The organism is Chitinophaga skermanii (assembly GCF_003259335.1).
Classification (GTDB): domain Bacteria; phylum Bacteroidota; class Bacteroidia; order Chitinophagales; family Chitinophagaceae; genus Chitinophaga; species Chitinophaga skermanii.
This window is the reverse complement of record NZ_QLLL01000001.1, coordinates 1-57,671: the sequence shown is the minus strand read 5'-3', so window position 1 is coordinate 57,671 and position 57,671 is coordinate 1. Positions and strand designations below refer to the sequence as shown.

Annotated in this window: 53 protein-coding genes and 1 tRNA gene (1 of these 54 running past the window's edge); 28 read left to right on the top strand and 26 right to left on the bottom strand. The window is 41.3% G+C overall.

All coding sequences use genetic code 11. The features are described from left to right. The 6 genes from LX64_RS00265 to LX64_RS00240 form a co-directional block, all read right to left on the bottom strand. A protein-coding gene (locus LX64_RS00265) for an ArnT family glycosyltransferase (RefSeq protein ID WP_158538482.1) crosses the window boundary here: on the bottom strand, positions 1–1,392 show its 5' portion. It extends 375 nt beyond the left edge of the window; 1,392 of the gene's 1,767 nt are visible here — the first part of the coding sequence; its start codon is at positions 1,390–1,392; its stop codon lies off the left edge, out of view. A gap of 35 nt (positions 1,393–1,427) precedes the next feature. Beyond that, positions 1,428–2,549: an N-acetylglucosamine-6-phosphate deacetylase gene (gene nagA / locus LX64_RS00260; RefSeq protein WP_111595604.1), complete on the bottom strand. Its 1,122-nt coding sequence runs from the start codon at positions 2,547–2,549 to the stop codon at positions 1,428–1,430. Positions 2,550–2,597: 48 nt separating this feature from the next. Then, positions 2,598–3,389, bottom strand: coding sequence for an amidohydrolase (locus tag LX64_RS00255; protein WP_111595603.1), 792 nt, complete (start codon positions 3,387–3,389; stop codon positions 2,598–2,600). 82 nt (positions 3,390–3,471) lie between these two features. Then, positions 3,472–3,933, bottom strand: coding sequence for a regulatory protein RecX (locus LX64_RS00250; protein WP_111595602.1), 462 nt, complete (start codon positions 3,931–3,933; stop codon positions 3,472–3,474). Between the two features lie 68 nt (positions 3,934–4,001). Next, on the bottom strand, positions 4,002–6,353 hold the full coding sequence (locus LX64_RS00245; protein WP_111595601.1) for an ATP-dependent helicase: 2,352 nt from the start codon (positions 6,351–6,353) through the stop codon (positions 4,002–4,004). Between the two features lie 319 nt (positions 6,354–6,672). Further along, positions 6,673–7,776 (bottom strand): tetratricopeptide repeat protein, encoded by a 1,104-nt coding sequence (locus LX64_RS00240; RefSeq protein ID WP_158538481.1) that lies wholly within the window; start codon positions 7,774–7,776, stop codon positions 6,673–6,675. Positions 7,777–8,184: 408 nt separating this feature from the next. On the opposite strand from LX64_RS00240, the gene LX64_RS00235 reads away from it, so the two are divergent. Next, a complete protein-coding gene (locus tag LX64_RS00235; RefSeq protein ID WP_111595599.1) occupies positions 8,185–8,472 on the top strand; it encodes a hypothetical protein in 288 nt (95 codons plus the stop codon). 60 nt (positions 8,473–8,532) lie between these two features. Here the strand turns inward: LX64_RS00235 and LX64_RS00230 are convergent, their stop codons facing one another. The 8 genes from LX64_RS00230 to LX64_RS00195 all read right to left on the bottom strand — a co-directional run bounded on the left by LX64_RS00230 (position 8,533) and on the right by LX64_RS00195 (position 17,037). Further along, entirely contained in the window at positions 8,533–9,078 is a 546-nt protein-coding gene (locus LX64_RS00230) for a DUF4136 domain-containing protein (RefSeq protein WP_158538480.1), read from the bottom strand. Positions 9,079–9,197: 119 nt separating this feature from the next. After that, positions 9,198–10,718, bottom strand: coding sequence for a M28 family peptidase (locus LX64_RS00225; protein ID WP_111595597.1), 1,521 nt, complete (start codon positions 10,716–10,718; stop codon positions 9,198–9,200). A gap of 139 nt (positions 10,719–10,857) precedes the next feature. Beyond that, positions 10,858–11,316 carry a ribose 5-phosphate isomerase B gene (rpiB, locus tag LX64_RS00220; protein WP_111595596.1) on the bottom strand — a complete coding sequence of 153 codons (459 nt, stop codon included), beginning with the start codon at positions 11,314–11,316 and terminating at the stop codon, positions 10,858–10,860. A 51-nt stretch (positions 11,317–11,367) separates the two neighbouring features. After that, positions 11,368–12,225, bottom strand: coding sequence for a twin-arginine translocase subunit TatC (gene tatC / locus LX64_RS00215; protein ID WP_111595595.1), 858 nt, complete (start codon positions 12,223–12,225; stop codon positions 11,368–11,370). A 745-nt stretch (positions 12,226–12,970) separates the two neighbouring features. After that, positions 12,971–14,239 (bottom strand): hemolysin family protein, encoded by a 1,269-nt coding sequence (locus LX64_RS00210; protein ID WP_111595594.1) that lies wholly within the window; start codon positions 14,237–14,239, stop codon positions 12,971–12,973. Between the two features lie 77 nt (positions 14,240–14,316). Beyond that, the gene (gene gmk / locus LX64_RS00205) at positions 14,317–14,895 is read right to left on the bottom strand and encodes a guanylate kinase (protein ID WP_111595593.1); all 579 of its coding nucleotides are present in this window, start codon (positions 14,893–14,895) and stop codon (positions 14,317–14,319) included. A 118-nt stretch (positions 14,896–15,013) separates the two neighbouring features. After that, positions 15,014–16,327: a UDP-N-acetylglucosamine 1-carboxyvinyltransferase gene (murA, locus tag LX64_RS00200; RefSeq protein ID WP_111595592.1), complete on the bottom strand. Its 1,314-nt coding sequence runs from the start codon at positions 16,325–16,327 to the stop codon at positions 15,014–15,016. Further along, positions 16,324–17,037, bottom strand: coding sequence for a DUF4290 domain-containing protein (locus LX64_RS00195; protein ID WP_111595591.1), 714 nt, complete (start codon positions 17,035–17,037; stop codon positions 16,324–16,326). The genes murA and LX64_RS00195 overlap by 4 nt, the downstream gene beginning before the upstream one ends. Positions 17,038–17,389: 352 nt before the next feature. On the opposite strand from LX64_RS00195, the gene LX64_RS00190 reads away from it, so the two are divergent. After that, positions 17,390–18,175: an SDR family oxidoreductase gene (locus LX64_RS00190; RefSeq protein WP_111596306.1), complete on the top strand. Its 786-nt coding sequence runs from the start codon at positions 17,390–17,392 to the stop codon at positions 18,173–18,175. Between the two features lie 69 nt (positions 18,176–18,244). Here LX64_RS00190 and LX64_RS00185 read toward each other — a convergent pair whose 3' ends face one another. Both LX64_RS00185 and LX64_RS00180 read right to left on the bottom strand, forming a co-directional pair. Next, entirely contained in the window at positions 18,245–19,168 is a 924-nt protein-coding gene (locus LX64_RS00185) for a tryptophan 2,3-dioxygenase family protein (RefSeq protein WP_111595590.1), read from the bottom strand. 121 nt (positions 19,169–19,289) lie between these two features. Further along, complete coding sequence (locus tag LX64_RS00180) at positions 19,290–19,757, bottom strand: Lrp/AsnC ligand binding domain-containing protein (RefSeq protein WP_111595589.1); 468 nt, start codon at positions 19,755–19,757, stop codon at positions 19,290–19,292. Between the two features lie 174 nt (positions 19,758–19,931). On the opposite strand from LX64_RS00180, the gene LX64_RS25710 reads away from it, so the two are divergent. From LX64_RS25710 to LX64_RS00145, 9 genes are all read left to right on the top strand, one after another. After that, positions 19,932–20,077 (top strand) — tRNA-Asp (locus tag LX64_RS25710). Between the two features lie 295 nt (positions 20,078–20,372). Then, positions 20,373–21,080, top strand: coding sequence for a tRNA (guanosine(46)-N7)-methyltransferase TrmB (gene trmB, locus LX64_RS00175; RefSeq protein ID WP_111595588.1), 708 nt, complete (start codon positions 20,373–20,375; stop codon positions 21,078–21,080). Beyond that, a complete protein-coding gene (locus tag LX64_RS00170; protein WP_111595587.1) occupies positions 21,052–21,282 on the top strand; it encodes a DUF5522 domain-containing protein in 231 nt (76 codons plus the stop codon). The genes trmB and LX64_RS00170 overlap by 29 nt, the downstream gene beginning before the upstream one ends. 102 nt (positions 21,283–21,384) lie before the next feature. Next, a complete protein-coding gene (locus tag LX64_RS25900) occupies positions 21,385–21,528 on the top strand; it encodes a hypothetical protein (protein WP_158538479.1) in 144 nt (47 codons plus the stop codon). Between the two features lie 5 nt (positions 21,529–21,533). Further along, positions 21,534–22,091 (top strand): IPExxxVDY family protein, encoded by a 558-nt coding sequence (locus LX64_RS00165; RefSeq protein WP_245952505.1) that lies wholly within the window; start codon positions 21,534–21,536, stop codon positions 22,089–22,091. Positions 22,092–22,199: 108 nt separating this feature from the next. Then, on the top strand, positions 22,200–22,430 hold the full coding sequence (locus tag LX64_RS00160; protein ID WP_111595586.1) for a 4a-hydroxytetrahydrobiopterin dehydratase: 231 nt from the start codon (positions 22,200–22,202) through the stop codon (positions 22,428–22,430). A gap of 19 nt (positions 22,431–22,449) precedes the next feature. Next, positions 22,450–24,525, top strand: a complete 2,076-nt coding sequence (locus LX64_RS00155; protein WP_111595585.1) for a histidine kinase — start codon at positions 22,450–22,452, stop codon at positions 24,523–24,525. A gap of 30 nt (positions 24,526–24,555) precedes the next feature. After that, positions 24,556–25,299 carry a LytR/AlgR family response regulator transcription factor gene (locus LX64_RS00150; RefSeq protein WP_111595584.1) on the top strand — a complete coding sequence of 248 codons (744 nt, stop codon included), beginning with the start codon at positions 24,556–24,558 and terminating at the stop codon, positions 25,297–25,299. A 104-nt stretch (positions 25,300–25,403) separates the two neighbouring features. Continuing rightward, positions 25,404–26,012, top strand: coding sequence for a TetR/AcrR family transcriptional regulator (locus LX64_RS00145; protein ID WP_111595583.1), 609 nt, complete (start codon positions 25,404–25,406; stop codon positions 26,010–26,012). 343 nt (positions 26,013–26,355) lie between these two features. Here the strand turns inward: LX64_RS00145 and rho are convergent, their stop codons facing one another. Beyond that, complete coding sequence (gene rho / locus LX64_RS00135) at positions 26,356–28,053, bottom strand: transcription termination factor Rho (RefSeq protein WP_111595581.1); 1,698 nt, start codon at positions 28,051–28,053, stop codon at positions 26,356–26,358. A 516-nt stretch (positions 28,054–28,569) separates the two neighbouring features. Between rho and asnS the strand changes: the two genes are divergently transcribed. The 4 genes from asnS to LX64_RS00115 all read left to right on the top strand — a co-directional run bounded on the left by asnS (position 28,570) and on the right by LX64_RS00115 (position 32,435). Further along, positions 28,570–30,006 carry an asparagine--tRNA ligase gene (gene asnS / locus LX64_RS00130; protein WP_111595580.1) on the top strand — a complete coding sequence of 479 codons (1,437 nt, stop codon included), beginning with the start codon at positions 28,570–28,572 and terminating at the stop codon, positions 30,004–30,006. Between the two features lie 119 nt (positions 30,007–30,125). After that, a complete protein-coding gene (locus tag LX64_RS00125; protein WP_111595579.1) occupies positions 30,126–30,569 on the top strand; it encodes a PepSY-like domain-containing protein in 444 nt (147 codons plus the stop codon). Between the two features lie 251 nt (positions 30,570–30,820). After that, positions 30,821–31,327 carry an ExbD/TolR family protein gene (locus LX64_RS00120; RefSeq protein ID WP_111595578.1) on the top strand — a complete coding sequence of 169 codons (507 nt, stop codon included), beginning with the start codon at positions 30,821–30,823 and terminating at the stop codon, positions 31,325–31,327. A gap of 151 nt (positions 31,328–31,478) precedes the next feature. Continuing rightward, a complete protein-coding gene (locus LX64_RS00115) occupies positions 31,479–32,435 on the top strand; it encodes an isopenicillin N synthase family dioxygenase (protein WP_111595577.1) in 957 nt (318 codons plus the stop codon). A 132-nt stretch (positions 32,436–32,567) separates the two neighbouring features. Here the strand turns inward: LX64_RS00115 and LX64_RS00110 are convergent, their stop codons facing one another. Continuing rightward, positions 32,568–33,614 (bottom strand): alpha/beta hydrolase, encoded by a 1,047-nt coding sequence (locus LX64_RS00110; protein WP_111595576.1) that lies wholly within the window; start codon positions 33,612–33,614, stop codon positions 32,568–32,570. Between the two features lie 370 nt (positions 33,615–33,984). Here LX64_RS00110 and LX64_RS00105 point away from each other — a divergent pair, with 370 nt between their 5' ends. Next, positions 33,985–35,094, top strand: a complete 1,110-nt coding sequence (locus LX64_RS00105) for a chromate transporter (protein WP_245952504.1) — start codon at positions 33,985–33,987, stop codon at positions 35,092–35,094. A gap of 18 nt (positions 35,095–35,112) precedes the next feature. On the opposite strand, the gene LX64_RS00100 is transcribed toward LX64_RS00105, so the two are convergent. From LX64_RS00100 to LX64_RS00090, 3 genes are all read right to left on the bottom strand, one after another. Continuing rightward, positions 35,113–36,282: an aldose epimerase family protein gene (locus tag LX64_RS00100; protein WP_111595574.1), complete on the bottom strand. Its 1,170-nt coding sequence runs from the start codon at positions 36,280–36,282 to the stop codon at positions 35,113–35,115. A 678-nt stretch (positions 36,283–36,960) separates the two neighbouring features. Beyond that, complete coding sequence (locus tag LX64_RS00095) at positions 36,961–37,935, bottom strand: deoxyhypusine synthase family protein (RefSeq protein WP_111595573.1); 975 nt, start codon at positions 37,933–37,935, stop codon at positions 36,961–36,963. Positions 37,936–38,112: 177 nt separating this feature from the next. Continuing rightward, positions 38,113–38,577 carry a PepSY-like domain-containing protein gene (locus LX64_RS00090; protein WP_111595572.1) on the bottom strand — a complete coding sequence of 155 codons (465 nt, stop codon included), beginning with the start codon at positions 38,575–38,577 and terminating at the stop codon, positions 38,113–38,115. Positions 38,578–38,906: 329 nt separating this feature from the next. Here LX64_RS00090 and LX64_RS00085 point away from each other — a divergent pair, with 329 nt between their 5' ends. From LX64_RS00085 to LX64_RS00060, 6 genes are all read left to right on the top strand, one after another. Continuing rightward, entirely contained in the window at positions 38,907–39,602 is a 696-nt protein-coding gene (locus LX64_RS00085; RefSeq protein ID WP_158538478.1) for an acyl carrier protein phosphodiesterase, read from the top strand. Positions 39,603–39,709: 107 nt separating this feature from the next. Next, positions 39,710–40,348 carry a DUF2911 domain-containing protein gene (locus LX64_RS00080; RefSeq protein WP_111595570.1) on the top strand — a complete coding sequence of 213 codons (639 nt, stop codon included), beginning with the start codon at positions 39,710–39,712 and terminating at the stop codon, positions 40,346–40,348. A 598-nt stretch (positions 40,349–40,946) separates the two neighbouring features. After that, positions 40,947–42,086, top strand: coding sequence for a cystathionine gamma-synthase (locus tag LX64_RS00075; protein WP_111595569.1), 1,140 nt, complete (start codon positions 40,947–40,949; stop codon positions 42,084–42,086). Positions 42,087–42,279: 193 nt separating this feature from the next. Next, positions 42,280–43,053 (top strand): TIGR02757 family protein, encoded by a 774-nt coding sequence (locus LX64_RS00070; RefSeq protein WP_111595568.1) that lies wholly within the window; start codon positions 42,280–42,282, stop codon positions 43,051–43,053. A 20-nt stretch (positions 43,054–43,073) separates the two neighbouring features. Next, positions 43,074–44,015: a DUF6263 family protein gene (locus tag LX64_RS00065; RefSeq protein WP_111595567.1), complete on the top strand. Its 942-nt coding sequence runs from the start codon at positions 43,074–43,076 to the stop codon at positions 44,013–44,015. 5 nt (positions 44,016–44,020) lie between these two features. Then, entirely contained in the window at positions 44,021–44,368 is a 348-nt protein-coding gene (locus LX64_RS00060) for a hypothetical protein (protein WP_111595566.1), read from the top strand. A gap of 81 nt (positions 44,369–44,449) precedes the next feature. Here the strand turns inward: LX64_RS00060 and LX64_RS00055 are convergent, their stop codons facing one another. After that, a complete protein-coding gene (locus LX64_RS00055) occupies positions 44,450–45,106 on the bottom strand; it encodes a sterol desaturase family protein (RefSeq protein ID WP_111595565.1) in 657 nt (218 codons plus the stop codon). Between the two features lie 341 nt (positions 45,107–45,447). Further along, on the bottom strand, positions 45,448–46,677 hold the full coding sequence (locus tag LX64_RS00050; protein ID WP_111595564.1) for a serine hydrolase: 1,230 nt from the start codon (positions 46,675–46,677) through the stop codon (positions 45,448–45,450). Between the two features lie 140 nt (positions 46,678–46,817). On the opposite strand from LX64_RS00050, the gene LX64_RS00045 reads away from it, so the two are divergent. Then, positions 46,818–47,828 (top strand): fumarylacetoacetate hydrolase family protein, encoded by a 1,011-nt coding sequence (locus LX64_RS00045; protein ID WP_111596304.1) that lies wholly within the window; start codon positions 46,818–46,820, stop codon positions 47,826–47,828. Positions 47,829–47,850: 22 nt separating this feature from the next. Beyond that, positions 47,851–48,735 carry a flavin reductase family protein gene (locus LX64_RS00040; protein WP_111595563.1) on the top strand — a complete coding sequence of 295 codons (885 nt, stop codon included), beginning with the start codon at positions 47,851–47,853 and terminating at the stop codon, positions 48,733–48,735. A 78-nt stretch (positions 48,736–48,813) separates the two neighbouring features. Here LX64_RS00040 and LX64_RS00035 read toward each other — a convergent pair whose 3' ends face one another. Together LX64_RS00035 and LX64_RS00030 are read right to left on the bottom strand one after the other, a co-directional pair. After that, positions 48,814–49,887: a DUF4197 domain-containing protein gene (locus LX64_RS00035; protein WP_111596303.1), complete on the bottom strand. Its 1,074-nt coding sequence runs from the start codon at positions 49,885–49,887 to the stop codon at positions 48,814–48,816. 69 nt (positions 49,888–49,956) lie between these two features. Continuing rightward, positions 49,957–50,790 (bottom strand): universal stress protein, encoded by an 834-nt coding sequence (locus LX64_RS00030; RefSeq protein WP_111595562.1) that lies wholly within the window; start codon positions 50,788–50,790, stop codon positions 49,957–49,959. Between the two features lie 289 nt (positions 50,791–51,079). Here LX64_RS00030 and lysS point away from each other — a divergent pair, with 289 nt between their 5' ends. The 3 genes from lysS (at position 51,080) to LX64_RS00015 (ending at position 55,557) form a co-directional block, all read left to right on the top strand. Continuing rightward, positions 51,080–52,627 (top strand): lysine--tRNA ligase, encoded by a 1,548-nt coding sequence (gene lysS, locus LX64_RS00025; protein ID WP_111595561.1) that lies wholly within the window; start codon positions 51,080–51,082, stop codon positions 52,625–52,627. 107 nt (positions 52,628–52,734) lie between these two features. After that, entirely contained in the window at positions 52,735–53,091 is a 357-nt protein-coding gene (locus LX64_RS00020; RefSeq protein WP_111596302.1) for a DoxX family protein, read from the top strand. A gap of 318 nt (positions 53,092–53,409) precedes the next feature. Beyond that, a complete protein-coding gene (locus LX64_RS00015) occupies positions 53,410–55,557 on the top strand; it encodes a S9 family peptidase (protein ID WP_111596301.1) in 2,148 nt (715 codons plus the stop codon). A gap of 658 nt (positions 55,558–56,215) precedes the next feature. Here LX64_RS00015 and LX64_RS00010 read toward each other — a convergent pair. Beyond that, entirely contained in the window at positions 56,216–56,554 is a 339-nt protein-coding gene (locus LX64_RS00010; RefSeq protein ID WP_111595560.1) for a tRNA-binding protein, read from the bottom strand. Between the two features lie 97 nt (positions 56,555–56,651). On the opposite strand from LX64_RS00010, the gene LX64_RS00005 reads away from it, so the two are divergent. Then, positions 56,652–57,122 carry a hypothetical protein gene (locus LX64_RS00005; RefSeq protein WP_148707141.1) on the top strand — a complete coding sequence of 157 codons (471 nt, stop codon included), beginning with the start codon at positions 56,652–56,654 and terminating at the stop codon, positions 57,120–57,122. Positions 57,123–57,671: the final 549 nt, after the last annotated feature.

The window sequence follows — 57,671 nt, the reverse complement described above, 5'->3', positions numbered from 1 at the left end:
ATACCAGTATTTACCTTTCTCTTGGGATGGAATAGAATCTGGTTTATGATCGATGGTTTTTAATACCACGGGCCGATCGAATATGGTTTCACCAGGTCCCATAATGGAATCCCTTACCATAAAGTCGTATATATTACGAGAAGCCATTAACACATCTTTCCCCCATAAATCATCTTCCTCCATATGCCAATAGTTATACTGGCTTCTCCTGCTGTATACCGAGTTTAAACTATAAGCTTTCTCGCCCGTATAGAACATGTATTTGGAAGGGGATTGGTAGGTATTGAAGAACACTACCGGTTTATCGCCCGCTACTTTTTTAATAGCGCTTGTCCACTCGTGGTTATGGTGCAATTCAGGACGTACACGTAAATTCGGTACAAAGTCCCACATCATATACACACGTACAATGATTACTAACAACAAGGTTACCGGCAGCGTGTATAACAATGGTTTCAATGAGTAATTCAAACGTACAATAGCTTGGTGCGCAAGCACAACAAGCGGCGTAAATACCATCACCGTCCAGTTAGCTTCAACACGACCTTTAAATGTGCTGATTAAGAAAAACACCAGCACCCCGATAAGCGAGAACTTCATTGCACGTTCGAATGCATTTTGGATCGGGCAGCGGAAGCCATAATACAATAGCAACCAACCCACTAAAGGACCGAACATCAACACTTGTCCTGCTATATAATCCAAGGAGAAGTTCAGCTTATATGCCGATGCATTTCTTTCTACGAGGTGATATTGTAATGAAGGGAAATGATGCGCGTATTGCCAGTAAATATGTGGCAAGAAGAGAAGTGTTGTAATCAGTACAGCCATGTAGTATTGGCGTACTTTCAACAACGAGAAGTTACTTACCAAGGTGAAGAATACAAGCAATACACCATGGTATTTGCTGTAGAACATCAGCGCCATGGTAATGGCGAGGAAAATGGTATGTTTCCAGTCTTGGGATGATAAGAACTTCTTATAAGCATAGAAATACAACGTAGCGAAGAAAATGAGCGGCAAATCCGGAACGGCTAACATACCGCCCAATTGCATGGCACCCATCGCGCCGAGTATTAAATAAAGTACTTTATTATTCTTTGTGGGAATGAGTTTATCCAGTAATACCAAGGTACCAACGTTCAACAATACCATCATTAAACGAACTCCTAGTTCATTATGGAATAGGGAATAGCCAATTTTGATGAGCACAGCAATCATGGGTGGATGATCGAAATAGCCCCAATCTAAATGCTGTGAATATACCCAGTAATAGGCCTCATCGTCCATCAGCTCGGTAAAACAGGCTTGTAATATGCCCAATACGGCCCATGCAAGGAAAAAAAGGTTCTTATATTGGTCCTTCTTGAAAAATCTTACAATATCATTCATAGTGTTGCGAAGGTAGCAAAACATTCCATGTTGTACTAGTCTTTCAACTCTCCTTCGATGATCATGCCTTGCGGCTGGAATTGCTCATCAAACAACACGAATGTTGCATCGGCTCCAATATGTAATGTGCCCAGTGAAGCTTCTTTTTGTGCCAACTTAGCAGGGTAGGTGCTGCCCATGCGTAAGGCTTCGTGCGCTGGGATGCCCACTTTCTCTACACAATTTTTTACCGCCTGTAACATCGTTAAGCAAGAACCGGCTAGTATACCTTTCTCTGTTACAAATCGATCTGCTTGCCTAAGATAAATATAGTCACCGCTTTCATTCACATCTACCGCATCGGTAATTAAGAATAGGCGAGGACCCATAATTTTCTTGGAAATCCTGATCGCATCAAAACTAACATGTACACCATCGGCCACCACGCTACTACAAATTGTATCGTGGTCGTAAATAGCCCCTACAATACCAGGTGCGCGGCTTTCTAAAGGACTCATCGCATTGAATAAATGCGTAGCCGCAGGAATACCGGCGTCGTTGAACATCTTGGTCGCTACATCGTAAGTGGCATTACTATGACCGGCCGATACTAATACCCCTGCCGCTTCTAGTGCCTGTACAATTTCTACAGTCACTTTCTCAGGCGCTACGGTCATCATTTTCACAGCACCATTGGCTTTTGCCAAAAGGGCTTGTACTTGTTCTAATGTAGGTAGGGTAATGTAATGAGCGAGGTGTGCACCTTTTTTCTCGGCGTTAATAAATGGGCCTTCTAGGTGTAAACCCAATAAGCCTTTACCACCTTGTTGCCAATAAGCATGCACCGCTTCAATTGCCCGATCGATAATGTCGAATCCAATGGTAGGCAGCGTAATCATAAAATGCGCTGCACCACCGGATAAACAATATTTATAAGTAGCTGCTATAGCTTCTACTGTAGGCTCTTTAAGAAATACTTTCCCACTACCACCATAAATTTGGAGGTCGATGAGCGCGGTCGACAAATACTTACCATTTACATCCACTTGTTCGTAGCCTCCTGGGATATCATGATGCTGCACTACGCCTGCAACTTTTCCGTTTTCACATAAAATGCTTAGGTCGTTGCGCCATCTATCTTGGTAAGAAAGCTGCATGTTTTTGTACGCCGTTTTCATGCTGGTAAGGTATTGTTTGGTGTGAAAAAGCCTATTCTATAAGAAAGATTAGAGGATCGTGAAGCGATCGGCATCTTTGAGGAATGGTATCTTGCTACGGATTTCTTCCAAAGGTGCTTTTGTTAAGGTATAGGTGAAAACGTCTTCATCGTGTGCTTTATGGTAGATAATTTCACCCAAAGCATCGATAATACTACTATCGCCGCTATGATAAATGTTGTTACCATCATTTCCCACGCGGTTAACTCCTACTACATAACATTGGTTCTCGATGGCACGTGCTTGTAATAAGGTTCTCCAAGCAGTATTTCTGCGTTCTGGCCAGTTGGCCACGTTGATGTACAAATCGTAAGCAGCTGTACCATCGGCCGCTACTTGGTTACGCGCCCACACAGGGAAACGGAGGTCGTAACAAACAGCTACGCATATTTTCCAGCCTTTTACTTGTGCAATTAGGCGTTGATCGCCTGGTTCGTAATGGTTATGTTCACCGGCGAAGCCGAAGAGGTGACGTTTATCATATTTACCGTACACACCGTTAGGTTGCATCCAGATGAAGCGGTTGTAGAAATGGCCATCTTCTTCGATAATAACGCTACCGGCAAGGATGATGTTTTTTTCGCGGCTCTTCTTCTTCATCCAATTAACCGTTTCGCCTTCCATTGTTTCGGCCAGCTTTTCGGGTTGCATACTGAAACCTGTGCTGAACATTTCTGGAAGAATCACTATCTCTGTACGACCTTGAATGGCGTCGATCTTTGCATCAAACATGGCCAAGTTGGCCGCCTTATCTTCCCAATGCAAATTGGCTTGGATAAGGGTAACGGTTAAATCACTCATATGGGCGAATTAAAAAAGCCTTTTTAAAAACTCTCTCAAAATTACAATCTACCGCTTTAGAAATTTTTCAATTATTCCTCGATTATTCGGCACTATTTGCGATTTCTTCAATAGCCATCTTGGAAAGGTCTTGTTCGAAACCTCGTTGCATGAGGTATTGCATGGTTTTGTAGGTTCGTTGGTAACCTTGGATTTTCTCTAAACTGTGGTATTTCTTACCGGCTTCTTTCAGTAAAGCTTTGTAATAGTCGTCGGCATCAATTTCTTTCATGGCCACTTTAATACAATAAGCCGAAATATCGCGCCGCTTCAGTTCCATGGTAATACGGTTTCGGCCCCAATGCTTCATTCTAAACTTGCCACCCGCAAAGGCTTTTGCAAAACGTTCTTCATTTAAATAATTCTCTTCTACCAATAACACGATCATTTGCTCGGCCTCGTCGCGGTGAACGCCCAGCTCGTAGCATTTATCGCGTACTTCTTTATGACATCTTTCCTGGTAAGCACAAAAGTGCTTGAGTTTATTGAAAGCTACTTCATTCATGGTTTTCCTTTCTTCGCGGGCATAAAAATGGCCATCATTGCTGTATAAGCTATGATGGCCAGTTGAATTTATTTGTTGATGATCATCAATTTCGCATAGTTCAACATGATCTTCTTGTCGCCACCTCCTTTCGGGAAGTTCACAGTTGCGATCCTGTTGTTAGCTGCTCCTTCCAATTGGGTAATGGTACCAAACCCGAACTTCTGGTGTTCTACTTGCATCCCTACTTCCATTGTATTCGGATCATCGGGTGTAAAGTTCGCCGAAGGCGTATGGTTCGACGATGCCGCAGCCGGTTTTGGCATAGGGCGCGCTGTAGAAGACGAACTAGGTGTTGGGCTGCCCGGGGTTTTCTTCTTCATGGTATCAAACATATTGTTACCTCCTCTTGCTGCACTGCCAATTCCGCCCCAGCTTGGCGAGCTGCTACCCATGTTCCTTACACCACCACCCGCATAGCTTCTGTCGACGTGCTTTTCAGGAATCTCATCGATAAAGCGACTGGGTTCATTTTGCACGAGGTTACCAAAGCGGTAGCGGCTGTTCGCGTACGTTACCCACAATTTACTCTTCGCACGCGTGATGGCTACGTAGAACAAACGGCGTTCTTCTTCCAATTCTTCTCGGGAATTGATGGCCATATTGTTCGGGAACAAGGTTTCTTCTAAACCAACGCTAAATACAACTGGGAATTCCAACCCTTTCGCTGCGTGGATAGTCATAAGTTTCACCACGTCGCTATTCTCATCTGTACCTTGATCGGCATCGGTGAGGAGGGTAATTTGTTGCAAGTAGCTACCTAAAGATTTCTCCAGTAATTCACCATCTTCCGTAGGCGTTTCGGTGAATTCTTTAATAGAGTTCAATAACTCTTGTACGTTTTCGTAGCGGGCTAAGCCTTCGGTAGTTTTATCGTTGAACAGTTCTTTTACGATGTTCGTTGATTTACCTACTTGTACGGCTACGTCGTACGCGTTACTTTTAGCGAGTTGGGATTGGAAACTTTGAATCATCGTTACAAACCCGTCAATCGCTTCTAAGGTACCGGATTTAAACCCAAAAGAAGCTGCACTTGTTAACACTTGCCAGAAGGTAATATCCTGTTCATTGGCAATGAGCGTAACTTTATCGAGGGTTGTTTTACCGATACCGCGGGCAGGGTAGTTGATGATTCTCTTTAACGCTTCTTCGTCGCGGGTATTGATGATTACGCGCAAGTATGCTACGAAATCCTTGATTTCTTTACGTTGGTAGAACGATAAACCACCGAAAATCCTGTAAGGGATATTCATTCTGCGTAAGCTTTCCTCGAAGGAACGGCTCTGCGCGTTGGTTCTGTATAGAATAACAAAGTCGCGATTTTCGTAGTGGTTACGAAGCTTTTGTTCAGCAATGGTATCTGCTACGAATTTACCTTCTTCGTTATCGGTGGTGGTACGTACAAGGCGAATTTTTTCTCCTTCATCGTTATCTGTCCACAATTCCTTTTCGATCTGGCCTTTGTTGTTTTTGATTACTTGGTTGGCCACATCCAGGATAGATTTAGTACAACGGTAGTTCTGTTCCAGCTTCACCACCTTCACACCATCATAATCCTTTTCGAATTGGAGAATGTTTTGAATAGTGGCACCGCGGAAGGAGTAGATACTTTGCGCATCGTCACCTACCACTGCTATGTTTTCATGAACAGCACCCAATAATTTAATGATTTCGTACTGGGCTGGGTTGGTATCCTGGTACTCATCAATCATGATGTAACGGAACTTGTGTTGGTATTTACTTAGCACTTCCGGCACATTCTTCAACAAGTGATAAAATACGTACAACAAATCATCGAAATCCATCGCGCCGTTTTTATAACAACGTTTAGCGTAGAGATCGTAGATTTTACCAATCATGGGCCTATTGGCACGCATATCTTCCTGCTGAATATAGTAATCGTGTTGATATTCACTAGGGCTCATCAAACTGTTTTTCGCCGCAGAAATACGGTTATAAACGAGATTGGGTTTATAGTGTTTATCGTCGAGATTTAATTCGTTAATTACGGTTTTCACTACACTCTTTGCATCATCGGCATCGTAAATAGTGAAGTCGTTGGGATACCCCACTTTGTGTGCTTCTGAACGTAAAATCCTAGCAAATACCGAGTGGAAAGTACCGATGTACAAATTCCTCGCCTCGTGACCGCCTAAAATTCGCTCTATACGTTCCTTCATTTCGCGTGCCGCTTTATTGGTAAACGTCAACGCTAGAATATTAAAAGCATCTACACCATTTCTCATCAAATGGGCAATGCGGGTAGTTAATACCTTTGTTTTACCTGACCCAGCACCGGCAACAATCATTAACGGACCGTTAATATGACTAACGGCTTCCCGTTGACGTTCATTCAGTTCGTTGAGGTAATTTGTATTCATGTAAGAAATAATAATTTTATTGATTGCTTTGGAGCAACAGGTGATTGCAAGCGACAAAATTACAACTTAAATAGCCTACAGAAAAATTGTAGCAGTAAAAACTCTGTCATCCTTACTGGTAGCTTGTTTACACAAATTATTTCATACATAAAAAGTATCGGAAAAATGTGTTGCCGCTAGGGTAGTGGGTTTGGGAGAAATGAGGGGTGAAATTATATATGTAGAAGAAGAAATATTCGAACTAAAGTGTTGCCCAGGTATTGGAAGCAAGTTCTCCCGGCTTTCATTTTACCGGGAGAACTTGCTATAACAACCCATATTATTCATATTTCGAGCGTGAGAAATAATGATCGGTATCTACTTTTAGCGGGTTCGCTTTGAACCATTCAATAAATTCGTTCCATTTACTTTTGTGGGCATCCACCCAGTTTTCTAGCTCATCATCTCCACCACCACTAAATAACCAATAATTATACGCTTCGAAGTGGCCTGCATTCAAAATCTTCCGTTGGTAGTCGAAGAGGACGTCGTTATATTTCTTATCATACCCTTTCTCGTAGTAAGTATTGAGCACATGCAAGCGGATTTCGTATAGTGTTGCTGCGTTGATCTGCTTGAAAGGAGTGGTACCAACGGCGAAAGTGGGTTCGTAGAAACCGGTGGCGAAGCGATCGAGTACACCTTTTAATTGGTTAGCCAGTGCATTGGGATCGAGTTCACCTTTTTTCGGAAGCGAAATGTTGATATTTACAGGAGCGCTATACAATTTAACATTGGCGGAGCTATCGGTAAACGTGATACGGTTTTTAAACGTGTATAGCAGGAGTTTGGAGATTTCTTCTGTACGTTTCGAACCACGTTCCAGGTTGCAAAACACTTCCCCGTATAACAAACCCCACAGCGGCACCTCTGTAGCATTACAAAATATCTTCGCTGCCCAGTAATAGTTGGAGGCATGGGTAGGTGTGGCGCGAATACCGTTTTCAAAAGCTTGTAAGGCTTCGTTGTATTTATTATCGGCCATTTTTACCACGCCCTTTTCTAGGTACAGGTATCCTGCTTTGCCAGGGAATTGCTCAATTCCTTTCTCGTATACCTCCAATGCCTTTTTAGGTTCGCCCAAGTAATCGTAGCTATTGCCCAAGAGCTTAAACATCGACATAGTAGCAATTCCTTTCTTATAAAACGGTTGTAAAAGTTGAAGGGCAGTTTTGTAATCCTTCTTCAAATAGTAGGCAAATGCCTTCTCGTAGGTATAAGTTGGATTTTTAGGGGAAAGTTGTAAAGCCTGGTCGAGCAATATAACAGCCGAATCACTGTTACCATTATCCATCAAAGTGATGGCAGCTTCCATGAGTTGATCGCCTGCTTGGGTGTTATTTTCTTGAACGGATTGAGCTGAAAGAGAAAAACTAGTTGCCATTAACCCGAAAAATATAACGAGGCATCGCTTTTTTTGCTGCATAAATAGGAGTTAGGTGGTAAAATGGTAATTTTTTAAATAGATGTTCTATCTCTTAAAATTCCATAAACAGCTACCAGGAATTTTATAGTCCATTTTTCACATATAAAGATTGGGCACTGTTAATAACCTCGAAGCAGGGTGGATAAGTATAGCGCCCATTCTAACAACAAAAGGCAGCTACCTATTGTAATTTTATTACTGGATAACTGGAACCCAAACAAACTGCAAAAAGATTAGATAAAACACCAGGTACTTCCCCTCCAAACTGGAAATACATAGTTTTTGCGTTATCCATGAACAATTTGGTAATTGGGCACGTTATAGCGTGAACCCATATTTTATTGAACCATTAAATCTAATCTCCTCATGGACACTGAAGCGGCATTATTCTCAGCGCCGGGCAATCAACCCGCCGGAAACACGTTTCTACAAAACTTCCTCAGCCAAGTGATTAAGCACTTACAACATCAATGTGATAAAAGTATCAGTCATGTTACCATTACCATCCATGGAGATAAGGAATATTTTTCCCCTTCAAAGGAGGTACGCAAATTGGAGATCAGCGATCCCGGTTTTAATAAAGTAGTGGAATTTCAAGAATTAACTATGCCGGATGTAACACTCCAGCACCTCGTAACCGTCATTGCAAAATAAAGAAGTCTTCTTCCGCACATATCCTGCGGAAAGTTGTAAAGTTTACCGGGAGAACCATGTTTATGGCACTTTTTCGAAAAGTGTAGTCATCGCGTCGTTCGCCTGTGCTTGCAGCTTGGCGGGTTTATTCGGTAGAATACCTGATACCACTCCTTTCCAAACCATTTTATTCTCTTGGCGGTTTACCAAGTGAAGGGTAACGGTTCCTTCTTTATAGCGACCGACTTCTACCTCGCTGCTTTTCCAAGAATAGCGTCGTTGGCCCATATACCGTGGTGCATCGGTACGGAAATCCGTTTCTCGGGTTTGTACTTTGTCTTTTACAACAATGCCGATGTTAACAAGTAAATCGGGGTTAGCTGTAGTTTGTGTAAGACCGCGGGCAATCAATTGTTTGGCTACGGCATTTTTGAGGGCTGTGGTCCCTTCTTTATAGGCTGCCATATCGCTTGTATCGCCACTGGCTTCAATATCGTAGAAATTGAAGGTTTGGTATTGCGACAAGCGGAACCCATCATTTGCATCATTTTCCAATACTTTGGTACTGCTACAACTTGCTAATACAATAGCGCAAAGCGCTAGGAAGGCTGTCATGATCTTATTCATAAGCTTGTATTTATAGCGTTCTTGGGTGCCCATCAACAATGAAATCCAACATGCATTAAAACAAGAAAGGAACAGCAAATGCCGTTCCTTTCTTTAAAAATATAGATCGTTCGCTATGATTATTTCTCGTGGCGATCAACTTTTAACTTTTCATTTCTGTTGGCGATTTCCCAAGCGGTGTAGAACACTAATTTCGCACGTTTCTCCATAAGGTTATACGTGATTTTTTCTACGGTATCGGTAGGCTTGTGGTAATCGGCATGCACACCGTTGAAGTAGAAAATAATGGGAATGTTGTGTTGTGCAAACATGTAGTGGTCGCTACGGTAGTAGAAGCGATTCGGATCGTTAGGATCGTTGTATTTATAGTCCAACTTTAAGTTGGTCATTTTATTAGCTGCTTCGCTGATTGGGCGCATTTCTGAGCTCAATTTATCATCACCGATGATGTATACATAGTTTGTATCCGCTTTGTGGTCATCATCAATACGACCAATCATATCAATGTTCAAATCGGCTACAGTATTAGCTAAAGGATAAATTGGATGATCGGTATAGTATTTCGAGCCCAATAAGCCTTTTTCTTCACCGGAAACGGTCATAAACACGATACTTCTACGAGGACCTTTACCTGCTTTTTTAGCAGCAGCAAAAGCTTCTGCTAATTCCAATACCGATACAGTACCAGAACCATCATCATCGGCACCATAGTGAATTTCACCATTTTCGATACCTAAGTGATCGTAGTGAGCAGTTACAAATAACACTTCGTCTTTCTTATCTGTACCTTCCAATAAACCTAAAACGTTGCTGGATTTGCTTTCGTTTGTACCTTTTGCAAGGTTCACATCTACACTTTTATTGAATGTTTCTACGGTTGTATTACCAGCTAAAGTAGCAGCAACAGCGGCGTTGTATTTATCAGCCCCCATGATACTTTCTGCCATTTCTTTTGAAATGTAGTAGTAGTTTGGAAGATATTCCATTGTTTGCACTTGGTCCATATAAATACCAGAGCGCATTACGCGTTGTTTAATCCTGCTTAAATCGAAGCCTGCCGGCATTACAATAAACACGGTATTAGCCCCTTTGCTAGCAGCAGCGCGCAATTGTTCCGTTGGGCGGCCAACGAATTGGCGGCGTGGTTGATTGGCTTGTTGCTTAGGAGGTTCTTGTAATAATAAAACAACTTGGCTGTTTTCGGATACGTTTTTGAAGTCGCCTTCTTTTCCGTAACCAGCGAAAACAATAGTACTAGCTTGCGTAGTTTGGTTTTTTAATTCCCTGATAGCACCATAGTAATCATCACCAAAAGCAAACGCTTTATCACCGATTTTAATAGAACCGTTGGTTAAGGTATCCATGTACAGGGAATAGAATTGTTCCCATTGACCATTTGCACCCGGTTTCAGTCCAATTTTCTTAAAGTGGTCGCTGATATATTTGGCAGCAATACGTTGCCCTTCAGTAGCTGTTTCGCGGCCTTGCATGGTAGGGCCGGCTACGATGTAGAGATGTTTCTTTAAGTCGGCAGCGGTAATCATGTTCCCAAATTTCTCGGGAGCATTATTTGACGCTCTTTGCGCGTAGGCAGATCCTGCCAATGCGAGCAAACCAACACAGAGGTTGAATGTTCTCATATATAAGTAAAGTGTTGATAAACTTGGATAACTACCGGGGGCTACAAATTCGTTGATCTTGGTCTAAAACCCTCTCTACAGCATGCGCGGTATTACGCATGCGTAGAGAAGAATAATTTTGTTGTATTGTATTACAGGATTAGTTACAAGCAATTTTGCCTACCCTGTTGGCATGTCTACCACCTTCGAAAGGTGTATCCATAAAAATTTCTGTCATTTTGATAGCCGCTACTTTGTCTACAAACCTTGCTGGTACGCAGAGGATATTGGCATCATTGTGTTGCCTAACGAGGCGAGCTATTTCTTCCCCCCAGCAAAGGCCGGCACGGATGCCTTGGTGTTTGTTAGCGGTGATGGCTACGCCGTTGGCACTACCGCAGATGAGGATTCCGAATGCTGCTTCACCATTTTCCACGGCATTTGCCACGGGGTGAGCATAATCTGGATAATCAACAGAGTCTGCAGAAAATGGTCCGAAATCGTTTACGTTGAGGCCTTTTGCTTCCAAGTAAGAAATGATTTCTTCTTTGTATTCGAAACCTGCGTGGTCGCTACCGATTGCCACCGGTAGCGCCAGGTTGAAAGTATTTTGTTCCATTAGTATTGAATTGCTGTTTGGTGTACAATTGTTAGCTACACGAACGATCTATTACGACCATTCTTCAATTTCTTCTTCGCTTTCTTTGTCTTCACGGCCTTTCATAGCACGTTGAGAAACGATGATCGAAATTTCATATAAAGCATACAAAGGTATGAATACAAGCAATTGGTCAACTACGTCTGGAGGCGTAATTACGGCTGCTAATACTAAGATTACAACGATGGCGTGTCTTCTATAAGTTCTCATGAACTTAGGCGACAGGAACCCGATTTTCGTTAAGAAGAATACGAGGATCGGTAATTCGAATAAAGCACCCATACCAATAACGATCTGCGTCATTAAAGAGAAATAATCATCTACGAAGAAGATGTTATCTACCTTATCAGTAACAGTATAGCTAGCTAAGAAGTTGATGGTAAATGGAGCGATGAGGAAATAGCTAAAAAGTATACCTAAGAAGAACTGAAGAGAAACCCAGAAGATGATACCTCTAGCGCCTCTTAATTCTCTTTCTTTTAATGCCGGCTTCACGAACTTCCAGAATTCCCAGAAAATGAATGGGAAAGCACCTACCACACCAATAATCACCGCCAATTTGAATTGGAGCATGATTTGTCCGGCCATCATATGGTTTTGGAAATTGATCTTAACAGGCGTGATACATAAGTTATCGCCTAAGCCAACCATTTGACCAAATTTGCACAACCAACCGTACGTTGGGAACCAAGCATTGGTAGGACCGAAGATTACATTATCCAAAATTTCTTTCGTGTAGATGAAACCAACGATACTTAAAATCACAATGGCAAAGGCCGATCTTACTAAGTGCCAACGTAACGATTCAAGGTGTTCGAAAAATGACATTTCAGCCTTGTCCGTATTATTAGCAAAAATTCTTTTAAACATACTGTAAATCGATAATCAAGAAACACAAATATAGCTGTTGAACTGCAAAAATTCTGAAAATGATGGCCTGGCGGGCGAAACGAATGTTCAATATTCATTCACATAGCATTACTGTGTGCGTGGAATCCCCAATAGGCAAGCATTCTCAAGGAAAAATTCCAGTATTAAAACTCGCTTAATTTTTAAATATACGATAAGCGCCCAAATAACAAGGCAGAAAATATGTAAACGGAAATAATTAGAAATGGAGAAGAGAAGCGTTGAGGTAGGTACAAAAAAAGAGCCAGCCCAAGAAGAATCAAGAGCCGGCCTTTCATCCATTGTTTGTTAACCCCAAAAAAGTTGAATTCGAGAATGTCTTATACTCTATTCGCTATAACTTAATCCTTTTGTTTGGCAAGCTATTCAGATAAAAGTTATAACTAATTAAGAGCTTTTGAATTTCTATAACAAAAATAGAAAGAATTATTGTATTATCAATGTTATAACAAAGTTTTTTACAACCTTTTAACAAAAATCAAATTATAGTGTTACGTACTACCCGCTAATTCCACGCTTTCCGTGTTAATTTACTACTACTTTAGTACAAAAACGATTTAGCCTCCAAAATAGTATATCCAACTTATTTATTTCGCATTTTAATTCCTAACCCACTGTTTCTCACATCACTTCTATCTTAACATACGAGTTTTCTTGCTATATCGTTTTTGCGGTAGGGGTGTAAAAATAGGACTTTCTCCCATTTTTAGTTGAAAATTTTCATTTTCACCATCTCAATCCTTGTATCCGTCACGCTCAAGATATCAAATTCATAATCATTTATAATAATACGCTCTTTGATTTTCGGGATAGTTTCGTGGTGAGCGATGATATATCCAGACAGTGTCTCACTTTCGTCCTCTGGGAACTCGAAATGATATTTTTCGTTCAAGTAATCTAGTTCCAGCCTACCAGAGAAAATGTACTCTTTTTCAGCGATTTGCTTCTCGACGAACTCCTCTACATCATGCTCATCTTTAATATCACCAAAAATCTCCTCTAACACGTCTTCAATGGTAACTATCCCCGCCGTTCCACCAAATTCATCCACTACCCAAGCAATACTCCTGCGTTCGCGGTTGAATTTATTTAGTAAATCAATGGCACTCATCGTTTCCGGTACCGCTATAATTTCGTGGATAACACTTTTGATATCCGACGGTTGTTTAAAAATGTCGAGCTGGTGTACGTAACCTAGGATATTATCGATGTTATTTTCGTAAATGATGATTTTAGAAAGCTTCGTTTCGATGAGTTTAGCGCGAACGGTAGCAATGTCGGTATTAATGTCTACTGCTTCAATCTCTTTACGGGGAATTAAGCAGCCGCGGATTTTCACGTGCATCAAGCCCAACGCATTTTCAAACAACTCGGTGTTTAGCTCCTGGTTTTCACCCACATGCTGGGAAGATTGGCGGATAAAATGCTCAACATCTACCCGCGCAAAGGAATGCTTGTTTTCCAATAGGCGCACATTGAATAAGTATTTCAATATCCACTCAGAAACAGACACAAACAAGTTACCTATTACGTACAACGGCTTCGCCAATATGGAAATAGGGAAGGCAAAGAAACTAAGCATTGCTTCGGGGCGTGAACGGAATACGCTACGCGGAATAAAAAACCCGAAAAATAACATCACAATCGTTGCAATTACTATCTCCGCGAAGATCAATGCCGGGCGAATACGATCTTGATACGCTTCATCCCAGAAATAACTCCACAGAGGGTCCAATAAACCGGCGACCAACATGCCATAAATAACGATGCTGATCGTAAGCCCAATTAAACTGGTAGCTAATATACGCGAAGGATTATCGTTAAAGCCTGCAAGTATTTTACCTGCGTAGCGGCCTTGCTTTTTCTTTAATTCAACACTCAATTTATTGATGTTGGCAAAAGCGGTTTCCATGCCGGCAAATAACCCGGCGAGCAATAACGTTAGTACTAGGAAAATAACAGTGGTAATGTCCATCTAAACAAAGATAATGAAAGAAAAAATGCAGCCCTCACCGTTCAAAATTCTATCAAAAGGATAACACATATCCTTTTTTACTTGTTCAAGAATTGTTCCACAAGTGTTTTTACTTCGTTATAAGCTGTTTCAAGATCTTCATTTACAACAATTTGATCAAATTCGTGCGCAAACGATAATTCGTAGCGTGCTTTCCCCAATCTTTCGTCTAACGACGCTTGGGTTTCCGTACCTCTTTCGCTTAACCTTTCGCGTAATGCATCGATTGATGGCGGTTGAATGAAGATGGTAAGTGCGTTTTCGTGGTATTTTTCTTTGATAGATAGGGCTCCTTTGACGTCGATATCGACCATGGGGAATTTAGCATCATCCCAAATACGCTGTAATTCACTTTTTAAAGTACCATAATACTTACCGGCATACACCATTTCGTATTCTGCGAACTCGTTTGCTTCGATTTTCTCCTGGAACGTTTCAGGCGTCATGAAGTAATAATCTTTCCCATCGATTTCATTTTCACGCCTATTGCGGGTAGCCGCGGAAATGGAAAAAGCCAAGTTTGGCATTGCGGCTAATAATTTCTTTACGATGGTAGTTTTACCTGCTCCAGAAGGAGCAGTAACGATAATTATTTTATGTAGGGATGATATAGCCATTTTTTACACTAGTATTTCTAATTTGTTGAACCTTTCTTATAACTCAAATCCCAAACCCCTATGCGTTGTTACCGCATAAAGGTTCGGGATCTTGACAGGCCAATGCCTTTTGAATATGTTAGAGACGCTTAATATCCGCACCCAAAGCGCGTAAGCGTTCGTCGATGTATTGGTAACCGCGATCGATTTGATCGATGTTGTGAATGGTGCTTTTACCTTCAGCACTTAATGCAGCAATTAACAAGCTCACACCCGCGCGAATGTCGGGGCTGGTCATTGTAATACCTTTCAATTTGTGCTGGCGGTTCAAACCAATTACAGCTGCCCTGTGTGGGTCGCAGAGGATGATTTGGGCACCCATATCGATTAATTTATCGACAAAGAACAAACGGCTTTCGAACATTTTTTGGTGGATCAATACGCTACCTTTTGCTTGCGTTGCTACAACGAGCACGATGCTGAGCAAATCGGGCGTAAAGCCTGGCCATGGATGATCGGAAATTGTTAGGATAGAGCCGTCGATAAATGTTTGGATTTCGTAAGAATCTTGTGCAGGAATGTAGATATCATCGCCACGGAATTCCATTTTAATTCCCAGTTGTTGGAACTTCTCTGGGATAATGCCGAGATGTTGAATACCGGCATTTTTAATGGTGATTTCGCTTTGCGTCATAGCTGCTAAACCGATGAAAGAACCGATTTCGATCATATCGGGCAACATGGTATGTTCGCAACCGCCGAGTTTTTCAACCCCTTGGATGGTCAACAAATTAGAGCCGATACCTTCGATTTTAGCACCCATGCGCACCATCATTTTACAAAGTTGTTGTAAATATGGTTCACAAGCGGCGTTATAGATCGTTGTAGTGCCTTCAGCCATCACAGCAGCCATAACGATATTAGCAGTACCCGTTACTGATGGTTCATCCAGCAACATATAAGTACCTTTCATACCACCGGCTGGTGCTTCCAAACGGAAGTAGTTGTCATCGGCTTCGTATACGAATTCGGCGCCTAATTTTTGAAACCCGATGATGTGTGTATCCAACCTACGGCGACCGATTTTATCACCGCCGGGCTTAGGGATATACGCTTTACCGAAACGCGCCAATAGAGGACCGGCGAACATCACGGAGCCGCGTAAACGACCAGATTTCTTTTTGAATTCAGGCGTATGCATGTAATCAAAGTCGATTGCATCGGCTTGGAATTCACATACAGCACGGGATACACGGTTTACCTTCACCCCGATATCGCCTAATAATTCGATTAATAAATTGACATCTAAAATGTCTGGAATATTGTTAATGGTTACTTTTTCGGGTGTTAGCAACACAGCACTGATGATCTGTAATGCCTCGTTTTTGGCACCCTGAGGTATAATTTCACCGGAGAGGCTCTTGCCTCCTCTTACTTCGAAAGCGCTACTCACTTGTTCCTATTTTTGAATTTGTGTTTATTGCCTTGTTTATTATTGCCTTTATTGAAATTACCTCCACCTTTATTATTTTGTTGGAAGTTCTTGCGTTTGCCGCCGTTGTTGCTACCACGGTTTTCGCCACCACCACGGTTTTCGCCGCTAGCGCGGTAGTTTTCCCCGCTACTGAAACTAGGCGCGTTGGCCCCCGTTTGGTACTGTAATTCGCCACCGGTGAGGGTCGACAATTCCGACTTAATAGCATCATCATGCACGCTTTCTTTGTGCCAGTTGCTGTAAGCGAGTTTCATGTAGTTACCGATACATTGGGTAAAACCTTCTTTCTTCTCCGGATTCTCTTCGTGCAACGCTTTCTCAATCACCATTTCCAAGTTTTTACCAATATGCCTAAAGTGAGGATACTTTTTCGGATATGGCAAAGGTTCTGGCTTGTTTCTAAGGGTTTCGCGTGTTGGGATGGGATAAGGCGATTCTACATCCAATTTAAAATCGGAAATTAAGAACAGGTGATCCCAAAGTTTATGACGAAAATCTTCTACGTTACGTAAATGTGGGTTCAACGTACCCATCAACTCAATCAAAGCAATGGCATTGCGTTGACGTTGATCTCTGTCCGTGATTGACAATAAATATTCAATCATTTTTTGAATATTTCTGCCATACTCACGCATGATTAAATGATTGCGTGTGGTATTATATTCCATTCTTTGTTTTTATGAAAACAACAATAAATTTTAATGCTAAAGAAGCTATTTGTTACGCACATGGTCAAAGTAAGCAGAGAAGGGATTTCTTTATTTGACCTTGGGTATAATAGCTGGAAAAGGTGCAGCTTAATACTTGAGCTGCAAACTTAACGAAAAATAGCTGAATATTTTCAAATTGTCAACCCAATGAGAAATTTCACAAAACTTTTTGTTTTAAGAGGGGTAGTGGGAGGCATGTAAATGACTTTGCATTTTTTTTCGTCGAAACTCACTGGTAAATTAGAGGTAATATTACAGCCCAAGGATTTGACGCTGTAAATTGACCTTCATCATAAAAGCACACCAGCATATGAACCTTTCTTTAACGGGCAAAACAGCCCTTGTTTGTGGGGGATCGCAAGGATTAGGACTAGCGTCTGCTCAAGAATTAGCCTTACTTGGCGCTTCTTGTATTCTTATATCCCGCAACGCCGATAAACTAGCACAAGCGTTGCAAACGCTTGATACGACTCAACAACAAACACACCGCTACTACGCTGTTGACTTCTCGAAAACGGCAGACGTTAAGGCTATCATCGATACTATTACTGCCAGCACCATTATTCATATCTTAATTAACAATACAGGCGGTCCAGCAGCAGGCCCCATTGCTACGGCCGAACCGGGTGCTTTTTTACAGGCTTTCGAGATGCACGTGGTTAACAATCAAATACTGTCCCAAGCTGTTATTCCGGGCATGAAAGCAGCCGGTTTTGGGCGTATCATTCAAATAATTTCAACTTCGGTTAAAACACCTATCAAGAACTTAGGCGTTTCAAATACTATACGTGCCGCGGTAGCCAGTTGGGCTAAAACATTAGCCACCGAGTTGGCACCTTTTAATATTACGGTGAACAATGTTTTGCCAGGGTCAACCACTACGGAACGCTTATCCAGCCTATTCGAAACACAGGCAAAAGCTAGGAATGTAAGTACAGAAGTGATTGCAGAAGAGTGGAAGAATGAAATACCTATGCAACGATTTGGGGAACCACGTGAATTTGGGGCAGCAGTTGCTTTTTTGGCAAGTCCAGCGGCGAGCTATATTACGGGTATTAATTTACCAGTGGATGGTGGCAAAACACCTTCATTATAACAATACTTCAACTTCATTAAACTGAAACACCTCTCAAAGCTAGGCTAGGAGAGGTGTTTTTTGTTTTTCTTAGAAAGCGTTTTTGCCCCAATCTTCGAGTTCTTGATCGGTCCATACATCTTTAAAGAAAATAATGCGTTTGTTTTTAGGCGGTAAGTATTGTTGCCAGTTCGTTCCACCAGTTGCAGCGATATCTTCCGGCTTTTTGTGCAGGTAACGCACGGCCGATTTGTAGTGCATGAGCGGCCACCGTACGTTGATGTTTAAATCGTACTCCATTAACAATGGTTTAATGCGCTCTTGTGCATCTGCAGGTAATTTCGAGAAAGTAGCAGCCATGTTGCAATCTCTATATTGCTCGGCAAGGCGTAAAAACTCGTGCTTGTACTTGGCTTCGAATTGGCGAAGGGTAAGTGTTTTCTTACCGGTTGCTAATTCTGAGGCTCCTTTCAACCAATATATATGATCCAATGCAGATTGCAAATCGTTTGGAACGACTTCCGGTCTTTGGTTTTCATATACGAGGTTGATGAGGTTGGTTGAGCAGATTTCTATTTTGCGGAACTGGCCACTTTGGAAGCCACTAGCGGGCAAAAGCGCCATTCTGAACTGTAGGAATTGATCTTTATCCATACCATCTACCATGATCTCGAAAGAGTTGATAAGGTTACGGAAGTAGTTATTCACACGTTTAATTTGCGTGGTAAAGATTTCTTCGGTTGGTTCTTTGGCGAGGCAAATTTGCTCGATGGCTTGAAGGGCTAGTTTGAAATAGAGCTCTGTAATTTGGTGATAGATGATGAAAATATTTTCATCAGGGATGGGCGTACGAGGGTGTTGCAGGTTTAGCAACACATCGAGCTGGATATAATCCCAATAAGTGAGGTAATCTGCATATAGGAGACCATCCAGGTAAGATGATAGATCTTGGCCCATAGCGGCATATTTTTCTTCTAGCCGCTTGATTTTTTCAGCGATTTCAGTTGTAACCATGAAACAAGATTAAGTAAATAACCTGTAATAACCAATGATTACAATACCGTTAGCCTGGCACAATTCGAGCCTCCTGAGTAAACTGCCGGCAGGCTAACGGTGGTTGGGCATTTCGAGCGTATTATTCTACTACGTTGATAGTGCGAGTGAAGCTTTCTTCTAGGGAGATGAAAGTTTCGGTACGTTCGATACCTTTAATTTTTTGAAGCTCGTCGTGTAATACACGGCGAAGCTGGGTAATATCTTTACATATGATTTCTGCCCACATACTATAACTACCAGTAGTGTAGTTTAAACGTACAATTTCAGGGATTTTGCGGAGTTCGCGGGCAACACCGTCATACAATGAACTTTTCTCGAGGTAGATACCGATAAACGCAATTACATCGTAGCCGATCATTTTCAAATCAACATGCAATTTCGTACCTTTAACTATACCCAATTCCTGCAATTTCTTCATCCTTACGTGGATGGTGCCCCCGGATACGAACAATTTCTTACCCAAATCGGCATATGAAATCTCAGCATTTGTCATCATCTCACTGATGATCTGCAAATCAAGTTTGTCAATATTCAAATTGTGGCTCATTTTTACAATTTGTTTTTGAATGTTTTAAACCGTTATGCAAATATTTGAAAATTTTCGAAAATTCAAAAATTTTTCTTGAAAAATTTGCAAGGAATACCCATTCTTTTTAGATTTGCATCAGATTCTTTGATAAAAACAATACGATTTCAAAAAACACCGAACGAATCTAAAAATTGTGGGGTGATGAAATTGGCAGACATGCCCTCTTGTCTCGAGGGTGTGGATCACAGGATAAACCTAAGCATAATGGGTTGACCACTAATCTTACTTGTGCTTTGGCTAACTGCCACGTGGAGGTTCGACTCCTCCCCCTACAGCCAACAAATTTTATTGTATAAAAGCCCAAGAACTTTGTTCATTGGGCTTTTTAATTTTCGCTAATGTAGGAAGAAGATTTGTAACTACACGTTTTAGCAAGAAATCCATCCAGTACATACCCCATTCCTTACCATTTTATCAACCAAGTAGATACGCCACCAGTAAGCATTACGAGCTGTAAAAGCTTGTGGCAGAGTTTTTATTTATATTTTAATTCCCCCATATCAAGCACTATATCCTATAAAAATCTCATTTCCGCTCTTCCCGGCTGCATTTTTTAAAGTAATTTTGCGGCCCATGGGACAAAAAAAATTACAACGATTCGCAGATATTGAAACGTTCCCAAACGTTTTGATTTACCCTGAAAACATGAAGGGTAAATGGAAAGAACACTTCAATAATAACCACCCACTTACGCTAGAACTTGCGTGCGGTAAGGGCGATTACACGCTTGGCCTCGCTCGTATGTTCGCCGATCGTAATTTTATGGGGGTCGATTTAAAAGGAAACAGGATCTGGAGAGGTGCTAAAACGGCCCTCGAAAACGATTTAAAAAACGTGGCTTTCCTTCGTACTCAGATCGATCACCTCGAAAATTACTTCGAGCCGGGTGAAGTAGCGGAAATTTGGATCACTTTCCCAGATCCATTCCTTCGCAATTCTAAAGCGAAAAAAAGATTAACACACCCAAAATTCCTCGCTTTATACCAAAAAGTACTCATTCCGGGCGCTACAGTCAATCTTAAAACCGATTCTGCCGAATTATATGCTTTCACACAGGAAGTAATTGGCGCTGCCAACTGTACACTCATCCAAGATATCCCGGATGTTTATGCACAAAGCGAAATCGATCCATTGTTAAAAATTCAAACTTTTTACGAAGGAATGCATTTAGCCGATGGCAGAACCATTCGTTTTCTTAAATTTATGTTGCCATCCGATCCCATCGATTGGAGAAGCATTAAATTAAGCACCGATGAGAAAGAAGCTGGAGGAGGGGATTGATTTCTATTATAACGAAGACGGCTTCGTTGTGCTAACGGAAAAGTTTCACCTAGGAAGAGGCTACTGTTGCGGAAATGGCTGCAAACACTGCCCTTTCGATTACGAAAATGTACCCGATCAAGCAAAACGTGAAAGGTTACGCGCACAAAAACGCGATGCCAACGAACAAAAGCCGAACAACGAACAAACACAAGCTTCTTAGAAGCTATATAATATTAGTAATGCGCAAGTCCCATGATGCAAAGTAACCGGGTTGCGCATTACCCCCCGAAAGGCAAGCCGGCCCCATTGCGGCCCGGCCCATGTGAAACCGCTGTTTCAAGATCAACAGCAGGAACGGTCACTTCGAACCCCAACGCGCACGCAAGTATTGCCCAGCAGCGAAGGCATCAAGGTGAAAGACGATAACATCGAGAACGTTAAAAGTATTTACTGGAGCCCGAAATAGTTTCAATGAAAGACAAAGGAATTGCAGGTGAACATCAATTAAAGGTAGTTAAGTATACATCGACAAGCGGTAACCAGTACACTCAGCAGTACGATAGTATTTATCCTCAATCTCCGTATATGTCGGTATTAAAGCTGAAACTCGACCAGGATCAACTGGTAGAAGATTTTTTCGATGCTACTTATTTAGTGGGATTAGTTTCCAGCGCGCGCGATTTCCAACTAGTGTGGCAAATTAACCGCGAATTGGGATATAATTTCAGGGTCAATAATTCGTTAGAGGTGAACTTGGCGAAAAATAACCGCCAATTCTTCTTCACCGTGTACGAATTCCAGGAGCATACGAAGTCGGTATCGCATTACTTTTATAATAATCATTGCCAGGCAGAGTTTTTGCTACCTGATTTGAAGAATATCGATTACCTCTGGTTGGTAAAAGGCAACTATTACCAAAAATCAGATATTATTAAACTGGTGGACCAACTTCGAAAATTAGGGTTGATTCAACTAGTGACCATCGTGGAAACGAAAGAGTTAAAGCATAAAATGAATTTAATATTTTAACCATAAAGGATCTAAAAGGCGTTTGAGCATAAGACACAGTCAACCAACATTATTTACACAGTAGCAGCCTTCGATATCCATTTTTTTCATCCCAAAAACTTTCTACCCATGTGGCAAGAAGTCAATAATCAGCTCCATCGCTCATTCAAGTTTAAAGACTTCAATGAAGCCTTTGGGTTCATGTGCCGAGTAGCACTAGTAGCAGAAAAAATGGACCATCATCCCAATTGGACAAACATTTATAATACAGTTGAAATAAACCTTTCCACGCACGATGCGGGTGATGTGATTACGAGTAAAGACCGGGCGTTGGCTAAGGAGATCGACAATTTGTTGTAATTATCCTTAACACCGATTTGTGAATCGTACTTTAGTATTCTTTCTATTTATTCTTACTTGCATTCCCTATGCCAGGCCCTTGTATGCACAAGACACTTTGCATATCAACCTTGCTGCGCCCCTTGCCGAAACAGATATTCGTTCACATATCGGGGTATTAGTAGATGCAAGTTATAATATCGAACCTCAATTCATCCTTAACCACCCTTTCAAGCAACAAGCTAACATATTCCATACCCACAAGAAACAAATCCATCAACGTAAATATTACTGGTTCAAAATTATTATTCACAATACTAGCCACAGTAATGGCCCTTTGCTGTTCTTCACCGGTTGGCACGATAAAATGAACTGGTACCAACAATTACCTAACCAGCAAATACAATTACTAGGAAAAGCTGGTATGATGGTCGATAAAGGCGGCGTGGATAGATGGGACAGGTTTGCTTTCCCCATTTATTTAAAGGCAGGTGAAACAAAAACCTATTACCTGCAAATTCAAAATACTTTCTACCGCGAAAACCCCATGATGCCGGTACTTTACGACAGGCTACATTACGAACAATACCGCAATGTGGTAAGTGCAGAATACGCCTGCGATGCTGTTGTTTTCAATTTTATGCTGGGAATGTTGTTCGTTTTGCTTTGCATTACCGTGATTAATTACACACAACTACCAGACAATTCGAGCTTGTACTATGCCGTATTCTTACTCGGTTTAGTGGTGTTATTCGCATTCCGGATTGAATTTAAGCCTTACCAACTTTCGTTCTTCCATCGTTGGCCGATGTTGAAGTACTATGGAGATGTACCGGCTTTACTCTTCTGTTTTTACTTGATGTACTTACTTTTTGGGATGAAATTTCTCGGTCTCCGCGAACGATGGCCAGCTATGGAAAAGACTTTCAAGTATTTCTCTTACCTCATTGGGGCACTTGTAGTAGTTTCTATCTGTGCTATTTATTTCGAACAATTTGAAGTGGTAGCAAAGATTTTTACCTATACATATTTTGGTGTGCTATTCCCGCTTACCATTGTGTTAATAGCGTTGGCCAAACGTGTGAAGCATCATCCATTAGTTCGCTTCTTCCTGTATGGTTCTATTTGGCCTTACTTGGTATCTTTAATTTGCTTTTTTAAGAGCTTTAGTGAAGTAGGCGTGGTTGCTTTGCCTGAATTAGCACCGCAACCATTATTCCTCACTGTTGGGGTATTATTGCAAATGTTGTTCTTTGCGGCAGGATTGAGTTACCGCCATAAAGTAATTCACCTCGAGAAAACGAAGACCCAAGAAATGCTGATTCGCCAATTGAATAAGAATAAGGCCCTGCAACGCAAGCTGAATGAACAATTAGAAGAACTGGTTAAAGAACAAACAACCGAAATCCTTCGTCGTAAACAAGAACTCGAGGAACAACGCAAGCTACAATTGGACATAGAATATGGTAAAAAAGTGTCGGAAATTGAGCTAAAGGCAATCAGGGCGCAAATCAACCCGCATTTCATATTCAACTGCTTAAATAGTATCCAGTTGTTTGTTATGCAACGCGACTATGAATATGCACAAAAGTACCTGTCCGACTTTTCATACTTGATTCGTAAAACACTCGATTTTTCTCGTCGTAACTTCATCACTTTATCAGATGAAATTACCTATCTCAATACGTATTTGGGTTTAGAGAAGATGCGTTTTGAAAACAAAATGGATTTCAGCATCATTATCGACCAACAAATTAATGCGGCTGAGTTGGAAGTACCCGCAATGTTATTACAACCTTATGTGGAAAACGCTGTAAAACATGGCATGACCAACGAGTATCATCAACCCGGCCAGCTCAATATCCATTTCAACATGGTAGCTCCCGATATGTTGGAGTGTATTATAGAAGATAATGGTATTGGCATTCAACGTACAAAGGCATTACGCACGATGCATACAGGCCACCAGTCGAGTGGTATGGAGATTAGTTTGAACAGGGCGGAATTGCTGAATAAAATGTACAATACAGACATACAGATCGAAATCATTGATAAAAGTGCTCAATCTCATCCAATGAGCGGCACAGTTGTTAGGATTTTGATTCCACAATTATAATTTTACATTCGAACGGTTTAGTTAGATCCCATGATAAAAGCGATTATCATCGACGATGAGAGAAATAGTAGGGACATTATCTCTTTGATGTTAGAAAAATATTGTCCCGGTGTTACAGCAGTGGCCGTTGCGGCTAACTGCAAGGAGGGTATTGCACAAATAAAAGCGCATCAGCCACAACTTGTATTCCTCGATTTAGAAATGCCTGACGGTACGGGATTCGACGTTCTTGCCGGTGCGTATGATGGTTCTTTCGAAGCAGTATTTGTTACGGCATTTGAAAAAAGGTTTTTGCATGCTATTCGTTTTAGTGAAGTGGAGCTGATTTTGAAACCCATTGATAAAGAAAGTCTTTTGCAAGCTGTAGATACCATTGTGCAAAGAATAGACCGGGGTGTATCCAAAACCCGTTACGATATACTACTAAAAAACTTCGACCCAAATGATCATTTTGCTAAGTTACTCGTTATACCACAAGACTCCGGCACTGAAACAAGCATCCGAATTAACGAAATAGACTATTTTGAAAGTCAATCGGATCGTACAGTGTTTCATTTAAGCAATGGTACCCAGGTACCTGCAGCTCGGAGTTTCCGTTATTATGCCGAGTTATTTGCACCTTTACGCTTTTACCAGGTAAATAACGTGCAAATGGTACAATTGGCACATATTGAAAAGCTCGACCAAGTGAGCAACCAAGTACAATTAAGAGGAGGCAGCAAATTGGAAGTAACAGAACGTCGAAAAAAAGAGTTGATAGCCATTTGGAAGTAGTACTTTTAAACACCGTTTATAAATCTCATATTTGCGGATAAATCAATTGATCACGTTTGATCTTTTTAGATCAACACAAACGCTACACAAACTTTATACACTGTATGGCTGAGCAAGACCAGAAAAGGCAACTCATCTTAGAGGCAGCACTCAAACGTTTTAAACGTTACGGCATGGCCAAAACTACGATGGAAGAAATCGCGAAAGACCTCGAGATTTCTAAAGGCTCATTATATTATTATTTCCCCGACAAAGATCATATTTACGTAGCTGCTATTAAAGGTATTGTGAATAAGAGTTTTGAAGATGTGATACGCATTGCGGCTGTATCAGAATCGATGGAAGAAATTATGGAAGCCTATATTTCTTCCAAAGAAAAAGTACTCTTCGATTATCATTTCTTATTTGGCATCCACGAATGGATACATGAAAAGCCTTCTGCTATTATGCGCCAGGTGAGTGATATGGTAGAAAAAGCTGAAGTATGCTTCTTAAGTACCTGGATTAAACGTGGCGTAGAACTGGGCACTATTTCTAAAACCCAAGATCCTGAAAGATGCGCCCAATTACTGGCGAACGTAATGTTTGGCTTTTGGGTGGTTTGGTGCAAACGCCAAACGCCGGGATTCGACCTACAAGACCGCGAATTATTACACACCTATATGGAGATGGAACGCGATGTAATGACTATCTTTTTCAGAGGATTGGCATAACATTCGCTTTATATGATGTGAACCAATCCTTCAACTCAATGAAAAAGCTACTCCTTGCTATATTAGCCATATCGTTTACAACATTTACATTAAGTAGTTGTGTACACACATACGAAACGCGGGGCAATAGTGGGAAGGTACCTCCCGGCCAAATGAAGAAAAGAACCGGCTCTAAATCAGCCAAACCATATGCCCCCGGGCAACAGAAAAAACACTATTAAAACATATCGAAAGAGGACGATTCAAACCGTCCTCTTTTTTATTTTATCATCTCATATCTTGAAAGCAAAAAAGCCTTCCCCGCATGGGAAAGGCTTTTTGTTTGATATATCAATTAATTCGATTATCGATTCATTGTAGTCAAGAACTCTTCGTTAGAACGCGTGCCACGCATGTGTTGTAACATAAAGTTCATTGATTCTTCTGTATTCATATCTGCTAAGTGATTGCGTAAGATATGTAAGCGAGCTAACACTTCTTTATCCAACAACAAATCATCTCTACGGGTAGAAGAAGCCGTAACATCGATAGCAGGGAAGATACGACGGTTCGCTAAGCGGCGATCCAATTGAAGTTCCATGTTACCTGTACCTTTAAATTCTTCGAAGATCACCTCGTCCATTTTAGAACCAGTATCGATCAATGCTGTAGCGAGGATGGTTAATGAACCACCGTTTTCGATTTTACGCGCAGCACCGAAGAATTGCTTAGGTTTTTGCATAGCGTTTGCTTCCACACCACCACTTAATACTTTACCAGATGCAGGCGCAACAGTATTGTGCGCGCGTGCTAAACGGGTGATAGAATCGAGGAGGATCACTACATCGTGTCCACACTCTACTAAGCGTTTAGCTTTTTGTAAAGCAATAGCAGAAACTTTTACGTGTTTTTCAGCTGGTTCGTCGAAAGTAGAAGCAATGACTTCTGCTTTTACAGAACGTTCCATATCTGTTACCTCTTCTGGACGTTCATCGATCAATACAACCATCAAGTAAACTTCTGGGTGATTGGTAGCAATAGCGTTAGCTACTTCTTTCAACAACATTGTTTTACCTACTTTCGGTTGTGCCACGATCAAACCACGTTGGCCTTTACCAATCGGCGTAAACATATCCATGATACGCGTAGAGTAGTTATTAGAGGTAGTGGTAAGTGTGAATTTCTCGAATGGGAAAAGAGGAGTTAAGTAGTCGAAAGGAACGCGATCGCGTACTTCTTCCGGTTTTTTGCCGTTGATGGTTTCAACCTTCAACAATGCGAAATATTTTTCACCTTCTTTTGGTGGGCGTACAGCGCCTTTCACTGTATCACCGGTTTTTAAACCGAAGAGTTTAATTTGAGAAGGAGATACATAAATATCGTCGGGGGAACTTAAGTAATTGTAGTCGGAAGAACGTAAGAAACCATAGCCATCAGGCATCATTTCTAATACGCCTTCACTTACGATAACACCATCGAATTCGATATTGAATAGTGGTTCTTTTTTACCGAATTTTTGGCGTTGCGGTTGCGGTGCTGCAGCCGGTTCGTCGATCGTTACAAAATCATCATCGTCATCCTCTTCTTCCTCTTCTTCTAAAGTAACGATTGGTTCATCTTCTTCTTCGATCACTTCTTCTTCTTCGCCTGTTAATGCTGGAAGAATAATATCGTCGTCGTCATCGAATGTAAGAGATGGAATATCTAAATCAAGATCGAGTATACGTTTTTTAGGCGCTTCCGGTGTTGGTTTTCCTGTTTCTTCGTCTTTAGTAGTGGGCTTACTTGATGCGGCAGGTTTGCGTCCTCTTTTTGCGGTGGGCTTATCTTCAGATTCTTCTACAGTAGTGGTTTCTTCTTTTTTAAGGGCGGGTTTACGTTTCCTTGTTTTTTTCTCTTCTCCGTCTGGGTGGTCTTCGGATGCCATTACAGCTTGTTTATCAAGAATCTTATAGATTAGAGCCTGCTTATCGAGTTTTTTCGCGTTTGGAATGTCGAGTTTTTCTGCAATATCGTGCAGTTCAGGAACGAGCATGTCGTTCAGTTGTAAGATGTCGTACATCATCTGAGTTGTCAAATTTTAGAAGTATTGTGAGGCGGGTACCACTGCATACCAACATCCACCAATTATGAATAATTGTTTTTCTTCAGTAATAAAAGTTTGGTCATTAAATTAAGTAGGGATCACTTGAGTTAAGGACTGCTGATGAAGATGGCAAAAGAAACATTACTTGATCAGGCAGATTGAAGCACAAGATTAAAACAAGTTTTGAATTTATCCAAATAAATGTTCACCCTGGGGGCGTGCTGGTGTCTAATTTAACATTTTTTTGGAATGTTTTGTTCGCGGCCTGTTAACTTATCTTGTCGCCGTAAATCCCAACAGCGCGGGGTTTTCCAAGGAATGGCCATTTCCCTACCCTATCTATACCCCAAAAAGAGGGCCAAAACTTACAGTACAAACACCCAAGCTGCCCATTTCCCCCTTATATTTGTTAAAATACCATGCAAGTAGCATTATCACAATATTCTTTAGTTTGCTATTTTTGCAGTCCTTATTAAAAATAAAATATCATTTATGAGCCAAAGAGTGAAGATTAAGCAAGTTTTGCACGACGATGCTGTGCAATACACAGCAACAGTAAAAGGTTGGGTGCGCACTTTTCGTAGCAACCGATTTATAGCTTTAAACGATGGCTCTACTAATAATAATTTGCAAGTTGTTGTAGATTTCGAAAATACCGACCCGGCTATCTTAAAACGTATTACTACTGGTGCTGCTATTAGTGCTACTGGTACGATTGTAGCTTCACAAGGTTCTGGTCAGAAAGTAGAGCTACAGGCCACTTCCATCGAAATCCTAGGTGATAGCGATCCGGAAAAGTACCCCTTACAACCCAAAAAGCATAGCCTCGAATTTTTACGAGAAATCGCCCACTTACGTTTCCGTACAAATACATTCGGCGCTGTATTCCGTGTACGTCACACATTAGCTTATGCCGTTCACAAGTTCTTTAACGACAAAGGTTTCGTGTACTTACATACACCTATCATTACTGCTTCAGATGCAGAAGGTGCAGGTGAGATGTTCCGTGTAACCACCTTCGATCCACAAAAACCGCCGGTTACAGAAGAAGGGAAGGTAGATTGGAAAGAAGATTTCTTCGGTAGAGCCACTAACTTAACCGTTTCTGGCCAGCTTGAAGGAGAAACCGGCGCAATGGCTTTCGGTGAAATCTATACTTTCGGCCCTACTTTCCGCGCTGAAAATTCCAACACGGCTCGCCACTTGGCCGAGTTCTGGATGATTGAACCGGAAATGGCATTCTATAACCTAGAAGATAACATGAATCTTGCGGAAGAATTCATTAAGTATGTAATCCGTTACGCACTGGAACATAACCGCGAAGATTTGGAATTCCTCGGTGCTCGCTTAGCTGAAGAAGAAAAATCAAAACCACAAGCAGAACGCAGCGAAATGGGATTGATCGAGAAATTAGAGTTCGTATTGAACAACGATTTCATGCGTATTACATACACTGAAGCTATCGATATCTTAAAGAACAGCAAGCCTAACAAAAACAAGAAGTTCCAATACATGGTAGAGGAGTGGGGTACCGATCTTCAATCTGAGCACGAACGTTACCTTGTAGAAAAACATTTCAAAAAACCGGTGATCTTAACCGATTATCCAGCTGCTATTAAATCGTTCTATATGAAACAGAACGAAGACGGTAAAACCGTACGTGCAATGGACATCTTATTCCCTGGTATCGGCGAAATTGTAGGTGGTTCTCAAAGGGAAGAAAACCTCGATAAACTCGTTCACAAAATGGAGGAATTAGGCTTACCTGTAGAAGAAATGTACTGGTACTTAGATACCCGCCGTTTCGGTTCTGCAGAACATAGCGGCTTCGGTTTAGGTTTCGAAAGATTGGTATTGTTCGTAACGGGCATGACCAACATCCGCGACGTAATTCCTTTCCCACGTACGCCTAAGAACGCAGAATTCTAGTAGTAACTTATTACTACCAAACAATACATAAAATTTACCCTGCACAGGATTTAACCTTGCAGGGTATTTTTTTTGGCGTATATTCATAGTACAACCTACATCATTTAAACCCTAACAGTATGAAACACATTCTATGTACCATTTTACTGTGTGGTTTTGTCCTTTTCAACGCACAAGCGCAGCAATCTAAAGCTCCAGAAACGGTAACCACAGCCTTCGAAACAAAATATCCCGGTATTAAAGCAAGCAAGTGGGAAAAACTAGCCAATACAACCTGGCAAGCTGTTTTCAGAAATGATAATAAACGTATCCTAGCCCGTTTTAAAGAAAACGGTAAATGGTTGGAAGAAGAATATGCTGTTAATATGCGAGAACTACCTCAAGATGTACTCGTAGCGATCGACCGTCAACATACAGGGCATACTTTTAAAAGCGCCATCAAAGTAAACTCTGCATTGCATGATGTATATTATAGAGTATCGTTTGTAAATGGCAGGAAGGATATTGAAGATCTATACACGCCAGAAGGAACACGATTTACGCTGTCGTTTATTTATCAATAGTTGATATATCATACAATATGTATTGATAGCATCCCATTAGGCAAAATTGCCTAATGGGATTTTTTTCTTCCATCACGCTTAAAATTATTTAACAATTACGTATGGAATTAATTGGAAGCCTGCATCTTAATGGTACTTGAGCAACCAATGGATGACGAAATAGTATACGCAAAATGCGTGTGTAATTTCTATAGCGATGGGTTTCGTACCCATCGCTTCCTCCAATTCCTCCTTAACCTAAATTATATGCAATGGCCGACATGAACATGCAACAAAGCAGCAACAGAAAAGGAACAAGTAGTAAGAAGTTATCAACCCGCGTTGATATGACTTCCATGGTAGATCTCGGTTTCTTACTAATTACCTTTTTCATGCTAACCACCACTTTATCAAAACCCAATACGCTCGATCTTATTATGCCAGCAGACGGCCCATCAATGCCAGTATCGGCTAGTAAGTCGCTAACAATACTATTGGGTGGCGATAATAAACTGATGTATTACGAAGGCGATAACCCGCAAACAGCTAAGCTTAGCAGCTATGCAAACACGCTCGGAATCGGCGATGTAATACGGGCTAAAAAAGAAGCGGTAGCCGCTGTACATGGCAGCGACACACAATTAATGGTCATGATTAAAGCAAGCAAAGACGCGAATTATAAGAATTATGTTGACATCATGGACGAGCTCCTCATTAACAAAGTAGCGCGTTATGCAACTGTAGATATAACGAACGAAGAAACAACATTGCTTCATTAATACGCATGCCCCATTTAACCTAACAAACAGTTCAATTTCCCCAATTTTCAAACACAATGCAGCAGCGGCCCCAAGGCTTGCTGCTGTTCTTTTTACATAAACGCTTGGCGCTGTAAAAACACGTATCTTTGAGCTCTCCAAAATAATTATTATGGTTAATGTTAATACAATCCCATCCGTGGATTTAGCAGATTTCATTTCTGGCGATGCAAGCCGTAAAGCAGCCTTTGTGCAGCAACTGGGTAAAGCATATGAAGATGTTGGTTTTGTGGCGGTGAAAAACCATGGTATACCCGACGAGCTTATTGCCGACCTTTACAAGTACGTGCAACAATTCTTTGCGCTTCCTTTCGAAACTAAACACGACTATGAAAAACCGGAATTAGCCGGTCAACGTGGTTACACTTCTTTCGGTAAAGAACATGCGAAAGGTTACGATGCACCCGATTTGAAAGAGTTCTTCCAATTTGGTCAAACCGTTACCGATAACGATCCTATTAAAGCAGAATATCCCGATAATATCGCCGTTGCGGAAGTACCGGCATTTACTCCTACGTTCTTCGATGCTTACAGAAGCTTCGAGCGCTCTGGTAAATACTTGTTGCAAGCAATTGCTTTGTACTTGGGCTTAGATGAACATTATTTCGATAGCAAAATTCATAATGGTAACTCCATTTTGCGTGCTATCCATTATCCTCCTATCACCCAAGAACCTAAGTCGGCGATCCGTGCAGAACAACATGAAGACATCAATCTAATCACCCTCTTAGTTGGTGCTTCTGCCGATGGCTTACAAATCTTAGATAAGCAAGATAACTGGGTACCGGTTACTTCCTTACCCGAACAAATTGTTGTGAACGTGGGCGATATGTTACAACGTTTAACTAATAACCGTTTGAAAAGCACCACGCACCGCGTAGTAAATCCTCCACGTGAAAAATGGAGCACTAGCCGTTATAGCATCCCGTTCTTCTTACACCCTAAGTCGAACATGGACTTAACCTGCTTGCCAAGCTGCGTAACTGCTGAAAATCCTTTACAATACGAACCTATTACCGCCGGGGAATACCTCGATGAACGCTTGCGCGAAATTGGTTTGAAGAAATAATTGCTCCTGGCAATCTATTCAAAAGCTGCTCATTCCTTGGCGCAGCTTTTTTTTATTCCTTTACTTAAAAAAGGAGGTGCCTCCAAAAAACAGGAAACACCTCCGGGTCGTGGTTCTATAAACATTTTCTCCCTATAAATCTGTCTTTGTTTTCCCTGACGCAAATAAGTTAATTACTTCTGTTGCCGCTAAACTATCGCCGCCGAAAAGCTTTGCAAAATACCCGTGCATGCTGGGCGACAATTTGAATTTCTCGTGGGGAAAGTTCATGAAATACGTGTGTTTCCAATTGGCTAAAGGCCGGAAGTTAACGTACGTAGCATTATTGGCAAGATGGCTAAATAAGTTTTCGCCTAACAATCTTCGCCGCATAAGAAGGTGTGCGCCTTTCAACTGTATATCGCGCGGGTTGTAGTGTACAATCACGTGCTTTGCAAAATCAATTTTCTCCACCCATTTCGCATGTTTCTTTTGTGGTACACAAGCTGCATTAATTACCAGGTTATCGATGAAAGGTTGCTGGTTCAACAATTCAATTCCTTTCGTTTGCATCATATTTTTGAGGATGATATTGCCCATGCTGTGGTAAAACAACGTGATATTGGCATGGCCTAACCAACTTGCTTGCTGGGCACGACCTTCTTGCAGCATGTGCAACAACTGCAAATATTGCTTCGCACTCATACGCGCATTTTCTTGTGCGAAAGCAAAGTTTCTTTTCGGTTTATAAGTGGAATTAATACTCGAATAATCAAACATGATCACGTTTACACTATACTGGGAAGTGAGCAGGTAAGCACGATCAACATTACTGGTGAATATTTTGCCCATACCTTCAGCATAAACAACAATATCCTTCTGGTGAGGCATTAATAACATGGCATCGTTTAAAGAAGGGGTACGGTATACGAGCCAGTTAGTATCTTGTTTTTGGAGGAAGAAATAGTTGAGGTGAAGGGTATCGACGAATTCGTCGAGGAAACGGGCGGAATCGGGCTGAAAATGGCGATTACTTACAAACACCATGCAAGTATCTGAAATAATTTTTGGCTTGGCGTTTTCGGGTTGTAATTGAAACTTCGACCAATACGCGCGGCTATTATAGTCGGGGGGCTGCTGCGCATGAGCGAGATGGGTAAGCCAAAAACAGCACAAGCATAAAACAACGAATTGCCTCATATGAATGATTTAATCTATACTATCCAAAACGCCTATACGAACTATTTTGTTCTCGTTCCCATCAATTAAATAAGCAACAATATTTATGCCCAAGCCCGTAACTCCTTGTTTATGAAGCAAAACGCAAGATAGACAAAGGTCTACATCTAAACCAGTATAACCGTATTGCATATACGTAATTGCAAGTTGGGGAAATTTTCATGTCTATTTCCACGATTTATAATTTCCATTATGCCAACAATTTAAAGTTTTCACTATTTTCGACAGGTTTATTACTATTTCGCCCGTGTTTATACGTCACCTTTCATTCCTAAAGGCTGTTTTGTTGCATAGCGTTACCGCGTTCGGTGGACCGCAAGGGCACCTTGCGATGATGCTAAAAACATTTGTGCAACAGCGCAAAGACGTTACGGAGAAAGAGTTGATGGAATACAATGCCTTCTGCCAGTTACTCCCGGGCGCCTCTTCTTCCCAAACACTTACTTTAATTGGTTACAAACGTGGAGGCATACCATTGGCGGTACTTACCTTGCTAATTTGGATATCGCCGGCTTGTTTACTGATGGGCTCGCTGAGTTTCCTGTTACAGTACTTCGACAAACAAGCGTTGCATGTCGATATATTCAAGTTCGTACAACCTATGGCCGTGGGCTTCCTCTGTTTTGGCGGCATCAAAGCCTATAAAATATCTGTACAAAATACAGCCACTTTCCTTATTGCGTTAGTATCACTCGTAGTAGCGTACTATTTTAAATCGCCTTGGACCTTTCCTGCATTGATTATCGTGGGGGGAATTATCTCGAACTTTTCCAACAAACGGATTCCCGACTTAGAAGAGAAGCCCAAGAAAATTCAATGGACGAACCTATGGCTATTCGCATTGATTTTCATCCTGGCGGGTATTATGTCGGAGGTAGCACGTACAAACGATTGGATCACCCGTCGTCCTTTTAACTTATTCGAGAACTTCTACCGTTTCGGCAGCTTGGTATTCGGTGGGGGAGACGTGTTAATAGCCATGATGCTAGAACAATACGTTTTCCGCGCCAAAACTCAGTTTATGGACTCGGAAGAGCTATTAACCGGGGTAGGTATCATGCGGGCTATTCCAGGACCTACATTTAGCGTAACGGCATATGTAGGAGGGATGGTGATGAGGAATCTTGGAACGGGTTACCAGTTATTGGGTTGTATGATTGCACCGATCGCGATTTTCTTGCCCAGTATGCTACTTGTACTCTTCTTTTTCCCTATCTGGCAGAACTTGAAAAAGCATGTGATTATTTACCGGGCATTAGAAGGTATCAACGCCGTGGTGGTAGGTATTATGTGGGCAGCGACTTTGATTTTAATGTCGACCATTCAATACAACTGGTATAATGTTGCTATAATGATCAGCACTTTGCTGATTTTGTTATACAGCAAAGTGCCGTCACCTTTTATAGTACTAACTTTTATACTGCTCGGCTGGTTGTTCTAACCGGCCTTTTACTAACACTTATTTTGTAGAAAACCTGTATTCACAAGATTGACTATACGTTTTACCTGGCAATAATAGCGTTGATGGGAAATTCGGTTGATTGGGTGAGTTGGGGAAGTGTTGGGTTTCCAAGCAAAATGCTTCCCGGAATTTGTACGGTTTGTTGAATTTGCCTGTATCGGCACCACCTAAGAAATTACCTGAATAAAATTGAATACCTGGCTCTGTTGTCCACACTTCCATATAACGACCACTTTTCGGTTCCAGTATACTCGCTGCCAGCGCTAGGTTTCCTTTATTGTTATTCAGCACCCAGTTATGATCGTACCCTTTTCCTTTCCTGATTTGGTCGTTCGTTGTATCTAAGTGCTCCCCAATTGCTCTAGGCGTGGTAAAATCTAAGGGCGTATTTGCTACAGGTGCAATTTCGCCGGTTGGGATAAGATCTTCCTTAATAGGTGTATAAGCGTTGGCATTAATCATTAGAATATGATCTGTAATAGGGCCATTGCCGGCACCTTTTAGGTTGAAAAAGGAGTGATGGGAAAGATTGACATGCGTGGCTTTATCCGTTGTAGCAGTATAGTGAATGCGGAATGTATTGTTTTCTGTGAGGGTGTATACCATGTTTACGTCGAGGTTGCCGGGGAAACCTTCTTCGCCATCGTAAGAGCGGTAGTGGAATACAAGGTTTTGCGAATCGGGTTGCGATACTTCCCATACTACAGCATTAAACCCACTTTTACCACCATGCAAGTTATTGAGGCCATTGTTAGCGTAAAGGGGAAAGATGGTATCGTTGATCTTGAATTTACTATCACCAATACGATTTGCATACCTACCAACAACGCCACCATAGTACTTTTCGTGGGGTTCGAAATATTTATCTATGTTACTGAAGCCGAGTACAATATCTTCAAATTTGCCGTTACGATCCGGCACAGATAATGCAACTACCTTTGCGCCATAGTTTGTAACGGCCATGCGTGTTCCATGGGAGTTTTGAAGGTAAAACAAGGATACTTTATTGGTACCAATAGTGGTATCAAAATCTCGTTCAACGAGAAACAATTTAGCCGAATCGGATGCCCTTGCACTGTCGGCTTGAGTTTGTTTGTTTTTACCCGTTTCGCAGCTCATGAATACGACGGACATGAGTACTAAGCAGTAGGCAGCTGATTTTAGCATAATGTTGGAGGATGTTTTTCGCTATTGTTGAATTTCTTTACGGTTTGTGCGATGTTGAATCGTGTTGAAAAGTGTCTTTAGTCTCTTTTAGAATCGCTCTCAAATAAAACTACAAAAAAATTGATGCTAGGCTAGAAAATTTTAACCTCGTTGGGTAGGGTAGGAATGTAATTGAAGATCAAGGGGTTGATTATATGCGGGAAAGATGCAAATAGATCTCCAATATACCTGGCATATTGGGATAATATTGGAAGAACATTAGAAGAACATTGAAAGAACATTAAAGTATATTGTATTTACCACTGCGAGGAATAGCCCAATATTCAATTTAGCCCACTAATTCATACAAATAACACCCCAAAGTTACCATTTGCGACTAACAAGGGCAACAACCGCCAACTTCGTTTAAAGGCAGGTCAAAGTCTTTCAAAGGCAAGTTGAAGTCTTTTAAAGGGTCGTCAAAGGCATTTCAAAGGCATTTCAAAGGGTTTTCAAAGGCTCGTCAAAGGGAAGTCAAAGGGAAGTCAAAGGCTCGGCATATTGTGCGTAGCTACTTTTAGGCTAACAACAATTCGCATTTAACCCCTTTAAAGTATAAATACGACACAAAACCTACATAAAGGGGCATAAAAAAGAGGCTACCCAAGGGTAGCCTCCTTTCAAAAGTAATAATATGTATTACATACCTAAAATGTAAGCGAAGATCAAAGGAGCAACGATAGTTGCATCTGATTCAACGATGAATTTAGGTGTATTGATATCTAATTTACCCCAAGTGATTTTTTCATTTGGAACGGCGCCAGAGTAAGAACCGTAAGATGTAGTAGAATCAGAGATTTGGCAGAAGTAGCTCCAGAAAGGAACATCATGCCATTCAAGATCTTGGTACATCATAGGTACTACGCAGATTGGGAAATCGCCCGCGATACCACCACCGATTTGGAAGAAACCAACACCTTTACCGCTAGAGTTAGCGCGGTACCAGTCGGTTAAGAACATCATGTACTCGATACCGCTTTTCATAGTGCTTGTTTTCAAGTTGCCTTTGATGCAGTAAGAAGCGAAAATATTACCCATAGTGCTATCTTCCCAACCTGGTACGATGATAGGAATATTTTTTTCAGCGGCTGCAAGCATCCAGCTGTTTTTTGGATCGATTTCGTAATGTTCTTGCATCACACCGCTCAACAACAATTTGTACATGAACTCGTGCGGGAAGTAACGTTCGCCGGCTGTATCGGCATCTTTCCAAATTTTATAGATGTGTTTTTGAATACGGCGGAAAGCTTCTTCTTCAGGGATGCAAGTATCAGTAACGCGGTTGAAACCCTGTTCTAACAAATCCCATTCTTCTTGCGGACTTAAATCGCGGTAGTTAGGTACGCGTTTGTAATGCGTGTGTGCAACAAGGTTCATGATATCTTCTTCCAAGTTAGCACCTGTACAAGAAATGATATCAACTTTACCTTGGCGGATCATTTCTGCGAAAGAAATACCAAGCTCGGCAGTACTCATAGCACCTGCGAGTGTAACCATCATTTTACCACCTTCCAACAAATGGGTTTCGTAGCCTTTGGCTGCGTCTACCAATGCCGCCGCGTTGAAGTGACGGTAATGATGCGTGATAAATTGAGAAATAGGTCCCTTATTCATGTTCGTATCTATATTTAACTATTGCTAAAGAAGCTGCAAAGTTAAGGTAATGAATCGATATTGCAGAGAAAGGTTAACCGGGGTTACATTATTTAACAAATGTAAAAAACCTCTCTACATGAAAGATAGAGAGGCTTTTCTTGGAATCAGTTTAATTTTCGTTTCAACCAAATAAGCTTACGCTTTACGGAGTTTGCGAACTGTTGACAAACCACCATCAGCACCGGCTTTAATGATCTTCCATTGGGTATCATTTTCCAAGGTGATCATGTAAGTTAATGAACCGTTGGCTGTGTATTCCACAACGTTTCTAATGTTTTCATTAGGGTAACGGTGCATTAAACGGCTAATTACCGGTAAAGGTAGGTCGCTGTCGCTAATGACGCGAGAAGTCGCTAATAAGTTACCTTCATCATCGAAATGAGCGGTTACTCTCGACTCTTTAATGTCGAACTTGGCAACGTAGCTTTTTTCATCTTCGTTTGCATACCAAGTTACTTTTGCAGCTCCTGCAAACTCTTGATTAAAAGAGTTAAGTACTTTCTGGTTACTAATGATTGCTTTACCGTATTTATCAGCTGCAAATGAAGTTGCACTGAACAATAGGGCGGCAACACTTAGAATGGCGATTAGTTTTTTCATGGCGGAAAAATTTTTAGGGTCGCGTTAATTGTGTTTGCTGATACAAAAGTAGTATGCTGGATAAGCGGTATCAAGCGAATAGGTAAGAGTGGTGGAACTAGATTAACTGGGTGTTAAGCGTGTTATAACACCCATGAAAATTACCACATTTAAACAACCTGTAACATGCTATGGTAAAGGAGTTGCGCGGATCGAAAGAATGTTGCAAAGTGCATAGTTAAGCTTTTGTTAAACTCAAAATCCGGTATCACTGGTAAATGGAAAAATCGTTGTTACAAAAGCGGACACTTTCCTCTAAAAGCGAACAGCTGCGCCAAATTATCTTATATTTGAATAACAGATTTAAAACTATTCCATTAGCATCAGTAAGGCCCAAACAACCTACAGCAAAGGATTACAAAGCAATCACGGACAAAATGAACTACCTCGCGCATGCATATCTTTCTTTTCATGATCAAGACATCATGCGGGGAAATTTTATCGCCGACTTTGTAAAAGGTAGGCAGATAGAACAATTTGCACCACGCGTACAGCAAGGCATAAGATTACATAGAGCCATCGATACCTTCACCGACGAACACCCCCTTACGAAGGAAGCAAAGCAGTTGTTCAAACCTGCCGTAGGCTTGTACAGCGGCGTTTTCACAGATATCATTTTCGATCATTACTTAGCCAATGACCCCTTACACTTTAGCGATAAACAACTGTACGACTTTTCACAAGAGGCTTACCAAGTTTTGAATACAGACTTTGAACACTTACCGTCGGTATTCAAACAAGTATTACAGTATATGCAGCGAGACAATTGGCTATACAGTTATAAAAACCGGGAGGGTATATTCCAATCGATGAGAGGAGTAAGTAGGCGAGCAAAGTACTTAGAAACACCAGCCGAGGTAACATTCCAAGTGTTCGAGGACCATTACCAAACTTTAGCAAAAATTTACGAGGCCTTCTTCCCTAAATTGGAAGAATATGTAAAAGGCTATATAGCCGAGCATTTGGGCGGCGTCATGCCGGGGTAAAAACCACGGTAAGCCAGCAAAACAAGTGGGAGAGCAGTTGCCCGGAATGACTTATAGTTGTAGTTTTGAGAACAGATTTTAATTATATCAATTAAACCGTTAATGCCATGAAAAGGAACGTTTTTGCAGCAGGCTTGGCGATCGCGCTAGCCTTCGCAAGTTTGTCGACATTTGCCCAAGAGAAAAAATTGCCACCTGTAGATCCGAGCCCGATGGACATGGCGTACTACCCAGCTATGTATCCATATGTTGTAAAGGTAAAAGGTGAACCCGGCGCATTAGTAGCCCGCGTGATCTATAGCCGCCCTCAAAAGAAAGGCCGCGCGATCTTCGGTGATTTACTAGAATATGATAAATTATGGCGTTTAGGCGCGAATGAAGCGAGCGAGATCGAATTCTTCCGTACAGTAACCATTGGTGGTAAAACCGTACCAAAAGGTCGTTATACGATCTATGCGATTCCACACCAATCGAAATGGACAGTGATCTTGAATAAAGACACGGACATTTGGGGTGCCTATAAATACAACCAAACATTGGATGTAGTTAGAACAGACGTACCAACAGAAGCAACACCCGATGAAGTAGAAGCATTTACAATGGCATTTGAGAAAGCAAATGGTGGTGCTGATTTAGTAATGGCATGGGACAAAACCCAAGTAAGCCTACCCATCAAGTTTTCCGACAGCAAACCGGTGGCCACTACAAAACCGGCAACAAAACCTAAAACTGCTACGAAAAAATAATCTTACCTATTGGTAATCAATACGCCGGTTCTTTCAGAGCCGGCTTTTTTTGTGCCCATACATAAAAAAAGAGGCCCGTCTTACGACCAGCCTCCAAAATATTCCTATACCGCAGCGCTAAAGGTTACTGTAAATAAAAGTACCAATGGTACTTCGCGCTTATGGGTCTAAATTTCAAAATAAAAAAGCGGCAAGAATACCGCCTTCAGAAATTTTAACCATATCCTATGAAAAACCTGGATTGAAATTAATTTATTTCATCATACAAGTTCATGCATTCTCGTGAACGCTTAAAAAATCCTCGTGAGTGATAAAATTTGCCCGGATTACGTAAAACCTTGAAATCGATATTTTATGAGCCTATTTAAAAATATAATATAACAAGCTGATTTATACATTATATACATATATTAAACAAGGGAATACCTAAAGCGCAGAGTTTCTAGTATATATGTTTTTTACTATATAATTAATTTTTCATGTTACTGGTTTTCGAGTTCAATTTCCCCAATCGTTCGCGTTTCCTTTTTCAGTACCTTTAGAAACGCCATTTTTTAGGCATCAAATAGTTAATAACCAAGGCTAAAATATAGTTCACATGAAGCTAGGCACTAAATTCATTCACGCCGGCGTGGCCCCCGATCCGTCTACCGGCGCAATTATGACTCCCATTTTTCAAACATCTACTTACGTACAAGAGGCGCCCGGTGTGCATAAAGGCTATGAATATGCCCGTACACAAAACCCAACCCGCGCAGCTTTACAAGATGCACTCGCAGCCGCCGAAAACGGTAATTATGGCCTTTGCTTTGGCAGTGGCCTTGCTGCTACAGATGCCATCCTCAAATTGTTGAACCCTGGCGATGAGGTTATTGCATCAAACGATTTATACGGTGGTACTTACCGCATTTTTACGAAGGTATTTGAGCGTTACGGTATTAAATTCCACTTCACTGCCATGCAAGACGCCAATAGCATTACACCGCTCATCACGGATCGTACGCGTTTAGTATGGGTGGAAACTCCTACCAACCCGCTTCTTAATATTATTGATATTGCTGCCGTATCGAGGATTTCTCAAAACCACAATTTGCTTTTATGTGTCGATAATACATTTGCTTCTCCTTATCTACAGAACCCTTTAGATTTGGGGGCAGATATAGTGGTACACTCTGCTACTAAGTATTTAGGCGGCCATAGCGACGTGGTACATGGTGCTATTATTGTAAAGGAGGAGGCAATTGCACAGCAATTGGCTTTTATCCAAAATAGTTGCGGGGCTGTGCCGGGTCCGCAAGATTGCTTTTTAGTATTGCGGGGATTGAAAACTTTGCACGTTAGGATGCAACGTCATTGCGAGAACGGGGAGAAGATTGCTCATTTCTTACGTAACCACAACAAAGTGGATAAAGTATATTGGGCCGGTTTTACCGATCACCCCAACCACCACGTTGCGAAGGAACAAATGAGGGGTTTTGGTGGTATGATGTCGTTTACTTTAAAAGATGATAGCATTGAAGCTGCTCATAAGGTATTGAGTGGTACCCATTATTTTAGCTTGGCAGAGTCGTTGGGCGGTGTAGAAAGCTTGATTGGTCACCCAGCAAGCATGACCCATGCTTCGATTCCCCGGGAGGAACGTGTAAAAAACGGCTTAGTGGATTCTTTGATTCGCTTGAGTGTAGGGATTGAGGATGTGGAAGATTTGATCGACGATTTAACCCAGGCTATAGGCTAATTGGGGGTAAAATACTACTTGCACGGTTGATTATCATGATTTGTTAACAACCGTGCATGGATATTTAGGCCATTTTTTATTGAAAACAACTTAAATTTAGCTACCGTAACCTTATATTACGGAAAACCGAATACACAACCGATAGTACCTGGCCAACTTCCGTAATGGAATGCGGCAGGTAATTTAGACTTATATGGAACTCCAGCAATTGAAATCATATCTCGATGCCAAGGTGGATCATTACAACCAGCTTGGTTTCATTGCAAGTGACCCAGTCTGTATCCCGCATCGTTTCAGCAAGCTTCAGGATATAGAAATTTCCGGGTTATTTGCAGCCATATTAGCGTGGGGTAACAGAACGACGATTATTAACAAATGCACGGAATTGATGCGGTTGTTTGATAATGCGCCTTACGATTTTATCTTGAACCACCAGCCACGTGAGCGTATGAAACTGATGCAGTTTAAGCATCGTACGTTTAACGGGTTGGATTTGATGTACTTTGTAGAGTTTCTACAGCATTACTACCAGAATGTTACTTCCTTGGAATTTGCTTTTAGTGGGCATCTTTCGGAAGATGATGATAACGTTGAAAATGCACTGAAAGGTTTCAGAACCATGTTCTTTGCACTGGAACACCCGGAGCGTACCAGGAAACATATTTCTACGCCCGCAGCCAACGCGGCTTGTAAAAGGTTGAATATGTTCTTACGTTGGATGGTTAGAAAAGACGATCGTGGCGTAGATTTTGGGATATGGGAGAATATACTGCCTTCGCAACTTGTGATCCCCATGGATGTGCATGTAGCCCGCGTAGCCACTAGACTTGGTTTAATTGAAAAACCGGATGCCTCTTGGAAAAATGCATTGGCACTCACCAACGAACTGAAACAGCTCGATCCTTGGGACCCAGTGAAGTACGACTTCGCATTGTTTGGCTTAGGCGTGATTGAAAAATATGTATAGATTAATTTTTTAGATTGAAGATGAAGCGTTTTTTAAGTTTACTTTTATTAAGCATCAGCGTAACAATTACTTCCCAAGCACAAGAATATGTTGAATTGGGATATAAATTTGATAAGGGATCTGTATTCGAACTACAACAAGAAAGCAGAACAGAAACATACATTACTGTAAATGATGTTGTGCAACGCACGACCCGCGATTATAACAACAAAATCGCCATCAATGTAGTAGATGTTTTACCTGGCAAGTTCCTGCTCTCATTTCAATACAAAGAACTCAAATTCATCTACAACGCTAATAATAGGAATATCCTAGTAGACGCTAATATCAAAAACGAAAAAGAACCCCTGCAAGCCGCTCTCAAAAACTTACTCGATCAAACGTTCACGGTAGATATTCAAACCACAGGTATCATCAATAGTGTTGATGGGCTGGATAATATTCTCGAAAAAGCCGGTGTTGCGTTCAAAGATCTGAAAGAAGATGAAATCGCTGCTTATAAAAAACTATTGAGCGATCAGTTCGGTACCAATGCATTCCGTTCTTGGCTAGAACAATTGCTCGTTATTTATCCATCACATGGTATTAAAACCGGAACCCAATGGGAAGAAAGCGTTCCGCTGAGAACAGGCTTAGTAGGCCGTGTTGACCTATATTGGAACCTGCAACATTGGGATGCCCAAACCGCTAAAATTAACGGTACCGGTAATGTTAACACAGATAAATTGCAAACACTCACAGTAGAAGACGACATCCAAGCAACTGCCGAAATCGGCGGGCAAATTCAAAGCAATTATTTAATCGATCGCGAAAATGGATTCCCCCGCATATGCGTACAGAACACAGAAATGAAAGGTCAATACACGTATAAAGCCAATAAGAAAAAGAAGATTAAACAAGACATCAAAGTACCTGTTCGCATTGTTACCAACGCATCGTATAAGTTCAAACGATTCAAATAACAACTATGCAACCACTGCTTCCTCAATATATTTCCGCCGCAGGCGAATGGCTGACAACAACGCTGGATATCAGCGTTCCCAATGATAACATTACAGAGTCATCACTGGTGAAAGCATTGGCCCAAAAGCTGGAAGCACTTATTAACAACGACTTCGAACAATTCGTATACCTCTTATACAGAGTAGATGTTTCTGAAAATAAAGTAAAAGAACTACTCGCTACCGGCGAATACCCAGAAGTCTATTATCACATTGCACGACTCATCATCGATCGCCAAATTCAAAAATGGAAATCACGCGAAGCACATAAAAACAGCAATTCCGTGCCAGGCGATGATGAAGAAAAATGGTAATCTCATCCAAAAAATATTACAAAATAAAAGGTTGACATAATTGACATGTCAACCTTTTATTTTTCTACTATGAAAACTGGACTAAAACATTAGTTCCTTCACTTTCTCTTTGTCATCTTTCTCCTTATCTAAATCGAAGAAAGTACCGAATACACGGTCCCAAAAAGCAGTGCTTACCCCGAAGCCTTTATCATCGCTTTTGTAGTGATGTAAATGATGGTTACGCCATAGTGGCTTCATCGATTTAAAAGGCGGGTTCCACGCGTGTATAGCGTAATGCATACTTCCATAGCAGAGGTACCCAAATATAAACCCGGGAAAAAACATATACGCTACACTACCCATTGCCAAATAGAACAAGGCAAATAATACCGACGAAATAATTAAGCTCGGCACGGGCGGCATAAATAAACGTTGTTTATCGCGGGGATATTCATGGTGATTACCATGCATTACGTAAATGATTTTACGGAGCCGCGGTTTTTCCGTGGCAAAGTGAAAAATAAACCGGTGCATGATATACTCAAATAATGTCCACACAAATACCCCGCTTAAGAATACGAGCGCAATTCTGCCTACGCTGTTCAAATAAGCATCGTAACTATGGTATAATAAGTAACCAATTATAGGAATATACATGCCCCAAATAACCAAGGGGTGTGTTTTGGTAAGCATTTCCAGGTACTGACTTTCGAATAACCTTGCCTGGCCTTTGTTCTTAATCTTTTCGAATTTCATGAGTTCCTATGTTTAATGAGTATTTCCAAAAAAACAATTGGTAACAGCTATAGGTTCACAAAATCACGAAACAGCCAACCGAATATTTAAGATTAACAATAAAACGGTGGTAGTCCGTGTAAAGATTTGATATTGCAAATATCGTATCAAATCAGACACGATACGTCAAATTCCGTGCAAGTTTTTTATGAAGAATGATGAATGGCAGCAAATACTACACAATGACTCATGGCTTATTCTATGAGAAATAAAAGAAGATAGACAACATTTATATGTTGTAATTAATAATATAAAATTCACTCAAGAGAAACGCTTAAGAATTATACATTGCGTGCGACGGGCTAATTATACGATAATCGAAACTTGTTGAGATTGGGTTTATACGCCCGGTTTCGCTGCAATTCGTAGTTGTAGATAATTTCTCCTATTTCGCGGAAGAATGGGTATCCCAATTCCTCGTATTCATACTTGTTATCGTTCAATATCCCATCGCGGTTCACATATATCGTACCGCTGAGCATAAAATCCACTTCGTGTTCGAAATCTACGATATAGGCCACATCGGTTAAATACCCGTACGACCAGCCCGTTTTGTTGAACACCCGAATATTGCTGGGTATCTTCTGCCTGCCATCTTTAAAAAAGAAGAACTTGGTATAGCTATCGAAAAACTCCGTGGTATCGTATATGGGCGAGCGCGATTCGCGTGGCAATTCGCTCATAGCCGTTAATAGTAGCTTGGTATCGCTACCTGTGAGTTGGAAACGTTGTGATAATGGTACTGATTGTGGGAAAATAATGGATGTGAGTATTTGTTGTAAATCAAGTAAAGGCACTGTATTATGCCGTGTAAAATCCATCGGTTCATTAATCAAGCTATCTTGGCTGTTCCATCGACCTTTGCCGACAAATACTTTAGGTAATTTGTCGTAATTATAGGTAGAGATGGTAGCTTGCTTTTCTACCACTAATTTGCCTTTTTTGTTGTAAAACTGAATGTTACGTGTTACTAGGTTCTCACTTTCAGGAATGGGGGCAAATCTGCGGAGGATGCGGCTATTGGGGTAGCCTTTTGCGTGCAACATTTTATTGGCATTGTGTAAGCCTACGAATTCGAATAATTGGTTATAAGCATCATTATCACTCACAAGAAATACTTTCCGAATATACTGTGCAATCGATGGAATGCTGCTATCGTATGATGCTGCATGCGTTCTTGCGTTCTGTACTTCCATACGGGTGTACTTATTTAAACCTTTTACCCTTTCTTGGTTCATCAATTCCAAAGCCATTAATGCCATGGGCATTTTAACAGTAGAGGCAGGATTGAAATATTTATCCTTGTTAACAGCATAACAATAGTTGTGTAGGGTAGGAGTATTATATCGATTATAATCGATTTTAGTGTAAATGATTTGGTACTGAAACGAATCGGGATGCTGTAAGATATGCTTCAACTTTGGCGATCCTTTCTCCATTAACAACTTCACTAAAAAAGAATCCGTTTGCTCCTGCGCAGTTGCAGCAGCAGCATTTATTATCATACAGGTTAAAAGCAAGATTCGCTTCATATTCAATACGCTATTTTTCTTATCATAAATATATAAAACAAGCGCTTTCCTTTACCCACGTGGGCTTGCCACTTATAATTTTTATTTGTTCGGCCACAGGCTTATATTTGGGTAATTCATACGCGCCAAAATACAACAACATGAAACTGGTTACTTATTTAAGAGAAGGAGTCGACCAACTCGCTATCCTCGTAGACGGGCTCCTCTACAACACCAACGAGTTACACCCCGAGCTGCCATCGAGCATGAATATGTTCTTAATGATGTGGGACGATGTGATTGGAATTGCTAAAACTGTAGACCATAGTTTAAAGCAAGGTACGAAGCCTTCCCGCGTGATCGGTATTCCTGTAGAATCTGTTCAAATTATGGCTCCAGTACCTTTCCCTACGTCTTGTAGAGATGGTTACGCCTTCCGTCAACACGTAGCTGCTGCACGCCGCAACCGTAGGGTAGATATGATTCCAGAGTTCGACCAATATCCAATTTTCTACTTCACCAACCACAACGCTATTCAAGGCCCGGGCGAAATACCCTGTATGCCTGATCATTTCAATAAATTGGATTTTGAACTGGAAGCTGCTATCGTTATTTGTAAACATGGTAGAAATATCCCCGCTGCTGAGGCTGACGAGTACATTGGTGGCTACATGATTATGAACGACATGAGCGCCCGTACTTTACAAATGGAAGAAATGTTGCTCAACCTTGGTCCTGCTAAAGGCAAGGATTTCAGTACAGTAATTGGTCCTATGTTCGTTACGCCCGACGAATTAGAGGAATTCTTAGTGCCTGCCAAAGAAGGCCATGTAGGCAATGCGTACAACTTGAAAATGAAGTGCTGGGTGAATGGGGTGCAAGTTAGTGAAGGTAATTTGGCCGATATGGATTGGACATTTGCGGAAATCGTGGAAAGATGTTCATATGGTGCCAATATTTTACCAGGCGATGTAATAGGCTCTGGCACAGTTGGAACCGGTTGCTTCTTGGAGTTGAATGGTACCGGTAAACTAAATGATCCTAATTACCAAGAACAATGGTTACAAGCCGGCGACGTGGTAGAAATGGAGATCGAAGGTTTAGGTAAACTACATAACACCATCATCGCAGAAGAAAGCGATTTCTCCATCCTCGCTTTGAAAAAGAAATAATCACGCTAACGCAAACACGACAATGAAAACAATCATCCCAGGTGAAGTAAAAACAAGTGACCTGCACGCCATTTTACTAGGTGCTGTTTCGCCACGACCAATTTGCTTTGCCAGTACGATCGACGAAAACGGGCAACCGAATTTATCGCCGTTCAGCTTTTTCAACGTGTTCGGGTCAAACCCCGCTACGCTGATATTTTCACCCGCTCGCCGCGTTCGCGACAATACCACCAAGCATACGCTTTCGAATGTATATGCTAATAAGGAAGTGGTGATCAACGTTGTGTCGTACAACATGGTACAACAAGCATCCTTATCCAGTTGCGAATACCCAGTAGGTGTAAACGAGTTCGAGAAAGCGGGCTTTACTGCTATTCCTTCGGAAAAAATAAAGCCTTTCCGTGTAAAGGAAAGTCCCGTTCAAATTGAGTGTATTGTAAAACAAATTATAGAAACCGGTACCAATGGCGGTGCAGGTAACCTCGTAATTTGCGAACCAGTGGCAATCCATGTGAACGAAGATGTATTAACAGAACAAGGCAAAATCGACCCGCATAAAATTGACCTAGTAGCTAGGATGGGAGGCGATTATTATTGCCGTGCCAGTGGTGATGCAGTATTTGAAGTAGCGAAACCCAATACGCAATTAGGCATTGGCGTGGATGCATTACCAGCTTCTATCAAAACCAGCCACATCCTAACCGGCAACAACCTCGGGCAACTCGGCAATGTACACGAAATGCCGAGCATAGATCCTACTTTCCACGACGATCACCTGAAAAATATTGTGCAATACTTCAGCGTGAATCCGACAGATATGGAACGCGAATTACATCTCTACGCAAAAACGTTGCTCGATGATAATAAAGTAGATGCTGCATGGCAAGTTTTATTATCAAACGCATAACAATATTTGATGTATCATATAAAAAAAGTCCTTCTACATGTAGAAGGACTTTTTTTATATAGTAGTTTGTATACTAACTTATTTATTGCCACCGAATACTTTTTGTAATAACTCGGTTACACGCGCACCTGGATTAGCACGGATGTTGGCTTCTTCTTTACCAATTTGGTCGAACAATGCCTTCACCGCCATGTCCGTTACATAGTTCTGCAAGTTCGGATCTACTTTTGTAAATGAAGTAGGGAGCTTGTTATATGTAGTAACAATTTGCGAGTAATAAGCAGTAGCACTTGTTTTATTCAAAGCGTTTTCTACTACTGGCATAAATGCTCTTTTCAACGTATCGGTTGCTTTTCCGCGGAAATAATCCGTTGCAGAAGTATTGCCACCTGTTACGAGTTTAATTGCATCGGTGATCGTCATTTGTTTGATAGCATCTACGAAGATAGGTTTTGCATAGCCTACTGCATCTTCCGCGGCGCGGTTGATTTGTAAGATCGCTTTATCTACTTCATTACCTAAGCCAATTTTACGCAAAGTGGATTCTAACTTCACGGCATCGGCAGGCAACAATACTTTATAAATATCACTCCCAAAGAAACCATCCTTCTTGTTCAACAGGGAAATACCGTTCGCAATACCTTGCGCCAATGCTTCTTTAATACCTGCACCTGCTTCTTTTTCTGATACACTGCTGCTACCGCCACTTAAAATAGAGCCTAAGATGCTGCTAGTTGAAGTTTTCGTGTTGCTAGTATTTGTATTAGTGTTAGTAGGTGTGGTTGTGGTGGTAGTAGAAGTATTGGTATTCGTGTTGGTAGTAGACCCGTTGTTCGTCGTTGAACTGTTGTTATTGTTATTATTACCACCCAATGCTACATCTAACACAGCACCGAGTATGTTTGTAACAGTATTATTGTTAGAAGCATTGTTTGCTGTGGTGGTAGTAGTAGCCGGGGTAGTAGTAGTGGTTACAGCCGTTGTAACAACTGTATCTGCTTTTGCAGCAGTGGTAGTTGTTGATGTTTTTGCTGTGGTGGTTTTTGTGGTTTTAGCTTTCGCCTTTGTGGTTGTTTTTTTCTTCGTTTGTGCTTCCACGGCAGAAGAAAGAATGCATACGCCGGCTGCTAATAAAAGTGATTTTTTAAACATATTGTTGTTGATTCGGTATATGAGACGCATAGGTTGTAACAAGGTTTAACCCTTGCAAAGTTAAATTTATTATTGATGTAAGCTCAACAACGGGATACTTGTTTTGAAAGCCAAGCGGGAAGTGTTGCTGCGCTTGAAGATGCTATCAAAAAACCCATGTTTGCGAGGTACTACTAGTATTAAATCGGCATTTTCGCTGGTAGCAAAGTCGATAATTCCGTTTACCACGTTGCTATTCTCCACGAAGCGGTAATCTGGGTTATACGGCGCTAAGAAAGTATCTAGCACCAAGCCCTCCATTGGTTGAGCACCGGAAATCTCTTTCCCTTCTGGGTGAACATTCGCTACAATCAGTTCTGGCTTTAATAAATCCAAGATCGCTGTTAATTTCTTCATCGGCGTAGTTTCTACAACGCGTTTAAGATCGCAAGCGAAAACAACTTTCTTGATCGGTTTGAAGCTGGCCTCGATGGGCACTACGAATACTGGGTACTGGGTGTTTTTCACCACATCCACGGTATTGGAGCCTACGAGGATTTCTTCCAAGTTACTGCCGCCAATAATACCCATCACGATAAAATCTGTATGCTCAGCAGCGGCTACCTCGTTGATGTTGGCAGCCAATAAGTGGTTATCGGCGCGGGAAACGAGTTCACAGCCGGCCGGGATATACGGGGCCAACTCGGTTTCCATCTTCTGCAAACCATCTAAACTCGACAAGCGCAATTCATCTACATCTACCATAGGCACAGCCGTAGGCAAATCCGGGATAGGTACAATCAACTCGTACGCGTGGTATAACACTACGCGGGTAGCCGATATTTGCCCCGCTAATTGCAAAGCATATTGCGCCGCATTGTAGGCTGCATCTGAAAAATCGGTGGGTACTAAAATCGTTTTCATGAATCTTCTGATTTAAAAATTAAAACCTGGTTTATCTATTACTCAACTAGCGGTTCTTTTGTTTAGTCATTTTACTTATACAATAATCTTACCATCCTTCTGAACACCCTTATTATATCATTAAATATAACCATACCTGGCCAGTTTTGGCCTGATTTAGAGCATGTTTTGCCTTGATTTTACCCCAAACCATATGATCTTGCCCCAATAACCGCGAAATAAATTATTTTTGCACTCCAAAAACAAGCAATTTCATTAAAAGGGCTTTTGCCCGAATTTAGATACAACCATGAGCGTAAGTAGTACTCAACATTTATCAGAACAAGAAATCATTAGGCGCGAAAAATTGCAGGAGCTGCAAAATTTAGGCATTGATCCTTATCCTGCGCCAGAATACCCGGTAAATGCTACGGCAATCCAGATAAAGCAACGCTACTCGGAAGAAACGAAGTCTGAATTCGAAAACGTATGCATCGCCGGTCGTGTTATGAGTGTTAACGACATGGGTAAGGCTAACTTTGCTAAAATTCAAGATCATACGGGTGTTATCCAGGCGTATATCCGTCGCGATGATATCTGCCCCGGTGATGATAAAACAATGTTCAACACGGTTTGGAAGAAATTAGTCGATAATGGCGATATCGTAGGTATTAAAGGCTACGCTTTCACCACTAAAACTGGCGAAATTTCAGTACACGCAAGAGAATTCACCTTATTATCAAAGGCTTTACGCCCTTTACCTACCGTTAAGGAAAAAGACGGTGAAGTATTTGATGCCGTAACTGATCCAGAGTTTAAATACCGCCAACGTTATGCAGATTTGATCATCAACCCGCAAGTGAAGGATACCTTCATCAAGCGTACGAAGATCATGCAAACGATCCGCGAGTTCTATAATAATTTGGGTTACTTGGAAGTAGAAACGCCTATTCTCCAACCTATCCCAGGTGGTGCTACCGCCCGCCCATTCATTACCCACCACAATACGCTCGATATGCCATTATACTTGCGTATTGCTAACGAGCTGTATCTCAAACGTTTAATCGTAGGCGGCTTCGAAGGTGTGTTCGAATTTGCGAAAGATTTCCGTAATGAAGGGATGGACCGTACGCACAACCCAGAGTTTACCGTAATGGAAATGTACGCCGCGTACAAAGATTACGAATGGATGATGAAAACAACAGAAACCCTGTTGGAAAAAATCGCCCTCGCTTTACACGGCACTACAGAAGTGCCAGTAGGTGAGAAAATGATCAATTTCAAAGCTCCTTTTGCACGCGTAACAATGTTCGATGCCATTAAAGAACATACCGGCTTCGATATCAGCAATATGAACGAAGACGAAATTCGTGGCGTTTGTAAAGAATTAGGCTTACACCCTGAAGCTAGCTGGGGTAAAGGCAAGTTGATCGACGAAATTTTCGGCGAAAAATGTGAATTCAACTACGTACAACCAACTTTCATTACCGACTACCCAGTTGAAATGAGCCCGTTAACAAAGAAACACCGTAACAAACCGGGATTAGTTGAACGTTTCGAGTTGATGGTGAACGGTAAAGAGATCGCTAACGCTTACTCCGAGTTGAACGACCCAATCGATCAACGCGAACGCTTTGAAGAACAAGTGAAATTGATGGAACGTGGCGATGATGAAGCGATGTACATCGATTACGACTTCTTACGTGCCTTAGAATACGGTATGCCGCCAACATCTGGTATCGGTATCGGTATCGATCGTTTAACGATGATGATGACGAACCAACCGTCTATTCAAGATGTACTATTCTTCCCGCAAATGCGCCCAGAGAAAACAGAATCTACTGAAGAACAAGCGTAACCGCTTTAATTCATATTTTTTGCAAGCCGCCTCTACTTGTTAGAGGCGGCTTGCTTGTTTTTATAAACATCCTTCGCCCCCAAACGTTACCTAAAGAAAAGATCATCATGAAAACCATCATTCCAACCAGGGTAGCAGTCGTGATTTTCGGCATTATCCTAGCCATCTTCGGGATTACACATTTTAAAATGGGCTCTACCATGTCGGCCCTTGTACCATTACCAGGCGGGGTTATTTGGGTATATGTAACAGGCGTAGCCTTGATACTGGCGGCCGTATCGTTCATATTCGACCGGAAAGTGAGGCTGAGTGGGTATTTGTTTGCTTTATTTTTATTGATCGTGATATTCGTAGTGCATGTACCACTGGCCACTACGGGCGACCCAATGGCCATTACCAACATTTTAAAAGATACGGGTTTGATGATGGGAGCAATTGTAATTGCCAACACATCGGACAATTAAAAGCATTAAAAAAGGGCAGTAAGAGTACTGCCCTAAAATTTAGACCATATCCTATGAAAAACCTCCTTAAAATTAGTACACATCACTGCATCCATTAGCAGAAACTGCTATTTGTGTAAGAAAAATTTATACTTGGTGTGTTTCAGTGATTCTTTGGTATTTCGTTTATGGATTTGCTCGCACGTTCATCAAAGAATTCAAATAATTTGGGTTTGATTTTCTTATCTAGCAATAAATTCACGGGAAATTCGTGATTGCGGGTTAATTTTATCCCTTCGCATGCAAATGCGTCTACAACTACAAACTAGTCAACTAATTATGAGAAGTAAGCACAAAATCTTACCGGTTGCTATCACTGGTTTAGCGATGTTGGCCATGAGCCATTCCGCCAGCGCACAAAAAAAGGAACTCGGTTTCGAAGACATCTTCAAACGTCCACCTGCAGGTCTTACCAACCAATTACCGTTCGTAACGGGTTGGGCCGATAACGACGCATACCTCGAAATGCGTAGAGAAGCCAATGGCAGCATGAAAACCTGGAAAGTAAATGCATTAACCGGTAAAGATGAAGTGTATGTGCCACCGGTTGGTACACACAATACCGTTTTCGTGAGAGAAAATGATGTGTTCATCAAATCCCCGGAAGGCGTTGAAACTAGGTTAACGAATGACAAAGAAGAGGAAAAAAATCCGACCCTTTCGCCCGATGAAAAATTTGTTGCTTTCACCCGCAACAATAACTTATACTCTGTAGAAGTAGCTTCTAAGAAAGAAACACAATACACAACCGATGGCTCCGACGTTATTTACAACGGGTGGGCTTCTTGGGTGTATTTTGAAGAAATTCTTGGTCGCCCTACACGCTACCGTGCTTTCTGGTGGAGCCCCGATAGCAAAAACATCGCGTATATGCGCTTCGATGATACCAAGGTGCCAGTTTTCCCTATCTATAGCGAAAAAGGTCAACACGGCTACTTGGAAAATACCCGCTACCCGAAAGCCGGCGATCCAAACCCGGAAGTTAAAGTAGGTATCGTACCTGTTGGTGGTGGCGCTACCGTATGGGCCGATTTCAACCCGAAAGACGACCAATACTTCGGTACGCCATTCTGGACACCAGATGGCAGCACTTTATGGTTGCAATGGATGCCTCGTCAACAAGACAATTTAAAGATCTACGCTATCAACCCTGCTACAGGAGCTAAAAAAGAAGTGTACGATGAGAAGCAGAAGACTTGGGTTGACTGGTTCAAAGACGTGTATTTCTTACAAGGCGGTAAAGGTTTCATGGTAATGAGTGATAAATCTGGTTGGGACCATATTTACCATTATAACATGGACGGTAGCTTGAAAACACAAATCACCAACGGTAACTGGCGTGTAAAAGACGTGTTGTATGTAGATGAGAAAAAACAACTCGTTTACTTCACGGCGCGTAAAGAAGCAACTACCCGTTTCGATTTATATAAAGTGAGCTTGAAAGGCGGTGCTCCAACCCGTTTAACTTTCGGCGATTTCAGCCACGATGTAAAATTATCACCTAATGGTACTTACTTCGTTACAACGTATTCCAACTTAAAAACACCTACCCGCATCGCGTTATTGAACACGAACGGTAAAGTGATCAAAGAATTGGGTAATGCAAAAGGTGCTGAATTCGACAACTACAACTTAGCCACCAACGACTTACGCACATATAAAACCCGTGATGGCTTAGAATTACCTATGACTATCATGTGGCCTTTACACATGGAAGCAGGTAAAAAATACCCTGTAATTATTAGCATTTATGGTGGTCCTGATGCCGGTACTGTATACGATACTTGGAAAAACGATCTTTCAGCACAGTGGTTGTCGAAAGAAGGTATTATCCAAGTAGCAGTAGATAACCGTGCTGGTGGTCATTTAGGTAAAGTGGGTATGAACTATATTCACCGCAACTTAGGTATTCACGAGATTGAAGACTTTATGGATGCTGCGAAATGGTTAACAACGCAAGCAGGCGTAGATGCGAGCAAAATGTGTATTACCGGCGGTAGCTTTGGTGGTTACATGACGGCGATGGCATTAACTTATGGAGCAGATGTATTTACCCATGGTATTGCGAATTACAGCGTAACGGATTGGGCATTGTATGATTCACATTATACAGAGCGTTACATGGATACACCACAAGAGAATCCAGAAGGGTATAAAAATACCAACGTAATGACACATGCAGAGAAATACAAAGGCTTATTGCGTATTGTACACGGCACAATGGACGATAACGTTCACATGCAGAACAGTATTCAATTGGTAGATAAATTAGAGAATTTGAACAAGCATTTCGAGTTTATGGTATATCCAGGCGAGCGACATGGTTGGGGTGGTGTGAAACGTATTCATTCAAGAGATGAATCTTACCGTTTCTACTACCAAAACTTGTTGAATAAACCTTTCCCGGCTGCTTTCAACCAGAAATAAGCGAATAGCTATCATAAAAAGAAAGCCAGTTCTATCTAATAGAGCTGGCTTTTTTAATTGCCTATAAGGCAACAATAAATTGCTTAACGAAATTTTAGATAGAAAATATATACGCGGTGGAAAATAAGATAGGTAGAGGGATGTAGGAAAAAAAACAGGGCTGCAAGAATACAGCCCCGAAAAATTTTAACCATATCTTTATTGAAAAACCTAGTACAAATTTCTATAATTTAGGAACATAGTTAATTTGGAATTTAGCGAACGATGTATTTTGCTTGGTAAACGCGCGACTTTGACCGTTAACCGCTTTCGCGAATACGTTATATAATGGTTAATCTTATATTAAGGGATTGATTTAGTGCTACTTAAAAATAATTTCGCAGAATTGAAATCCAGGGGAAAACACTTTACGTAAGTACCCGGTATATTGACTCTCTACTATTAGAATATTTGGTTGCTACAAATAAAAAAAGGCGGTAAGAATACCGCCTCTGTAATAATTTTAACCATATCCTATGAAAAACCTAACACAAAGATATAGTCGCCATATATAGTTATTTCTTTAAATCCGTGAACGTAGTAAAATAGCTCGTAAAGTACCAATATATCTAATTGAGCTATTATATTAAATTTAATCACAAATTAAATTTAATTATCATCACCCTATACGTTTCCCATTCTCAACTTTCCTATCTGGTTGAATTAGAACGACTTCCTTATTTTCTCCCACTACACCTAGCACGAGGCACTCAGAGAAAAAATTAGCGATTTGTTTTACAGGAAAGTTTACAACTGCTATAATTTGTTTACCAATTAGTTCCTCTTGCTGGTACAAAACAGTGATTTGGGCAGATGAACGTTTTATCCCGATCTCTTCCCCGAAGTCAATTGTTAGTTGAAAAGCCGGGTTTTTCGCTTTGGGAAAAGGCTGTGCTTCGATAATGGTACCTACGCGGATCTCTACTTTTTCAAAGTCTGGCCATGTAATCGTTTCCATATTCAATCTATTTAAAGTTCTAAGTGTTAGTAATGTAGGAAGATTGACCGCATTTTGGAATAATTTCTGCAATAATTTTTAGCGTTAAACTTTCTGTATGAGATACCTTTTGTTTTTTAGCGTTCTGATTATGATGGCGGCTTGCAATAGTAAGCCTACCCCGCAAGCTCCTCCTACCGACACTACCATCCTGTTACCAGATGGAGATACTACCACCCGCCCAGCCATGCAAATCCCAGATTCGCTGGTTGTACGCGTAGATACCAGCGGTGTGTTTATTGGTGACCTACAAGTACATAGCAACGCAGAATTGGGTAGCAAACTGCTCGATACCCTCAACGATATGTACCAAACCATGCACCAGCTACCAAAAGGTATCGCCCTCCTGTTCTCCGATCAAATTCTCATGGGTGTTCGCGGCAATGTTCACGACGCGGTAAAAGATGCCCAAAACAATATGTTGTCCATCGTAGCCGACCAACAGTTCCATACTTCCATGAAGAAGTTACAACAGGCCCAAAAAGATAGTTTAATGCAGCAATTTCCCATTCTCTACCAAAAACACTAACCAAATATTGTTGCATACTGCGAAATTCCTTCTTACACCCGCAGGAAGGAGCTTTGTAATTATTTGATAATCAATGACTCAGCAAGGGCATTTTTGCTAAACTCAATAGGCATAGGCATTTCAGCGTCTGGAGATAGGCTTTAGATAGGCTTAGGATAGGGTCGAGATAGGCTTTAGATAGGGTAGGGATAGGGTGGAGATAGGGTAAGTACTGGAAAAAGATATGTCACGTCCTAAAATAGGTTTACACCCTTGTTAGATAATCCGGATAAAGGTTTACACCTGTAGTTGTTAATCCGTATAATAGTTTACAGTTCCAAAGATTAAAAAAAAGAACCTATTACTACTACTTATTATAGTTTTTCTTTTTTTGCTTCTTTTTTTCTTTTTACAATCCACCTGGATTTGTGGATAACCGGCCTTGGGCACCTGTAGGTGACGCACCCTTTTGCTGCCATCTCATGGCCATTTTACCATGTTGATGATGCGCTTGTGCAGGGGTTAAGTAGTTGCAGCTACTGTGTGGCCGCTGCTCGTTGTAAATGGTGA

Excerpts from the sequence above, each read along its gene's own strand:
- rho (WP_111595581.1), bottom strand. The coding sequence starts at position 28,053 with ATGTACGACATCTTACAACTGAACGACATGCTCGTTCCTGAACTGCAC.
- LX64_RS00060 (WP_111595566.1), top strand. The coding sequence starts at position 44,021 with ATGCAACCACTGCTTCCTCAATATATTTCCGCCGCAGGCGAATGGCTG.
- LX64_RS00255 (WP_111595603.1), bottom strand. The coding sequence starts at position 3,389 with ATGAGTGATTTAACCGTTACCCTTATCCAAGCCAATTTGCATTGGGAA.
- LX64_RS00055 (WP_111595565.1), bottom strand. The coding sequence starts at position 45,106 with ATGAAATTCGAAAAGATTAAGAACAAAGGCCAGGCAAGGTTATTCGAA.
- LX64_RS00165 (WP_245952505.1), top strand. The coding sequence starts at position 21,534 with ATGAAAGACAAAGGAATTGCAGGTGAACATCAATTAAAGGTAGTTAAG.
- LX64_RS00080 (WP_111595570.1), top strand. The coding sequence starts at position 39,710 with ATGAAAAGGAACGTTTTTGCAGCAGGCTTGGCGATCGCGCTAGCCTTC.
- LX64_RS00095 (WP_111595573.1), bottom strand. The coding sequence starts at position 37,935 with ATGAATAAGGGACCTATTTCTCAATTTATCACGCATCATTACCGTCAC.
- LX64_RS00120 (WP_111595578.1), top strand. The coding sequence starts at position 30,821 with ATGGCCGACATGAACATGCAACAAAGCAGCAACAGAAAAGGAACAAGT.
- LX64_RS00050 (WP_111595564.1), bottom strand. The coding sequence starts at position 46,677 with ATGAAGCGAATCTTGCTTTTAACCTGTATGATAATAAATGCTGCTGCT.
- lysS (WP_111595561.1), top strand. The coding sequence starts at position 51,080 with ATGAGCGTAAGTAGTACTCAACATTTATCAGAACAAGAAATCATTAGG.
- LX64_RS00245 (WP_111595601.1), bottom strand. The coding sequence starts at position 6,353 with ATGAATACAAATTACCTCAACGAACTGAATGAACGTCAACGGGAAGCC.
- LX64_RS00040 (WP_111595563.1), top strand. The coding sequence starts at position 47,851 with ATGAAAACAATCATCCCAGGTGAAGTAAAAACAAGTGACCTGCACGCC.
- LX64_RS00015 (WP_111596301.1), top strand. The coding sequence starts at position 53,410 with ATGAGAAGTAAGCACAAAATCTTACCGGTTGCTATCACTGGTTTAGCG.
- tatC (WP_111595595.1), bottom strand. The coding sequence starts at position 12,225 with ATGTTTAAAAGAATTTTTGCTAATAATACGGACAAGGCTGAAATGTCA.
- LX64_RS00010 (WP_111595560.1), bottom strand. The coding sequence starts at position 56,554 with ATGGAAACGATTACATGGCCAGACTTTGAAAAAGTAGAGATCCGCGTA.
- LX64_RS00045 (WP_111596304.1), top strand. The coding sequence starts at position 46,818 with ATGAAACTGGTTACTTATTTAAGAGAAGGAGTCGACCAACTCGCTATC.
- LX64_RS00065 (WP_111595567.1), top strand. The coding sequence starts at position 43,074 with ATGAAGCGTTTTTTAAGTTTACTTTTATTAAGCATCAGCGTAACAATT.
- trmB (WP_111595588.1), top strand. The coding sequence starts at position 20,373 with ATGGGACAAAAAAAATTACAACGATTCGCAGATATTGAAACGTTCCCA.
- LX64_RS00250 (WP_111595602.1), bottom strand. The coding sequence starts at position 3,933 with ATGAATGAAGTAGCTTTCAATAAACTCAAGCACTTTTGTGCTTACCAG.
- asnS (WP_111595580.1), top strand. The coding sequence starts at position 28,570 with ATGAGCCAAAGAGTGAAGATTAAGCAAGTTTTGCACGACGATGCTGTG.
- LX64_RS00180 (WP_111595589.1), bottom strand. The coding sequence starts at position 19,757 with ATGAGCCACAATTTGAATATTGACAAACTTGATTTGCAGATCATCAGT.
- LX64_RS00235 (WP_111595599.1), top strand. The coding sequence starts at position 8,185 with ATGGACACTGAAGCGGCATTATTCTCAGCGCCGGGCAATCAACCCGCC.
- LX64_RS00225 (WP_111595597.1), bottom strand. The coding sequence starts at position 10,718 with ATGAGAACATTCAACCTCTGTGTTGGTTTGCTCGCATTGGCAGGATCT.
- LX64_RS00030 (WP_111595562.1), bottom strand. The coding sequence starts at position 50,790 with ATGAAAACGATTTTAGTACCCACCGATTTTTCAGATGCAGCCTACAAT.
- nagA (WP_111595604.1), bottom strand. The coding sequence starts at position 2,549 with ATGAAAACGGCGTACAAAAACATGCAGCTTTCTTACCAAGATAGATGG.
- gmk (WP_111595593.1), bottom strand. The coding sequence starts at position 14,895 with ATGGCTATATCATCCCTACATAAAATAATTATCGTTACTGCTCCTTCT.
- LX64_RS00230 (WP_158538480.1), bottom strand. The coding sequence starts at position 9,078 with ATGAATAAGATCATGACAGCCTTCCTAGCGCTTTGCGCTATTGTATTA.
- LX64_RS00160 (WP_111595586.1), top strand. The coding sequence starts at position 22,200 with ATGTGGCAAGAAGTCAATAATCAGCTCCATCGCTCATTCAAGTTTAAA.
- LX64_RS00145 (WP_111595583.1), top strand. The coding sequence starts at position 25,404 with ATGGCTGAGCAAGACCAGAAAAGGCAACTCATCTTAGAGGCAGCACTC.
- LX64_RS00185 (WP_111595590.1), bottom strand. The coding sequence starts at position 19,168 with ATGGTTACAACTGAAATCGCTGAAAAAATCAAGCGGCTAGAAGAAAAA.
- LX64_RS00125 (WP_111595579.1), top strand. The coding sequence starts at position 30,126 with ATGAAACACATTCTATGTACCATTTTACTGTGTGGTTTTGTCCTTTTC.
- LX64_RS00005 (WP_148707141.1), top strand. The coding sequence starts at position 56,652 with ATGAGATACCTTTTGTTTTTTAGCGTTCTGATTATGATGGCGGCTTGC.
- LX64_RS00070 (WP_111595568.1), top strand. The coding sequence starts at position 42,280 with ATGGAACTCCAGCAATTGAAATCATATCTCGATGCCAAGGTGGATCAT.
- LX64_RS00170 (WP_111595587.1), top strand. The coding sequence starts at position 21,052 with ATGAGAAAGAAGCTGGAGGAGGGGATTGATTTCTATTATAACGAAGAC.
- LX64_RS00115 (WP_111595577.1), top strand. The coding sequence starts at position 31,479 with ATGGTTAATGTTAATACAATCCCATCCGTGGATTTAGCAGATTTCATT.
- LX64_RS00020 (WP_111596302.1), top strand. The coding sequence starts at position 52,735 with ATGAAAACCATCATTCCAACCAGGGTAGCAGTCGTGATTTTCGGCATT.
- rpiB (WP_111595596.1), bottom strand. The coding sequence starts at position 11,316 with ATGGAACAAAATACTTTCAACCTGGCGCTACCGGTGGCAATCGGTAGC.
- LX64_RS00090 (WP_111595572.1), bottom strand. The coding sequence starts at position 38,577 with ATGAAAAAACTAATCGCCATTCTAAGTGTTGCCGCCCTATTGTTCAGT.
- LX64_RS00190 (WP_111596306.1), top strand. The coding sequence starts at position 17,390 with ATGAACCTTTCTTTAACGGGCAAAACAGCCCTTGTTTGTGGGGGATCG.
- LX64_RS00110 (WP_111595576.1), bottom strand. The coding sequence starts at position 33,614 with ATGAGGCAATTCGTTGTTTTATGCTTGTGCTGTTTTTGGCTTACCCAT.
- LX64_RS00240 (WP_158538481.1), bottom strand. The coding sequence starts at position 7,776 with ATGGCAACTAGTTTTTCTCTTTCAGCTCAATCCGTTCAAGAAAATAAC.
- LX64_RS00105 (WP_245952504.1), top strand. The coding sequence starts at position 33,985 with ATGATGCTAAAAACATTTGTGCAACAGCGCAAAGACGTTACGGAGAAA.
- LX64_RS00035 (WP_111596303.1), bottom strand. The coding sequence starts at position 49,887 with ATGTTTAAAAAATCACTTTTATTAGCAGCCGGCGTATGCATTCTTTCT.
- LX64_RS00150 (WP_111595584.1), top strand. The coding sequence starts at position 24,556 with ATGATAAAAGCGATTATCATCGACGATGAGAGAAATAGTAGGGACATT.
- LX64_RS00195 (WP_111595591.1), bottom strand. The coding sequence starts at position 17,037 with ATGGAATATAATACCACACGCAATCATTTAATCATGCGTGAGTATGGC.
- LX64_RS00210 (WP_111595594.1), bottom strand. The coding sequence starts at position 14,239 with ATGGACATTACCACTGTTATTTTCCTAGTACTAACGTTATTGCTCGCC.
- LX64_RS00075 (WP_111595569.1), top strand. The coding sequence starts at position 40,947 with ATGAAGCTAGGCACTAAATTCATTCACGCCGGCGTGGCCCCCGATCCG.
- LX64_RS00100 (WP_111595574.1), bottom strand. The coding sequence starts at position 36,282 with ATGCTAAAATCAGCTGCCTACTGCTTAGTACTCATGTCCGTCGTATTC.